General features: G+C 65.3%; 47 protein-coding genes and 1 pseudogene (2 of these 48 running past the window's edge). 31 read left to right on the top strand and 17 right to left on the bottom strand.

The annotated features are described in order from the left end of the window. From C7402_RS21910 to C7402_RS21900, 3 genes and pseudogenes are all read left to right on the top strand, one after another. Positions 1 to 612, top strand: the 3' portion of a protein-coding gene (locus C7402_RS21910; RefSeq protein ID WP_116612079.1) for an ABC transporter substrate-binding protein. It extends 291 nt beyond the left edge of the window; 612 of the gene's 903 nt are visible here — the last part of the coding sequence; its start codon lies off the left edge, out of view; its stop codon occupies positions 610 to 612. Then, positions 605 to 2,616 (top strand): annotated as a pseudogene (fhuB, locus tag C7402_RS21905) (Fe(3+)-hydroxamate ABC transporter permease FhuB). The gene C7402_RS21910 and the pseudogene fhuB overlap by 8 nt, the downstream one beginning before the upstream one ends. A gap of 68 nt (positions 2,617 to 2,684) precedes the next feature. Then, positions 2,685 to 4,385 carry a cyclic peptide export ABC transporter gene (locus tag C7402_RS21900; protein ID WP_116612078.1) on the top strand — a complete coding sequence of 567 codons (1,701 nt, stop codon included), beginning with the start codon at positions 2,685 to 2,687 and terminating at the stop codon, positions 4,383 to 4,385. Between the two features lie 59 nt (positions 4,386 to 4,444). Here C7402_RS21900 and C7402_RS21895 read toward each other — a convergent pair whose 3' ends face one another. Both C7402_RS21895 and C7402_RS21890 read right to left on the bottom strand, forming a co-directional pair. After that, entirely contained in the window at positions 4,445 to 5,236 is a 792-nt protein-coding gene (locus C7402_RS21895; protein WP_116612077.1) for a 3-hydroxybutyrate dehydrogenase, read from the bottom strand. Positions 5,237 to 5,260: 24 nt separating this feature from the next. Then, positions 5,261 to 6,661 (bottom strand): GntP family permease, encoded by a 1,401-nt coding sequence (locus tag C7402_RS21890; RefSeq protein ID WP_116612076.1) that lies wholly within the window; start codon positions 6,659 to 6,661, stop codon positions 5,261 to 5,263. A gap of 347 nt (positions 6,662 to 7,008) precedes the next feature. On the opposite strand from C7402_RS21890, the gene C7402_RS21885 reads away from it, so the two are divergent. Continuing rightward, entirely contained in the window at positions 7,009 to 8,502 is a 1,494-nt protein-coding gene (locus C7402_RS21885) for a sigma-54 interaction domain-containing protein (protein ID WP_116612075.1), read from the top strand. A gap of 18 nt (positions 8,503 to 8,520) precedes the next feature. On the opposite strand, the gene C7402_RS21880 is transcribed toward C7402_RS21885, so the two are convergent. Further along, positions 8,521 to 9,441 (bottom strand): 3-hydroxyacyl-CoA dehydrogenase family protein, encoded by a 921-nt coding sequence (locus C7402_RS21880; protein ID WP_116612074.1) that lies wholly within the window; start codon positions 9,439 to 9,441, stop codon positions 8,521 to 8,523. A 459-nt stretch (positions 9,442 to 9,900) separates the two neighbouring features. On the opposite strand from C7402_RS21880, the gene C7402_RS21875 reads away from it, so the two are divergent. From C7402_RS21875 to C7402_RS21840, 8 genes are all read left to right on the top strand, one after another. Beyond that, positions 9,901 to 10,944 (top strand): GGDEF domain-containing protein, encoded by a 1,044-nt coding sequence (locus C7402_RS21875; protein ID WP_116612073.1) that lies wholly within the window; start codon positions 9,901 to 9,903, stop codon positions 10,942 to 10,944. 76 nt (positions 10,945 to 11,020) lie between these two features. Then, positions 11,021 to 11,341, top strand: coding sequence for a DUF7673 family protein (locus tag C7402_RS21870; RefSeq protein ID WP_116612072.1), 321 nt, complete (start codon positions 11,021 to 11,023; stop codon positions 11,339 to 11,341). 115 nt (positions 11,342 to 11,456) lie between these two features. Next, complete coding sequence (locus tag C7402_RS21865; protein WP_116612071.1) at positions 11,457 to 12,563, top strand: helix-turn-helix domain-containing protein; 1,107 nt, start codon at positions 11,457 to 11,459, stop codon at positions 12,561 to 12,563. A 331-nt stretch (positions 12,564 to 12,894) separates the two neighbouring features. Then, on the top strand, positions 12,895 to 13,473 hold the full coding sequence (locus C7402_RS21860; RefSeq protein WP_116612070.1) for a DJ-1/PfpI family protein: 579 nt from the start codon (positions 12,895 to 12,897) through the stop codon (positions 13,471 to 13,473). Positions 13,474 to 13,484: 11 nt separating this feature from the next. Further along, on the top strand, positions 13,485 to 13,895 hold the full coding sequence (locus tag C7402_RS21855) for a VOC family protein (RefSeq protein WP_116612069.1): 411 nt from the start codon (positions 13,485 to 13,487) through the stop codon (positions 13,893 to 13,895). A gap of 63 nt (positions 13,896 to 13,958) precedes the next feature. Further along, positions 13,959 to 14,570 carry a tat (twin-arginine translocation) pathway signal sequence gene (locus tag C7402_RS21850; protein ID WP_116612068.1) on the top strand — a complete coding sequence of 204 codons (612 nt, stop codon included), beginning with the start codon at positions 13,959 to 13,961 and terminating at the stop codon, positions 14,568 to 14,570. Between the two features lie 16 nt (positions 14,571 to 14,586). After that, a complete protein-coding gene (locus C7402_RS21845; RefSeq protein WP_116612067.1) occupies positions 14,587 to 16,185 on the top strand; it encodes a GMC family oxidoreductase in 1,599 nt (532 codons plus the stop codon). 64 nt (positions 16,186 to 16,249) lie between these two features. Then, entirely contained in the window at positions 16,250 to 16,588 is a 339-nt protein-coding gene (locus C7402_RS21840; RefSeq protein ID WP_112171656.1) for a ribbon-helix-helix domain-containing protein, read from the top strand. A 12-nt stretch (positions 16,589 to 16,600) separates the two neighbouring features. On the opposite strand, the gene C7402_RS21835 is transcribed toward C7402_RS21840, so the two are convergent. Both C7402_RS21835 and C7402_RS21830 read right to left on the bottom strand, forming a co-directional pair. Continuing rightward, a complete protein-coding gene (locus tag C7402_RS21835) occupies positions 16,601 to 22,009 on the bottom strand; it encodes an AAA family ATPase (protein ID WP_116612066.1) in 5,409 nt (1,802 codons plus the stop codon). Between the two features lie 116 nt (positions 22,010 to 22,125). Continuing rightward, positions 22,126 to 23,034, bottom strand: a complete 909-nt coding sequence (locus C7402_RS21830; protein WP_116612065.1) for a LysR family transcriptional regulator — start codon at positions 23,032 to 23,034, stop codon at positions 22,126 to 22,128. A 161-nt stretch (positions 23,035 to 23,195) separates the two neighbouring features. Here C7402_RS21830 and metE point away from each other — a divergent pair, with 161 nt between their 5' ends. Continuing rightward, a complete protein-coding gene (gene metE, locus C7402_RS21825) occupies positions 23,196 to 25,490 on the top strand; it encodes a 5-methyltetrahydropteroyltriglutamate--homocysteine S-methyltransferase (protein WP_116612064.1) in 2,295 nt (764 codons plus the stop codon). A gap of 73 nt (positions 25,491 to 25,563) precedes the next feature. On the opposite strand, the gene C7402_RS21820 is transcribed toward metE, so the two are convergent. Continuing rightward, complete coding sequence (locus C7402_RS21820; RefSeq protein ID WP_116612063.1) at positions 25,564 to 26,472, bottom strand: CHAD domain-containing protein; 909 nt, start codon at positions 26,470 to 26,472, stop codon at positions 25,564 to 25,566. A gap of 243 nt (positions 26,473 to 26,715) precedes the next feature. Here C7402_RS21820 and C7402_RS21815 point away from each other — a divergent pair, with 243 nt between their 5' ends. Next, positions 26,716 to 27,084: an NUDIX hydrolase gene (locus tag C7402_RS21815; protein ID WP_112171661.1), complete on the top strand. Its 369-nt coding sequence runs from the start codon at positions 26,716 to 26,718 to the stop codon at positions 27,082 to 27,084. 157 nt (positions 27,085 to 27,241) lie between these two features. Here the strand turns inward: C7402_RS21815 and C7402_RS21810 are convergent, their stop codons facing one another. After that, complete coding sequence (locus tag C7402_RS21810) at positions 27,242 to 28,039, bottom strand: substrate-binding domain-containing protein (RefSeq protein ID WP_116612062.1); 798 nt, start codon at positions 28,037 to 28,039, stop codon at positions 27,242 to 27,244. 323 nt (positions 28,040 to 28,362) lie between these two features. Between C7402_RS21810 and C7402_RS21805 the strand changes: the two genes are divergently transcribed. Continuing rightward, positions 28,363 to 28,626: a hypothetical protein gene (locus C7402_RS21805; protein WP_116612061.1), complete on the top strand. Its 264-nt coding sequence runs from the start codon at positions 28,363 to 28,365 to the stop codon at positions 28,624 to 28,626. A 260-nt stretch (positions 28,627 to 28,886) separates the two neighbouring features. Here the strand turns inward: C7402_RS21805 and C7402_RS21800 are convergent, their stop codons facing one another. Then, on the bottom strand, positions 28,887 to 29,153 hold the full coding sequence (locus C7402_RS21800) for a hypothetical protein (RefSeq protein ID WP_116612060.1): 267 nt from the start codon (positions 29,151 to 29,153) through the stop codon (positions 28,887 to 28,889). Between the two features lie 1,249 nt (positions 29,154 to 30,402). On the opposite strand from C7402_RS21800, the gene C7402_RS21795 reads away from it, so the two are divergent. The 12 genes from C7402_RS21795 to C7402_RS21745 all read left to right on the top strand — a co-directional run bounded on the left by C7402_RS21795 (position 30,403) and on the right by C7402_RS21745 (position 46,146). Continuing rightward, on the top strand, positions 30,403 to 31,665 hold the full coding sequence (locus tag C7402_RS21795; protein WP_116612185.1) for a nucleotide sugar dehydrogenase: 1,263 nt from the start codon (positions 30,403 to 30,405) through the stop codon (positions 31,663 to 31,665). 32 nt (positions 31,666 to 31,697) lie between these two features. Beyond that, positions 31,698 to 34,181, top strand: coding sequence for a hypothetical protein (locus tag C7402_RS21790; RefSeq protein ID WP_133254522.1), 2,484 nt, complete (start codon positions 31,698 to 31,700; stop codon positions 34,179 to 34,181). Between the two features lie 208 nt (positions 34,182 to 34,389). Further along, entirely contained in the window at positions 34,390 to 36,417 is a 2,028-nt protein-coding gene (locus C7402_RS21785; RefSeq protein WP_244314900.1) for a glycosyltransferase, read from the top strand. Between the two features lie 38 nt (positions 36,418 to 36,455). Further along, positions 36,456 to 37,547 (top strand): polysaccharide biosynthesis/export family protein, encoded by a 1,092-nt coding sequence (locus C7402_RS21780; protein ID WP_165841949.1) that lies wholly within the window; start codon positions 36,456 to 36,458, stop codon positions 37,545 to 37,547. A gap of 9 nt (positions 37,548 to 37,556) precedes the next feature. After that, positions 37,557 to 38,927 (top strand): ABC transporter permease, encoded by a 1,371-nt coding sequence (locus C7402_RS21775; protein ID WP_116612056.1) that lies wholly within the window; start codon positions 37,557 to 37,559, stop codon positions 38,925 to 38,927. Between the two features lie 7 nt (positions 38,928 to 38,934). Further along, the gene (locus tag C7402_RS21770) at positions 38,935 to 39,645 is read left to right on the top strand and encodes a P-loop NTPase family protein (protein ID WP_116612055.1); all 711 of its coding nucleotides are present in this window, start codon (positions 38,935 to 38,937) and stop codon (positions 39,643 to 39,645) included. Next, positions 39,635 to 40,795, top strand: coding sequence for a KpsE/RkpR family capsule polysaccharide export protein (locus C7402_RS21765; protein WP_244314899.1), 1,161 nt, complete (start codon positions 39,635 to 39,637; stop codon positions 40,793 to 40,795). Before C7402_RS21770 ends, C7402_RS21765 begins: the two co-directional genes overlap by 11 nt. Further along, positions 40,788 to 42,863, top strand: a complete 2,076-nt coding sequence (locus C7402_RS21760) for a tetratricopeptide repeat protein (protein ID WP_116612054.1) — start codon at positions 40,788 to 40,790, stop codon at positions 42,861 to 42,863. The genes C7402_RS21765 and C7402_RS21760 overlap by 8 nt, the downstream gene beginning before the upstream one ends. Positions 42,864 to 42,890: 27 nt before the next feature. Further along, on the top strand, positions 42,891 to 43,982 hold the full coding sequence (locus C7402_RS21755; protein WP_116612053.1) for an SDR family oxidoreductase: 1,092 nt from the start codon (positions 42,891 to 42,893) through the stop codon (positions 43,980 to 43,982). Positions 43,983 to 44,169: 187 nt separating this feature from the next. Further along, on the top strand, positions 44,170 to 45,348 hold the full coding sequence (locus C7402_RS21750; RefSeq protein WP_116612183.1) for a pectate lyase family protein: 1,179 nt from the start codon (positions 44,170 to 44,172) through the stop codon (positions 45,346 to 45,348). A 21-nt stretch (positions 45,349 to 45,369) separates the two neighbouring features. Continuing rightward, a complete protein-coding gene (locus C7402_RS47020) occupies positions 45,370 to 45,546 on the top strand; it encodes a hypothetical protein (RefSeq protein ID WP_165841948.1) in 177 nt (58 codons plus the stop codon). 141 nt (positions 45,547 to 45,687) lie between these two features. Then, positions 45,688 to 46,146 (top strand): hypothetical protein, encoded by a 459-nt coding sequence (locus C7402_RS21745; protein WP_133254521.1) that lies wholly within the window; start codon positions 45,688 to 45,690, stop codon positions 46,144 to 46,146. Between the two features lie 23 nt (positions 46,147 to 46,169). On the opposite strand, the gene C7402_RS21740 is transcribed toward C7402_RS21745, so the two are convergent. Beyond that, positions 46,170 to 46,622 carry a monooxygenase family protein gene (locus C7402_RS21740; RefSeq protein ID WP_112171668.1) on the bottom strand — a complete coding sequence of 151 codons (453 nt, stop codon included), beginning with the start codon at positions 46,620 to 46,622 and terminating at the stop codon, positions 46,170 to 46,172. A 60-nt stretch (positions 46,623 to 46,682) separates the two neighbouring features. Here C7402_RS21740 and C7402_RS21735 point away from each other — a divergent pair, with 60 nt between their 5' ends. Next, positions 46,683 to 47,246, top strand: a complete 564-nt coding sequence (locus C7402_RS21735) for a TetR/AcrR family transcriptional regulator (RefSeq protein WP_116612051.1) — start codon at positions 46,683 to 46,685, stop codon at positions 47,244 to 47,246. 30 nt (positions 47,247 to 47,276) lie between these two features. On the opposite strand, the gene C7402_RS21730 is transcribed toward C7402_RS21735, so the two are convergent. Beyond that, positions 47,277 to 48,758 (bottom strand): HD domain-containing phosphohydrolase, encoded by a 1,482-nt coding sequence (locus C7402_RS21730; RefSeq protein WP_116612050.1) that lies wholly within the window; start codon positions 48,756 to 48,758, stop codon positions 47,277 to 47,279. Positions 48,759 to 48,994: 236 nt separating this feature from the next. Here C7402_RS21730 and C7402_RS21725 point away from each other — a divergent pair, with 236 nt between their 5' ends. Together C7402_RS21725 and C7402_RS21720 are read left to right on the top strand one after the other, a co-directional pair. Then, the gene (locus tag C7402_RS21725) at positions 48,995 to 49,579 is read left to right on the top strand and encodes a DUF308 domain-containing protein (protein ID WP_116612049.1); all 585 of its coding nucleotides are present in this window, start codon (positions 48,995 to 48,997) and stop codon (positions 49,577 to 49,579) included. 63 nt (positions 49,580 to 49,642) lie between these two features. Beyond that, the gene (locus C7402_RS21720) at positions 49,643 to 50,578 is read left to right on the top strand and encodes a lysozyme inhibitor LprI family protein (RefSeq protein ID WP_224043094.1); all 936 of its coding nucleotides are present in this window, start codon (positions 49,643 to 49,645) and stop codon (positions 50,576 to 50,578) included. 54 nt (positions 50,579 to 50,632) lie between these two features. Here the strand turns inward: C7402_RS21720 and potE are convergent, their stop codons facing one another. The 7 genes from potE to C7402_RS21685 form a co-directional block, all read right to left on the bottom strand. Then, complete coding sequence (gene potE / locus C7402_RS21715) at positions 50,633 to 52,882, bottom strand: putrescine-ornithine antiporter (protein WP_116612047.1); 2,250 nt, start codon at positions 52,880 to 52,882, stop codon at positions 50,633 to 50,635. Between the two features lie 145 nt (positions 52,883 to 53,027). Beyond that, positions 53,028 to 53,372 carry a hypothetical protein gene (locus tag C7402_RS21710; protein WP_116612046.1) on the bottom strand — a complete coding sequence of 115 codons (345 nt, stop codon included), beginning with the start codon at positions 53,370 to 53,372 and terminating at the stop codon, positions 53,028 to 53,030. A gap of 125 nt (positions 53,373 to 53,497) precedes the next feature. Continuing rightward, on the bottom strand, positions 53,498 to 53,755 hold the full coding sequence (locus C7402_RS21705) for a hypothetical protein (RefSeq protein ID WP_112171675.1): 258 nt from the start codon (positions 53,753 to 53,755) through the stop codon (positions 53,498 to 53,500). 201 nt (positions 53,756 to 53,956) lie between these two features. Further along, complete coding sequence (locus C7402_RS21700; protein WP_116612045.1) at positions 53,957 to 54,814, bottom strand: SDR family NAD(P)-dependent oxidoreductase; 858 nt, start codon at positions 54,812 to 54,814, stop codon at positions 53,957 to 53,959. Between the two features lie 21 nt (positions 54,815 to 54,835). Further along, positions 54,836 to 55,681, bottom strand: a complete 846-nt coding sequence (locus tag C7402_RS21695) for an SDR family NAD(P)-dependent oxidoreductase (RefSeq protein WP_116612044.1) — start codon at positions 55,679 to 55,681, stop codon at positions 54,836 to 54,838. An 85-nt stretch (positions 55,682 to 55,766) separates the two neighbouring features. Next, complete coding sequence (locus tag C7402_RS21690) at positions 55,767 to 56,336, bottom strand: TetR/AcrR family transcriptional regulator (RefSeq protein ID WP_116612043.1); 570 nt, start codon at positions 56,334 to 56,336, stop codon at positions 55,767 to 55,769. 113 nt (positions 56,337 to 56,449) lie between these two features. Then, positions 56,450 to 57,391 (bottom strand): LysR family transcriptional regulator, encoded by a 942-nt coding sequence (locus C7402_RS21685; protein ID WP_116612042.1) that lies wholly within the window; start codon positions 57,389 to 57,391, stop codon positions 56,450 to 56,452. Positions 57,392 to 57,506: 115 nt separating this feature from the next. Between C7402_RS21685 and C7402_RS21680 the strand changes: the two genes are divergently transcribed. Then, a protein-coding gene (locus tag C7402_RS21680) for a pirin family protein (RefSeq protein WP_116612041.1) crosses the window boundary here: on the top strand, positions 57,507 to 57,671 show its start. It continues 534 nt past the right edge of the window; 165 of the gene's 699 nt are visible here — the first part of the coding sequence; it begins with the start codon at positions 57,507 to 57,509; its stop codon lies beyond the right edge, outside the window.

Raw genomic sequence — 57,671 nt, 5'->3', positions numbered from 1 at the left:
ATCACGCCCGCGCACGCTCCCATGCGCGGCCAGCTCGAACGCATCGCGCCGACGCTCACGCTCGCGCTCTCGGCGCCGGGCGTCGAGCCGTGGCGGCAGATCGGCGACGAGACCCGGCGGCTTGCGCGCAGGCTCGGGCGGGAGCGCCAGGGCGACGCGGCCATTGCGAGCGCCGAAGCGGCGCTTGCCGAGGTGCGCGAGCGTCTTGCGCGCCATGCGGACCTGGCGCGTCAGCCGCTATTCGTGGTTGAGTTCGTCGATGACCGTCATGTGCTCGCCTATGGACCGAACAGCCTGTTCGGCGATGTGATGACACGCGTGGGCCTGCGCAACGCGTGGCGTCACGAGACCAACGCGCGGGGCTATGCCGTGACCGATTTCACGCGTCTTGGCGGCGTGCCCGATGCGCGGCTCGTCTACATCGAACCGCTGCCCGACGCCGCGCGCGCGACGCTTGCGCATGGCGTGCTGTGGCAGAGCCTGCCTTTCGCGCGCGCGGCGCGCGTGACGGGCATGCCGAAGGTCTCGCAAGGTGGCGCGCTCTACAGCGGCGCACGTTTTGCGCGTCAGTTGCTTGAGACGCTGTTGCCTGAGGAGCCGCGCCATGCATGAACTTTCGATATCGCGCACGCCCGGCGTTTGGCGCACACGCAGACCCTTGTTTGCATTGATCGCACTGCTGATTGTTTCGCTCGGGTTCACGCTACGTGGCTTGTCGGCGAAACTGCCGCCCGCCGACTGGACACAGGCGATCTTCTCGCCCGACGCGGACAACATTCGCGAGATGGTCGTGCACTATAGCTGGCTGCCGCGCCTCGCGCTCTCCCTGCTGTGCGGCGCGGCGCTCGCGCTGGCGGGCGTGGTGTTCCAGCAGGTGCTGCGCAATCCACTGGCGGAGCCCATGACGGTGGGGGTGTCCGCCGGCGCGTATCTCGCGTTGCTGCTCGCCGCGCTCTGGGCCCCCGCGTGGATGCTCGCCTGGCGCGAAGGTATTGCGCTCGCGGGCGGCGCGCTCGCCATGCTGTTCGTCTTCGCGCTTGCGTGGCGGCGTGCGTTCGCTCCTGTCACGCTCGTGCTCGGCGGCATGATCGTCAATCTCTATTGCGGTGCGGTGAGCCTCGCGCTTTCCATCGTCTACGAGCGCTCGCTCACGGCCATGTTCATCTGGGGCGGCGGCGCGCTCGCCCAGCAGGACTGGCACACCACGCTATGGCTGCTGCCGCGCGTGGCTGCATGCGCCGCCTTGTGCGCCGCGCTCGTGCGCCCGCTCACGCTCGTGGGCCTCGACGAGGCGGGCGCGCGCGGCCTGGGCCTCTCGCTCACGCGCACGCGCTTTGTCGCGCTGGCGGCCGCCGTTGCGCTCACGGCATTCGTGGTCGCGGCGGTGGGCGTGATCGGCTTCATCGGACTTGCCGCGCCTGCCATTGCGCGGGCGTGCGGCGCGCGCCGCCTGCGCGACCAGCTCACGTGGGCGCCCGTCATCGGCGCCTTGCTGCTGTGGGTCACCGATCAGGCCATTCAGCAAGCGGGCGGACTCGCGGGCGAACTGCTGCCCACCGGCGCGGCCACGGCGCTGTTCGGCGGCCCGCTGTTGCTGTGGCTCGTGCCGCGCCTGAAGGCGCGTGCGGCGCCGCCGCTCGTCGAGAGCGCACCTTCGCGCGCGGCGCGCACGCCCGGTTCGACGCGCGCGCTGCTGCTCGGTGCGGCCGGCGCGCTGGTTGTCGCTGTGGCGCTCGCGGCGAGCTTCGGTCGTGGCGCGGCGGGCTGGCATTGGGCCGACGCCGCCGAACTGGCGCGCCTCGCGCACTGGCGCGTGCCGCGCATCGCGAGCGCGCTTGCGGTGGGGGCGCTGCTCGCGCTCGCGGGCTCGCTCCTGCAACGCCTGAGCGGCAACCCGATGGCGAGCCCGGAGGTGCTCGGCATCAGCGGCGGCGGCATGCTCGGGATGATCGTATTGCTTCTCGCGGTGCGCGCGCCCGGCGCCACGCTCATGTTCGCCGCGTGCGGCGCGGGCGCGCTGCTCACGCTGCTCGCCATGCTGGCGCTCGCGCGGCGCAGCGGCTTCGCCACTGAACAGCTTCTGCTCGCGGGCATCGCGGTCGGTGCGCTTTCGCAAGCCGTGTTCGGTCTCGTGATTGCGGGCAGCGGGCCCTACGCCCCCTTGTTGCGCAACCTGCTGATGGGCTCGACCTATCTCATCGACGGCACGCTCGCCTCGGCCGCGCTCGTGCTCGCAGTCGTGCTGCTCGCGCTCGCGCTGCTGTGCTCACGCTGGCTCGACATCTTTCCGCTGGGTGCGCCGGTCGCGACTTCGCTCGGCGTACCGGTGCGTCGAGCGCGCTTCCTGATCCTGCTGCTCGCCGCATTGTCGAGCGCGGCGGCGGCCATGATCGTGGGGCCGCTGTCGTTCATCGGCTTGATGGCGCGCATGTGGTGCGGCGCATGGGCGTGCAGCGCGCCGCGGCCGAACTGCTCGCGTCCGCCTTGTTCGGTGCGCTCCTGATGGTGCTTTCGGACTGGCTGAGCCGCAACGTGATGTTTCCCCAGCAAATGCCGGCGGGCCTGCTTGCGATGATCGCGGGTGGCTTGTACCTGATGCTTTCGCTCGCACGATAAGGTTCGACGCCGTGGCGACACCCTGTTAGGCATACTGAAATAACAAGACCCCACAAGGAAAAATTTCGATGCATCAATCGAAACAGGACGGCACGGAGACAGCGCCTCCCACGCACGTGCTGCGCGAAGCGCTGCGCCTGATCGGGCGCTTCTGGCCGCTCACGCTGCTCGCAACGCTGATGGGCTGCATTGGCGGCTTTTCCACAGCCTGGCTGCTCGCTGCCGTCAACAACGGTCTTCACGAAGCGGGCGGCGTGAGCGCGCATACAGCGTGGGCGTTCGCTGCGCTGTGCGCGCTCACGGTGGGCGGCAACCTGATTGCGGGCGTTGGCAACAGCGCAGTGGGCCAGAAGGTGATCGCGGCGCTGCGCAAGGACATTGCGGCGCGCATCGTCTGTGCGCCGCTCGCCGCGATCGAGCATCATCGCGTGCACCGGCTGCTCGCCACGCTCAACAGCGACATCGACTCGGTCAGCGCCTTTACCTACAATTTTTCGACGTACGCCATCGCGTTTGCCGTCACGCTCGGCTGCCTCGTCTATCTGTTCGTGCTTTCGCCCGTGCTGTTCGGGCTCGCGGCCGTTGCGATCGTGGCGGGCCTGCTGCTTGCGCGCTGGTCGCGACGCCGCTGGGACGACTACTACAGCCGCGTGCGCGAGTCGCAGGACGAACTGCAAAAGCAGTATCGCTCGATTACCGAGGGCGCGAAGGAACTGCGCATGAATCGCGCGCGCCGCCTGCGCGTGTACCGGGAGCAACTGGGTGGCGCGGTCGATCTCATCGCACTGCTGAAGACTCGCGCGATGACGCTTTACTGGCTACAGGACAGCGCCTCGATGCTGCTCTTCTTCGTGGTGATCGGCGCAATCGTCGCGCTACAGCCACGGCTTGGCGTCGAGCCAGCCGTGGTGAGCGGCTTTGTGATCGTGCTGCTCTATGTGATGGGGCCGATCCAGCAGTTGTCGGGCGCGCTGCCGGCGTTCGGCCAGGCGCAGGTTGCGTTTCGGCGCATTGCCGAACTCTCGGCGGGCTTCGCTCACTGCGAGCCCGACCTGCTGATTGCGCAGGGCGGCGAGCACGCGCATGCCCCTGCCTTCGAGCGCATCGCCCTGCAACGCGCGTCGTATGCGTTTCCCGCGCCAGGCGGCGCGCGCGGCTTTACGCTTGGGCCCGTCGACATGGAGGTGAGGCGAGGCGAGATCGTGTTCATCGTGGGCGAGAACGGCAGCGGCAAGACCACGCTCGTGAAGCTGCTGCTCGGACTCTATGCGCCGCAGGAAGGGGCGCTGCTGCTCGACGGCGCGCCCGTGAGCCACCATGACGTGGACAGCTTTCGACAGCTTTTTTCCGTCGTGTTCGCCGACTACTTCCTGTTCGACGATTTCGTGGCGAGCGATCCCGCAATGATCGCACGGGCGCAGGCGATGATCGAGCGCCTTGAAATCGCGCACAAGGTCAGCGTGGAAAACGGTGCGTTCACGACCACGGATCTATCCACGGGCCAGCGCAAGCGGCTCGCGCTCGTCCAGGCGATGCTGGAAGCGCGGCCGGTCATCATGCTCGACGAATGGGCGGCCGATCAGGATCCGACGTTTCGCGGCGTGTTCTACCGTGAGTTCCTGCCGGAGCTCAAGCGCCTCGGCAAAACGGTGATCGCCGTGTCGCACGACGACCGCTTCTTCGACGCCGCCGATCGCGTGATACGCGTGAGCGAAGGGCAAATTGTCGAAGTCATCGGGCAAGGGGCGGGGCGGCCTTCGGTGGCTTGAAGGTCGCCGCCGCGAGCGCGTGGAGGGACGCATCTCCCTCCACGTACAACGGCAGACGGTTACTGCGCGAGCCAGCCGCCGTCCACCTTGAGCTCCGCGCCGCGCATTTCGGCGGCCGCCTCGGAGCACAGAAACGCGGCGACGCCGCCAATCTGCTCGACGCTCGCAAAGCGCGCCGACGGCTGCTTTTCGCCGAGCAGTTTCAGCGTGGCGTCCTCGACGGAGATCGATTCGCGATGGGCGAGATCGTCGATCTGCTTCTGCACGAGCGGCGTGAGCACCCAGCCCGGACAGATCGCATTGACGGTGACGCCGCTGCGCGCCGTCTCCAGCGCGGCCACCTTGGTGAGCCCGATCACGCCGTGCTTGGCCGCGACATATGCCGACTTGCCGACCGAGCCGACGAGCCCGTGCACCGAGGCGATATTGATCACGCGTCCCCAGCCCGCCGCGCGCATGATGGGCAGCGCCGCGCGTGTGGCGTGAAACGTCGCGCTCAGATTGATCGCGATGATCTGATCCCAGCGTTCGATCGGGAAATTCTCAATCGTTTCGACGTACTGAATGCCCGCATTGTTGACGAGGATGTCGAGGCCGCCGAACGTGCTCGCCGCGAAGGCCACGAGCGCTTCGATCTCGGCGGGGCGGCTCATGTCCGCGTTGTGATGCACGGCGCGCACGCCGGTCGCTTCGATCTGGGCGAGTGCGGCCGCCGGGTCGCCGAAGCCGTTGAGCACGATATTGGCGCCCGCCCGGGCGAGCGCCGTTGCGATGCCGAGTCCGATGCCGCTCGTCGATCCGGTGACGACGGCTGTTTTTCCGGCGAGGGCAGGCGTGTTGAGGAGTTGCATGAGTGAGCCTCGTGTGAGTGCCGGTCAGACGATACCGGTGAGATAGAACACGGCGATGACGAAGAAGACGGCAAGCGTCTTGATGATGGTCACCGCGAAGATGTCGCGATACGACTCCCGGTGCGTGAGGCCCGTGACCGCGAGCAGCGTGATGACCGCGCCGTTGTGCGGCAGCGTGTCCATGCCGCCGCTGGCCATGGCCACGACGCGGTGGAGCACTTCCATCGGAATGTGCATGGCCTGCGCGGTCTTGATGAAGGTGTCCGACATGGCCGCGAGCGCGATGCTCATGCCACCCGATGCCGAGCCCGTGATGCCCGCGAGCGCGCTCACCGAAACGGCGGCGTTCACGAGCGGATTGGGAATCGCCTTGAGCGCGTTGCCGATCACGAGGAAGCCGGGCAGCGCCGAGATCACGCCGCCGAAGCCATACTCCGACGCCGTGTTGAGCGTGGCGAGCAGCGCGCCGCCCACCGCCGTTTTCGTGCCGGTCGCGAAGCGTTCCTTCACGCGGCCGAACGCCGTGACGATGACGAGCAGAATGCCGAGCAGCAGCGCGCCCTGCACGGCCCAGATGGCCACGACGCTCTTGACCGGCACGGTCACGGGCGCATGAATGCCGGGCAGCACATCGGGCGCGACGGTGAAGCTCTCGCCGTACCACTGCGGAATCCACTTGGTCAGCAGGAAGTTGGCGACGCCAACGAGCACGAGCGGTGCGATGGCGAGCAGCGGGTGCGGAAGGTTGCCCGTTTCCACGCGCTCCGGCTCGTTCTCGAGCGACGTGCCATAGCCTTCACCCTTGGCCATCGCGCTGCGGCGGCGCCATTCGAGGTAGGTGAGCCCGACCACGATGATGAAGACCGAGCCGATCACGCCGAGCCAGGGCGCGGCCCACGCGGTCGTCTTGAAGAACGTGGTGGGGATGATGTTCTGGATCTGCGGCGTGCCGGGCAACGAATCCATCGTGAACGTGAAGGCGCCGAGCGCGATCGCGCCAGGCATCAGGCGCTTGGGAATGTTGCTCTGGCGATAGAGTTCGGCCGCGAACGGATAGACCGCGAACACCACGACGAACAGCGACACGCCGCCATACGTGAGCAGCGCGCACACCGCGACGATCACGGCGTTGGCGCGCGAGCGGCCGATATAGCGGATTGCCGCGGCCACGATCGCCTCGGAGAAGCCCGATAGTTCGATGACCTTACCGAATACGGCGCCGAGCAGGAACACGGGGAAGTAGAGCTTCACGAAGCCCACCATCTTCTCCATGAAGATGCCGGAGAACACGGGCGCGACGGCGGCGGGATCGATCAGCAGGACGGCGCCCAGTGCGGCGATGGGCGCGAAGAGGATGACGCTGTAGCCACGGTAGGCCACGAGCATCAGGAACGCCAAAGCGGCGATCACAATCACAAAGGACATCTTGTCTCCAGTTGGTTTATTCGTGTGCAGGCACGTTTGCTTGTTCCGCGCTTCGAAGACGGCGCGACCGCGCTATAGAGCACGATATGTGCCAATGCGCGGCAAGCCTTGCGGGAGGCGGCGCGGCGAAGCTTGCGGCAGGGCGGGTGGCATGCGCCGGATGGTTGCGCGGGCAAGGTGTCTCAAATCCGGGACGGCCTGGGTGCGTGCGCACGCCGCCGACGTCAGGCGCATGTGAAATGGCCTTGAATATCAGGCATGCGGCGCATTCTCATTTCTGAGATAATCTGTCCCGAAAACGAGAATCCACGGGCCGGAACAGGCCGCGAACTGCCAAAAGACATCGAATGGAAATGGAAACGACCGCGCTGCTGGCCGACTACGACCACGTGCGCAAACTGGCGATGCAGTCGCTCTTTCAGTCGCTGGAAAACTTCAGCGAAGGCACCGTGATCGTCGATCGCAACGCGCGCGTGGTCTGGATCAACAAGCACTACGCGGCGCGCTTCGGGTTTGACGACCCGGCGGCGGTGATCGGCCTCGACTGCGAAAGCGTTATTCCAAACAGCATGATGCGCGACGTGGTGAAGGGCGGCGAACCCATCCTGCTCGACATTCTCGAAACCGATCGCGATCCGATCGTCGTCACGCGCCTGCCGATCAAGGACGACACCGGCGAAACGATCGGCGCGGTCGGCTTCGTGCTGTTCAACGAGCTCAAGGGACTGTCGCCGCTCTTTAGCCAGTACGCGCGGCTGCGGGCCGAACTCATCAGCACGCGCCAGTCGCTCGCGCAGGTGCGGCGCGCGAAGTACAGCTTTTCCAGCCTGATCGGCACCAGCGCCGTGAGCCTCGAAGTCAAGCGCCAGGCGCGCCGCGCCGCGCGTCTCGCGTCGCCGGTGCTCCTGCTTGGCGAAACGGGCACGGGCAAGGAGCTGCTCGCGCACGCCATACACGGCGCGTCCGGTCGCGCGGACGGCCCGCTCGTCACGGTGAACGTGGCGGCGATTCCCGACACGCTGCTGGAGCTGGAGTTCTTCGGCGCCGAAGCCGGCGCGTACACGGGCGCGGAGCGCAAGGGGCGCATCGGCAAGTTCGAGCTGGCCCAGGGCGGCACGCTTTTTCTCGACGAGATTGGCGACATGCCGCTCGCGCTTCAGGGCAAATTGCTGCGGGTGTTGCAGGAACAGGAATTCGAGCCGCTCGGGTCGAATCGTATCGTGCGCACCGACGCGCGCATCATTGCCGCGACGTCGGCGGATCTGCCCGCGCTGGTCGCGCAGGGCCGCTTTCGCGCGGACCTCTACTATCGCATCAACGTGCTCACGATCCGCGTGCCGCCGCTGCGCGATCGCCTCGCCGACATCGAAGCGATGGCCTATGCGATTCTCGACAAGCTATCGGTGGAAAGCGGGGCCGTGCATCTCGAACTCGACCGCGACGCGCTCGCGGTGCTGTGCGCGTACCATTGGCCCGGCAACGTGCGCGAGCTGCGCAACACGCTGGAGCGTGCCGTGCTGCTATCGGAGAACGAGCGGATCGACGCGCGTTCGCTCGCGCGCTTCATCGGTGACGGGCGCGACGATCGCGATGAGCGCAACCCGCTCGACTCTCGCGCCGGACAGCAGACGCCTCACGCGCCGCTCGCCACACCGCTTGCCGCGCCGCCGGATCAAGCCGATGCACCGCAATATGACGAGGCGATGCAGGCGTTCGAACGGCGCTTTCTCACCGACGCGCTGCGCGCGGCGGGCGGTCACGTGACGAAAGCCGCCGCACAGATCGGCATGGCGCGCGCGACGCTATACCGTCGCATCGTTGCGCTGGGTATCGAGGTTTGATGGCGCGCCTTCGCGCCATCAACCGCCTGCAATGAGCTTGCGCCGCGCGGCCTTCACGCGCGCGAAATGCGCTTCGTCCCAGTCGTAGAAGCCCGCGCCGCTGCGCACGCCCACGCGGCCCGCACTGACTTGCGCGCGCAACAAATCGATCACGTCTTCGTCCTTCGCGAGTTCGGGCATGAGGTGCGAGGAGATGTCGACGAAGGTGTCGAGGCCGCCCATGTCCGCGCTCTCGAACGGGCCGACGATGCCCCAGCGGCGGCCAAGCGACGCCTTCATCACGCGATCGACCACCTCGGGGCTCGCCGCGCCCGAGCGCACGATGTTGAGCGCCTCGCGCAGCACCGCGAACTGCAAGCGGTTGCCGACGAAGCCCGGAATCGCCTTGGCGAGCACAACGGGCTCCATGCCGATCGCGCGCATGAGCGCTTCCGCCCGTGCGGTCACCGCGGGCGTGGTGGCGCTTCCCGGCACGACTTCGACGAGCGGGATCATGTGGGGCGGATTCCAGAAGTGCGCGATCACGAAACGCTCGGGCGCGGCCAGCGGCTGCGCGAGCAGGTCGGGCTCGAAGCCGCTCGTGTTGCTTGCGAGAATCGCATCGGGGGCGAGCACCGCGCCGAGCTGCGCATAGAGCCGGTGCTTGAGATCGAGCACTTCGGGCACGGCCTCGAAAACGAACTGGGCGTCGGCCATCGTGTCGAGCGACGCGCTCGTTTCGATACGCGCGAGCGCCGCCGCGCGAGCAGCCGCGTCGATGCGGCCCGCATCGATCAGCTCGTCGAGCACGGCTTCGGCTTTTGCCGCCACGCTTGCGAGCCGCGCGGGATCGACGTCATGCACGATCGTGCGCAGGCCGTGCAGCGCACACTGTGTAGCGATGCCGACGCCCATCAACCCTGTGCCGACCACGCCCGCCACTGTTACCGTTTCGTTCATGCCTTGCGTTCTCCATGCTGTTTCTGATCCGGGGCCGACAGCATAGCGCTTCGTGCGCGCGCATGCGACGCAAGCCTCGACGCTCGTGTAAAGCCCGCTCTTTTGCGGGTGGTCCACGATTGAATAAAAACAATTCCTGTTGCATATTAGGTTCTGTCGATTAATCGACTCAATTTTTTCTCGCCGGGAACGCCGTTTTGCTGAAAACCGGCCGAAGCGAAGAAGGATAAAACGGCATGAAATCGTCAAAACCTGCTACGCTAAAGCGCACGTCAACCAGGCTTGCGGGTCTTGTACCAAGGCGTTGCCGGCCGTACCGCAGAGCAGGGTGACGCTGTTGCGCGAGACTCATGCGCCCCCGTTTTATCCGCTTTCCGAAGATTGAATGATTCGTCGATCGACATTGAATGGCTGTTTAACTAAAACGCGGTTTCAATTGCTTTACGGTGAATCACCAGTATGGATGAGCTACTTGAACGGCTTTCGCAAAAGGTTGTGTCGGCGAATAATCTTGAAGGTCTCGTGCGGCCGCTGCTCGAGATGCTTGGGATATTGACCGGACTCGAGTCGACATACCTGACTTCGGTGGATTTCGGCCGCGAGGTGCAGACCGTCCTTTATTCGCGCAACGAAGGCAACGCGCAGATCACGGAGGGCTTGCAGGTCCAGTGGTTTGACACCTTGTGCCAGCGCAGCCTGGAAAGCGGGCGGCGCGTCGTGAGCAATGTGCGCGAAATCTGGGGCGATTCGCGCGCGGCCTCCGACCTCGAGATCTGCACGTATGCGAGCGCGCCGGTGTGTGCGGAAAGCGGAGCGGTGATCGGCACGCTATGCGGTATCAGCCGGGAGAGCCTGGAAATCAGTTCGCGTGCGCGCGGTGCGCTGAACGTGTTCGCCAAGCTGATTTCGGAGCATATCGAGCGCGAGCGGCTCATCGAGCAACTCACGCTTGCCAACGAGCATCTCGCACGCCGCGCGCTCATCGACGAAATGACGGGCCTGCCGAACCGGCGCGCGCTGCATGAGGAACTCGGTCGCCTGATGGCAAGCGCCGCATCGGACGGCGCCTATGTTGCGGTTTGCATGATCGATCTGGACGGCTTCAAGGAACTGAACGATCGACGGGGTCATGCGGTCGGCGACCAGTTTCTGCAAACGTGCGCCGAACGGCTGTTGACGGCGACCTCGGGCAAGGGGCTTCTCGCGCGCATTGGCGGCGACGAGTTCGCGTTCGTTGCGGCTGCGTCCGCCGACTACGATGAGGCTGCGAGCCTGGCGGAAGTCATCGCCGGGAGCATAACGGCCGTGACCACGGGCGACTACATTTTGCCGAACGTTCGTCTGCATTACGCGGGGGCGACGGCCGGCTGCGTGGCGGTGCGCTTCGCCACGATCCAGCAGGCGCTCGATCAGGCGGACCAGGAGATGTATCGCGTCAAGCGTTCGCGTCACGCCGCACGCGGCGGCAAAAGTACATGGACATTCAACCAGGGCAGCGCGTGACGGTTGCGCGCACCGGTCCAACAACAACCGCCGGCAGGCTGTTCGCACTGTCGCACCGATCGCCTACGGGGGAGCCATGCGTCCCGAAGTGGTGCTGGATACCGAGAAGCAGGCACTGCAACGCCTGCTGGACATCGCGCGGGGCAATACGGGCCAGGCCCTGCGCGTGGCCGACTTCCTGCTTGCCTGGTGGAACCCGGCGGCCTGCGGCCGCTACGATCTGACGACGGCGTGGAGTCTTGACGACGACATTGTGGATGACGTGATCACGGTGTTTCGTCTTGCGTCGCGCGTGAAGCGCTACCCCGATGCGCTGGGCTATGGCGCGCAGTTCGAAGCGGTCGTGGCTGCGTGGCGGCCGGAACTCGTGCACGAAGAACGCGACGCGCCGCGTTAAGCGGTCAAGCGCAGGAGAAGCGCAGGTCAGGCGGCGCGCAACGTTCACCGGCAATGGAAAGTTGCCGTGGCTACCCGTGCCGCAGCACATAACCAAGACTGAATATCAATCAGCAATGAGCACGGTATTGAACGACGATTCACCCCACACGTACGACGTCGTCGCGACCCCGCCCGGTCGCCTGTTGCTGCCGCCGGAACCACCCACGCTCGCGGCCGGCATCGTCCACAGCAGTTTCAGCGTTCAAGGAGACGCGCGCCGAAGCTTTCTGGCCTGGCAGGAGCGGATGAGTCCCGTCTACGACATACGGCCTGCGTCGAAGCAGCCTGAAGACACGTTCGACGCATCGCTGTCGCGTTACACGATCGACGACATGAGCCTCTTCGACTTTCGCACCGGACCGAACGTGGCGGTGCGATCGTTGGGCCGGGTGTCGACAGAGAGCATTCGCGACATCACGTTCAGCGTGTTTCTGGAAGGACAGCCGGGGCAGTTCCTGGACGCAAAATCGCGCTCGCAAGCGGCTCAGTCGTTCCCCACGCCGCACACGCCGTCCATTCTCGCGCTGGACATGGACCAGCCGTGCACGATCCGGAGTTTCCCCGGCCGGATATTGCTCCTGTTCGTGCCCCGCGCCCTGGTGGAAAGATCGATTCCCGATGCGGCCTCGCTGCATGGTCGCTGGGTTCACGCCAACACGCCGCTGACGCGTCTTCTGATCGAGCAAGTGGTGGCGCTCAGGCTAAGCATCGTTGGATTGAGCCAGGCGCAAGCGCACGCGTCCTTCTTGACGGCGGTCGAACTGGTCCTGGCGGCTTTCAGCCGTCAAGCTGGTCTTGCCGGTAACGCGCGCGCCGCGGTGCGCGCGGCGGCATACGGGCAGGTCCGGCGATACGTCGAGGCCAATCTGCATGATCCGGGCCTGTCGCCCGATAGCGTGCTGGCGTCACTGCATCTCTCTCGCGCCAGCATGTACCGCCTATTCGAGCATGAAGGCGGCCTGGCCGCTTATATCCGCAACCGCAGGCTGCGAATGGCGGCTGATGAACTGGTGCGCTTTCCTCATGTGGCGATCCGCGACATTGCCGCGGGGCTGGGTTTCAATGATGCGTCCAGCTTTACGCGCGCCTTCCGCCGGGCCTTCGACGTCGCGCCGCAGGAGTTGCACGAGTACGCGCCGTTGCTCCATCGCGGGTACGCGGAGCGCGTGCGTTTCAAATAGCGCCTGCGCCGCTCTCCACAAACGCAATCAACGCCCGCACGCCCGCACGCCCGCACGCACGCACGCACGCACGCACGCACGCACGCATCGGCTCGGTGAAATCCCTGGCTCGCATTTAGCCAGGTATTACCTGCTCGGGCGCTTCAGTCGCTACATTGCTTCCCAACGGCCGCCATCGCGGCCGGGCAACGGCGACCCCCACAATGTCCCCGCAAGAGCGGCCCATGCCGATCTCGACCCGTCCCCGCGCGCGCTCCGTGCGGCGCATTGCGGCTTGCCTGCGCGAGCGTCTCGCCCCCATTCCATCACGCAAACCGAGAGGAAACGAAACATGTCCAAGCGCATTCTCATCATCGCCGGCGACTTCGTTGAAGATTACGAACTGATGGTGCCGTTCCAGGCGCTTGCGGCCGTTGGCCATACGGTGCACGTCGTCGCGCCCGACAAGCGCGCGGGCGACGCCATCCGTACCGCGATCCACGACTTCGAAGGCGATCAGACCTACACCGAAAAGCGCGGCCACAACTTCACTCTGAACGCCGACTTCGCCTCGACGAATCCCGCCGACTACGACGCGCTGCTCGTGCCCGGCGGCCGCGCGCCCGAATATCTGCGTCTGAACGACACGGTGATCGAGTGGGTGCGCCATTTCGCCGAAGCGAAGAAGCCGATCGCCGCCGTGTGCCACGGCGCGCAACTGCTGGCGGCGGCGGGCGTGATCGAAGGCCGGCGCATCGCCGCGTACCCGGCCTGCGCGCCGGAAGTGAAGCTCGCGGGCGCGCAGTACGCCGCGCTCGACTGGCCCGACGCGATTACCGACGCGAACTTCGTCACCGCGCCCGCATGGACCTCGCACGCAAACTGGCTCGCGCAGTTCCTCGCGCTGCTCGGCACGCGCATCACGCATTGAAGGAGCACGACGTGGCCAAGCTCATTCACACCATGATCCGTGTGCGCGATCTCGAACGCTCGCTTGCCTTCTATGACGCGGTGCTCGGCATGACGCCGAGCCATCGCCTCGATTTCGACGACTTCTCGCTCGTGTATCTGCGCAACGCCGAAGCCGACGCCGAAATCGAACTCACCTGGAACAAGGGCCGCGAGACGCCGTACACGCATGGCGACGGCTATGGCCACGTCGCGGTGGTGGTCGACGATGCGCGCGCCGAGCGCGAGCGCCTGCTCGGTCTCGACGCCGGCCTTGGCGTCGCGCCGAAAGATTTGCGCGAGTTCAGGAACGACGCGGGCGAGTTGCTCGCACGCTACTTCTTTATCGAAGACCCCGACGGCTACAAGATCGAGGTGCTGGAAAAGCACGGGCACTATCGCTAGCCCGGCACCTGCCCGCGCGTAAGGACGCCAACAGTCCGCGCGCCAACATGGAAGGAGACGACGATGACAGGCAAGACCATAGGCATTGCTCTCGATGAGCGGGCGGCGGGCCGCACGCGTGCGCGCATCGCGCTCACGCGCCGCGAATGGCTCAAGGGCACGGGTATTCTGATCGGCACGCTCGCGGTATCTTCCTCGCTCGCGGTGTTCGCCCCCAGCCGCGTGTGGGCGCTCGAACTCCAGCATCTCGACACGCATCAGGGCGCCGTACTGCTCGCGATGACAAAGCAACTGTTCCCGCACAAGACGCTCGACGACGCCGTGTACGCGCTCGCGGTGAAGGATCTCGACGCCAAGGCGCAGGGCAGCGCGGCCGTGCGCAAGCAACTCGCCGATGGCGTGCAGGCGCTCGACAAGGCGGCCCCCGGCGGCGACTGGACGAAGCAGTCGGGCGACGCGCAGGCGCGCGACGTCGCCGCCATCGCGGGCACGCCGTTCTTCGAGACCGTGCGCAGCACGGCCGTGGTGTCGCTCTACAGCAGCACGCTCGCGTACCAGCACTTCGGCTATGGCGCGAGCGAGGGCGACGGCGGCTATCTCTTCAAGGGCTTCAACAATCTCGCGTGGCTGCCTGACCCGCCCGCACAGGACAGCGGCCCTGTTCCAGCGGCGTGACTTCGGGAGACCCAACATGGCAACGACTCAAGGCAGCACGCAAGGCAGCAAGCGTTTTTCGCTCGACGACAGCCATGTCGTCGTCATCATCGGCTCGGGTGCGGGCGGCGGCACGCTCGCGAACGAACTCGCGCAAAAGGGCATCGACGTGGTCGTGCTCGAAGCGGGCGGACACAACACCCAGGCCGATTTCAAAACGGAAGAGTGGGACGCGTTCAAACTGCTTTCCTGGCTCGACACGCGCACGACCTCGGGCACCTGGCGCGTCGCGAAGGATTTCCCCAATCTGCCCGCGTGGATCTGCAAGACGGTGGGCGGCACGACCACGCACTGGGCGGGCGCGAGCCTGCGCATTCAGCCGCACGAATTCAAGGCGCGCACGACCTACGGCGCGATCGACGGCGCGACGCTGCTCGACTGGCCCGTCACGCGCGAGGATCTCGATCCGTACTACGACCGCGCCGAGAAAAAGATGGGCGTGACGCGCACGAACGGGTGGCCCGGCCTGCCCGGCAACAACAACTTCAAGGTGATGTTTGCGGGCGCAACCAAAGTGGGCTATCGCGAGTGCAATACGGGGCACATGGCGATCAACAGCGTGAATCGCGACGATCGCAGCCACTGTTACCAACGCGGTTTCTGTTTTCAGGGCTGCCGCTTCGGCGCCAAGTGGTCCACGCTCTACACCGAGATACCGAAGGCGCTGGCAACGGGGCATATGGAATTGCGCCCGCGTTCGCATGTCGCGCGCATCGAGCACGACGCGCACGGCAAGGTGAACGCCGTGCTCTATTACGACGACAAGGGCAAGCTGCAACGCCAGAGGGCGCGCGTGGTGGCGGTGGCGGGCAATTCGATCGAAACGCCGCGCCTGCTGCTCGCCTCGGCGTCGAGCCGCTATCCGAACGGCCTTGCCAATTCGTCTGACCAGGTGGGGCGCAACTACATGCGCCACACCACGGGCTCCGTGTATGCCGTGTTCGAGGACAAGGTCGAGATGTACAAGGGCACGACGATGGCCGGCATCATCGAGGACGAGGCGCGCTTCGACCCGAAGCGCGGTTTCGCGGGCGGCTATCACATGGAGACGATCTCGCTGGGCCTGCCGTTCTATGCCGCGTTTCTGAATCCCGGTGCATGGGGCGCGGATTTCACGCGCGCGATGGATGCGTATCCGTACACGGCGGGCATGTGGATCGTTGGCGAGGACATGCCGCGTGCGAGCAATCGTGTTACGCTCAATCACGGCGTGAAGGATCAGTACGGCCTGCCGGTCGCCAACGTCCATTTCGACGACCATCCCAACGATCAGGCCATGCGCGAGCACGGCTTCAAGCAGGGCGCGGCCGTGTACGACGCGGCGGGTGCGAAGACCGTGTATCGCGTGCCGCCTTACCCGTCAACGCATAATCTCGGCACGGCGCGCATGAGCGCTCGCGCGCAGGATGGCGTGTGCAACAAGTTCGGCCAGGCGCACGATATGGCGAACCTGTTCATTTCGGATGGCAGTCAGTTCACCACCGGCGCGGGCGAGAATCCCACGCTGACCATCGTGACGCTCGCAATCCGCCAGGCCGACTATATCGCCGGGCAGATGAACCGGCGCGAAATCTAGTGGCCGCGCGTCGCGGCGCGCCAGAGGCGCCGCGACGCAGCCACACTTCAATGAGGTTGACCGCATGTGCAATGTTTATGTCAACGCCGATCCGATCCTGTATGAATCGCGCACGCGCGCGCTGCGCATTCATGGCGTCGTGACCACGGTGAGGCTCGAAAATCTCTTCTGGGACGTGCTCCAGGAAATCGCCAACCGCGAGAACATGACCACGACCCAGTTCGCCGTGAAGCTCTACGACGAACTGCTTGCGCTGCGCGGCGAGGAGCCGTTGAATTTCGCGTCGTTCTTGCGCGTGTGCTGTTTGCGTTATCTGTCCACGAGCGCCGCGCGCAACGAGGCTGCGGGCGACGTGCCGCGCAATGCCGCGTTTCAGCCCCGAGTCGTGAAAGCGGCCGTGTGAGCGCTCGCGCGCTTACTGCGTTTCTGCGCTCAACGCATCCTGGGGCTGCGTTTGCATCGTGTCGGGCGCATTGAGTGTTGCATCGCGCACGTGGCGCCCGCCAATCCATTCGTCGAGCCAATAGGCGCCGTGCTGGTGCCGCGCGATGCCATTGCAGCCTTTCACGAGCAGGCTGCCGTCCACGAGATCGCTCAGGCCGGTGATCGCGCCTTGTTCGTGGATCGTCCAGCACGCGCTCGCGCGGCGATCCGGATCATCCGGATCGCCGTTTAACCGAAAGACGCTATCGCTCACGGTGACGCTGGGCTGCCCCGTGGTCATGCAGGCGAGCGGAGTGCTGTCGCGGTACACGCGCGGCTGGCTCGATGGATCGAGCAGGTCGTGGATGGCGATGCGGTCCCTGCGTATCTCGACGATCGTGTGCGCGTCGGCGGTCACGGCGAAACGCGTGTCCTCCCATACCTGGTCGTCAAGCGTACGGATCGGGCCGCCCGTTTCATCGAACACGCACCAGCGTGTCGCGCCGAATACGGCGAAAGCGGGGCGCGGTGGTGCGGTGGGGCATGCCGTCGCGCCTTCGGTGTCCAGATCCACTGGCGGGCGCGCATTGCGATCGATCGCAGGCAGGCCGCTGAGCCTCGTTTTCCGCCCGGCGGCGCGATCGATCACGTCCACGTGCTGCTCGTCGCCGCGCCGCATTTCAGCGAAAAACCGCCGCTCGGTTCCGGCGCTGATGCGCGTGAGCGCAAACCCGCGCGCAGGCACGCCCTCCACAAGCCGCTCAAAGGAAGCCGCGTTGTAAAGCGCGTAACGGGATGCGGACGCGATCATCAAACTCCCGCGCGCCACGACCGCCTCGCGAATCTTGCCGCCTTCGATCGTCAGTGTGTGCAGGCGCTCGGCGTTTTCCGCCCAGATGTGGACCGCCTCCTTACCGATCGTGGCGAACCGGCGGCCTTCGAGCAACTTCACGTCGAAGACCTTTTCTTCGCCAGCGCAGAGGATCTGCGGCGGGTCTTCCCGGTCGAGTCGCACGAGCGACGCGCTGCCCTGGTGCACCAGCACGATCGCATTCGCGCCGATCGCGAAGCCTTTGGCGTGGTCGTCGCCGGTCAGCGACAACATGCGATGTCCGACACACGCGCCGTCGTCCAGGCGATAGGCGAGCGCATGCAGGCATTCGGCATTTGTGTCTTCGTACAGGCACACCGCGACGTCGTCGTGCAGCGTGACGTGGGTCTGGTTGCGCACATCGTGGTCTTGCGGGAAGGCCAGCGTGGCTATGCCGTCCGCGTCGAGTCCTTCGCCACGCCGTTTCCAGAACGACCAGCAGATGTCGCTGTCGTCCCAGAGCAACAGGTGGTCCGGTGTGAGCAGTCGTGCCTCGGCAAGGTTGCCTGAGTTAGGCACGCGCATGAGCGGTTCGCGGTCGGCGCAGCGCCACAGCACAGCGTCCTGATCGTCCTCCCAGGTGAGCGCGTGCGCGTCGCCCACCTGAAGGCCGCCGCAAATACGCGGAGGCGGCGCGACATACGCGCAGTCGAAGCGCACGAGCGTCGACCAGATCGCGACCAGCACGGTGCCGTCGTCGAGCGGGCGAACCGCGTCGACCCATGTGCGGCCGTCGAACACGGCGCGCGGCTTGCCCGTGTGGGGTTCCCACGTGCGCACCACGCCTTCGTCGAGCGCCCACGAGACGATCGTGCCGTCGGGCAGGTCGATCGCATCGTCGATGAAATGGGCGTGCCCTGTCATGCGCGCCACGACGCGGCCGTTGATCGGGTCGCGGCGTTCGAGGCTCCGGTCGGCGTCGAGCCTGCGGTCGCGCCAGAAACGTTGAAGGAGCATGCCGTCGCGGCACAGCGACATGCCGGTGATCTTGCCGTCGCCGGGCCAGTCGGCTAGCAACACGCCGCCCGCCGACCAGCGGCGCAGGGCGTGGTGCTCGTCGTCGCTGTGCCAGTCGCAGAGTTCGCCGTTGGGCAGGCGCAGCACGCCCTGGAAAAAGTATTGGCCTTCGTCGGCGCTCACCGTTGTCGTGCGGCGCGGATCGAGCACGGCGAGCGCGGGGCGGCCGGGCCCGTCGAGCACGACGATGCGGCCGTCCTCCAGCCAGAGCGCCGCGCTGCCGTCGCCGAGCGAGGTCGCGCTTCGCACGGCGACCGGCGCGCCGGACGGCCCGGAGGCGTCGCCGGTAGCTTGCGCCACGAGCGGCGCGAGTTCCTGCGACTCGCCGTTCCACGCGATGCGCGCGGGGCCCTCTGCGTCGGCACTGCTCCAGCTCAGCACGCGCGGCGATGTGGCAGAACCGGTTGCGCTCGCAACGATCAGGTCGCCGCCGTCGAGCAGGCGCAGCGTGTCGGCAGTTTCGACGTTCCAGAGCCAGCGCTCCACGACATCCTCTTCGCGCCTGGCGCGCACGATCACGCGTTGCGCGTCGAACGCTTCCAGATCGGCGTAGTCGCCGCCGTGATCCAGCCGCGCGTGGTGCTGGAAGTCCGCGATGCGACGCGACTCGACACACTCGCCATAGGTGATCGCAAGGTAGTCGGCGCCGCAGCGGACCATGCCCTGCAACGGCGCGCCGCCCGCGTCGAACACGCCCGTGCAGGCGCCGTCGTCAAGCGACCAGATGCGCAGTGTCCCGTCGAGCGAGGTGCTGGCGATGCGAGCGCCGGGCAGTTCGACAAAGTCGGTCACGCTGTTACGATGCCCGTGCAGTTCGAGTTCGACGAGGCCGCTTTCGAAGTCCCAGATGCGCACGAAGGTGTCGTACAAGCCGCGGCGTCCTTCGAATCTTTCGGTATCCTTATCGGCGTCTGGCGCGTTGCCGAGCGTGGCGAGCCGGCCGCCTTCCAGCACGCGCAGGTACTCGAAGCTGCGGAAGTTCGCATAAGGCTCGGTGGAGGAAAAGCGCGCGCGCACGGCGGGCGCTGAGGCGTGTGCGGCGCGCTCGCGCAGGCGGAACCAGCGCCAGTCGCACGCGCCCGAGGCCAGCCAGCGATCGGCGGCCATGCCCGGCACGCTGTCCACGGCCTCTTCCGCGGCGAGCTGGAGCAAGATGCGGTGCGCCGGCCAATCGTCGCGCGCGTGTTCGAGCAACGCCGCGTTCGAGCGCAAGAACGCATGCCACGCGCTCAACGAGGCGGGAACGTTCGTGAGCGCCGCACGGGCCGCCGCGAAACTGTCGAGGAGATCGGGCAAGCGCCGCGCGGCGCATGCGGCCAGCAGATAGGTCAGGTCCGTGAGCGTGGCGGCGGCCGCCTCGGGGTCGCCCGCGGCGTTGAGTTGCCAGACCTGTTCGGTGAAGCGGCGCAGTGCGCGCGGTTCGTCGTTGAGCGCGGCTTGCAGTAGCGCTTCGCCCTGCGGCGCGGCGAACAGCGCGGCGATGCGGTGGCGGCACGCGTTGCGCCGTGCGTCGCCCACGCGCGCGAGCGCCGCGCTCGCGAATTCGCGGTGAAAATACGTGCACAGCAGGCTGCCGTCGACACGCTTCTCGGTCAGCCAAGGTGCGAGATCGAGCCGCAAACGCGACCCAATGACGGGCGGCAGGCCGTTCGCCTCCACGTCCCATGCGTAGTAGCTGCCCGCGCGGAATTCCTCGACCACCTCGGGCGTCGCGGCAAGCAGCCGGGCAAGTTCGGCTTCGCTTAGCCCGTGGCGGCTCGTGGCCAGATAGCCGAGCGCATGTTCGAGCAACGCGCGTGGATGACGCGCGCTCAACGCGTCAAACGTCGCGCCGATCATCGCTTCCAGTGTTGGCGGCAACGGCGCGGGCGTGGCGGCGGCGTGCCAGCCGGCCGCGCGCTCGAATGCGAGCTTGAGCCAGAGCGGCAGCGGGCACGCCGCGAAGCCGTCGAGCACGGTAGCGCGCTGCAAGGGCGTGAGCGTGCGTGCGCGGCTTGCCAGCCAGCGCGTGAGCAGACGGTCGGCGTCGGTGTGCGCAAGCGGCGCGAGCGGCAGCGAGTCCGCGCGATCGGGCACGGTGAGCGTGTCGCGGCACGAGAGCAGCACGCGCACGTGGCGCGGCAGATTGGACGGCAGCCACAGCAGCATCCATGCGCGGTCGCTGGCGGGAAACTGGTCGAGCGCGTCGACGATCAGCACGATGGGCCGCTGCGCGCTCGCGCGTTCGAGCCGCGCGGCAAGGGCGGCTTTCGGCGACTGCGCGACGCTCGCCTCCATTTCCGGCGGCGGTCCGCCGAACCGATGATCCAGTTGCGCGCAGAGATCGGCGATCATCGAGGCGAGCGCGCTGCTGGCGGCCGTCGTGCCGACGAATCGCGCTACAGCAACACTGCCCGCAGGCGGGTTGGCGCACGCCGCGGCCAGCACGCTCGACTTGCCCGCGCCGCCCGCGCCGGTCAGCACGAGCGGGAGGCGCTTGCGTTTGGACGGCGCGAGATACCGCGCGATCTGTCCGAGCACGGCGTCGCGACCGGTCAGGTCGCGCGCGCGTTCGGCCGCAAAGTGCGCATGGGCGGCGTTCTCGACATCGAGCGCGCTTCTTTGTTCGAGCGCGCGCATTTCCGCGCGAATCAGCCGTAGCAGGCGCGTGAGCACGTGCCGTGCGAATGCGTGGAGATAGGCCGCGCGTTGCGGGCTCTCCTGGGCGAGCGTATCCAGGGAAAGCGAGCGCCCGCTCACGAGCACCGGGTCCACACACTCGCGCACCTGCGCCTTGAGCGCGACGAGTTCGTCGTGCGTGGCGCGGTCGAGCGCGCCGTCTTCCAGGTAATCGGCGAAAAGCGTGGCGGGCGGCTGCGCCGGATCGATGCGCGCGGGCAGTCCGTCGAGTTCGCGAAACCAGCCGATGACGTGATTGCTCGCGTCGGGATGCGCGAACACGCCTTCGACGATTTCCTGGTGCGTCGCGCCGCCTTCGAGCTTCAGGCGCACCGGCGTGTCGCAATGCCGGGCCGCGAGGCGAAAGTGTTGTGCGAGGCGTCGCTCCAGCGCGGCGGCCTGCGCGTCGCCGCCGGCGCATGCGGCCAGCGCGTCGGTCGCCTTGAGCATGTAGCGCGCGGGCACGGCGTTATCGTCGCGCAAATAGGCGAGCGCAAGATCGGCGCGCGCCGGTGCGTCGAGCGTCGACGTGATCGCTTCGTACACCGCGAGGGGCAGGCTGTCGGGCAGTGGTCGCCAGCCGTAGCGGTCGCCGAGCAGGGCGAGGAAATTCGGGCGTGGCGACAGCAAGCGGCTGCGCTCGATTTCGGCGAGACAAATCTGCATGGTCTGCCGGTCGCGCGCCTGTTCGTCGCCAATGCCCCAGCGTAAATCGATAGGTTGAAACGTTGCGCCGTGGCGCTCGCAATAGCGCCGCACGCGCGGAAAGACCGCATTCTGAAGCACGGCGCGCTCGAACTGAAAGTCGCTGAACGTGGAGCTGACGAAGAGGCGGAATATTTTTGTGCCGAGCATGGGGCGCACCGAGTTTCACCGGGATCGCGACATTCTACGGGCAGTCAGCGTTGCGGTCGTCCCTGGGATCGTGGAGGCATGCGAGCGTTGCGGGCCGTCGTTGCGTCCGTCGCGCATCAGCTTCGTACGCGCGGCGCTTGCCAGGCGGAGTCGCGTGCGAACTCAACGAATGAATTCAGATAATCGACCACGGCGTCGCCTTCGCGCGTGCCCAGAAAGATCTGCTTAGCAATGCCTTGCTTGCCGAGCTTCAGGCTCACGATCGGCATGCGCTCCGCGTATTCCTCCGCAAGCCAGCGCGGCAACGCCGCCACGCCGCGACGGCTCGCGACCATCTGCAACATGATGTCGGTCGTTTCGATCGTCTTGTGACGGCGCGGCGTGATGTTCGCGGGCCGCAGGAACTGGTTGTAGATATCGAGCCGGTCCGTTTCCACCGGGTACGTGATGAGCGTTTCGTCGACGAGCTGTTCCGGCTTCACGTAGTTCACATTCGCAAGCCGATGGCCTTCGGCCACCACGAGCACCTGCTCGTAGTCGAACACGGGCTCGAAGCGCAGGCCGGGCCGGTTGAGCGGGTCGGGCGTGACGAGCACGTCGATGTCGTAGCCGAACAGCGCGCCGATGCCGCCGAATTGAAAGCGCTGCTTCACGTCCACATCGACATCGGGCCAGCGCGCGAGATAAGGCGACACCACCTTGAGCAGCCACTGGTAGCACGGGTGACACTCCATGCCGATGCGCAGCGTGCCGCGCTCGCCGGCGGCGTACTGCTTCATGCGCTCCTCGGCCAGCTCGAACTGCGGCAGCAGTCTTTCCGCGAGCGAAAGCAGATACTGGCCCGCCTGCGTGAGGCGCAGGCTGCGCCCCTCGCGGTCCCAGATCGGCGTGCCCAACTGCTGCTCGATCTTCTTGACCGTATGGCTCAGCGCGGATTGCGTGAGAAAGAGAGAGGCGGCCGCGGCGGTCAGCGAGCCCTGGCGGGCCACTTCGCGGACGATGACGAGATGAACGCGTTCGAGCATGGAAAAGGACAACCCCGGAACCACCGCGCGCCAATTGGGCGACAGATGAAAGAATCTAATGGATGGATGAAATAATGCCATTTTTCTTCATCGGACGATAGCCTTATGATCGCTGCCACTCTGGATCGTTTTCAGCACTTTTCTATCGGATGGCAGCGCATATGGTCACCACGCACAATCTCGGCTTTCCGCGCATCGGCGCGAAACGCGAACTCAAATTCGGCCTCGAACGTTACTGGAAGGGCGAGTCCTCGCGCGACGAACTGAAGGCGCTCGGCGTGCAACTGCGCGCGCGCCACTGGGAGAACCAGAAGGGCCTCGACCTCGTGCCCGCGGGCGACTTCGCGTTCTACGACCAGGTGCTCGACATGAGCTTCACGCTCGGCAATCTGCCCGAGCGCGTGCAGGACTTTCACGGCGACAAGCTCGACAACTACTTCCGCGTGGCGCGCGGCCGCTCGGCGGCGGGCGCCGAAGATCACGCCGCGTGCTGCGGCGGCGTGGCGGCCGGCGAAATGACGAAGTGGTTCGACACGAACTATCACTACATCGTCCCCGAGTTCACGGCCGGCACGCAGTTCAATCTCGACACTTCGCGCCTTTCCGAGCAACTGCGCGAAGCGCGCGAACTGGGCGTGAAGGCGAAGCCTGTGATCATCGGGCCGCTCACGTACCTGTGGCTCGGCAAGGCCAAGGACGATTCGGACAAGCTCGCGCTGCTGCCGCGAATCATGCCCGTGTATCGCGCGCTGCTCGATTACTTCCGGGTCATGGACGTGGAGTGGGTGCAGATCGACGAGCCGATTCTCGTGACCGAACTCGATCCGGCATGGCGCGCGGCGTTTGCCACGGCGTACGAAGGCTTCGAGCAGCGCAGCGTCAAGTTGCTGCTCGCCACCTACTTCGGCCAGCTTCAGGAGAACCTCGACCTCGCGTGCGCGTTGCCCGTCGACGGCCTGCATATCGACGCGATCAACGCCCGCGCCGAAGTCGCGCTGGCCGCGCAAAAGCTGCCCGCGCAGAGCGTGCTTTCGGTTGGCGCGATCAACGGCCGCAACATCTGGAAGACGGACCTGAGCGCCACGCTCGAATGGCTCGAACCGCTCGCGCAGCAACTGGGCGAGCGTCTGTGGATCGCGCCGTCGTGCTCGCTGCTGCACGTGCCGGTCGATCTCGCGAGCGAAGAGAAGCTCGACGCGGAAATCCGCTCGTGGCTCGCTTTCGCGCTGCAAAAGCTCGACGAAGTGAAGGTGCTCGCCACCGCGATCAACGAAGGCCGCGACAAGGTTGCCGCCGAACTCGCGGCGAACGCGGCCGCCGTTCAAGCGCGCCGCCAGTCGCCGCGCGTGAACAACCCGGCGGTGAAGGCCGCGCTCGCGCGCATCGATGCGAAGCTCGGCAATCGACAGCACGCCTACCCCGAGCGCGCCGCGAAGCAGGCCGCGCGCCTGAAGCTGCCCGCGTACCCGACCACGACGATCGGCTCATTCCCGCAAACGGCGGAGATCCGCCAGGCGCGCAGCCAGTTCAGGAGCGGTGCGCTCGACAACGCGGGCTACCAGGCCGCGATGCGTGCCGAGATCGAGCGCAGCGTGCGCGAGCAGGAACAACTGGGCCTCGACGTGCTCGTGCACGGCGAAGCCGAGCGCAACGACATGGTCGAATACTTCGGCGAGCAACTCGACGGCTACGCGTTCAGCCAGTTCGGCTGGGTGCAGTCGTATGGCTCGCGCTGCGTGAAGCCGCCTATCCTGTTCGGCGACATCAGCCGCCCGGAGGCCATGACGGTGGAGTGGATCACCTACGCGCAGTCGCTCACGAACAAGCCCATGAAGGGCATGCTCACGGGCCCGGTGACGATCCTCAACTGGTCCTTCGTGCGCGACGACCAGCCGCGTTCGGTCTCGTGCTACCAGCTCGCGCTCGCGATTCGCGAGGAAGTGCTCGACCTGGAGAAGGCCGGTGTGCGCGTGATCCAGATCGACGAGGCCGCGTTGCGCGAAGGCCTGCCGCTGCGCCGCGCGCAGTGGGGCGAGTATTTGCGCTGGGCCGTGGAATCGTTCCGCATCACCGCGAACGGCGTGGAAGACGAGACGCAGATCCACACGCATATGTGCTATTCGGAGTTCAACGACATCATCGCGTCGATCGCCGATATGGACGCCGACGTGATCACGATTGAAACGTCGCGCTCGGACATGGAACTGCTCGATGCGTTCGACGACTTCAAGTATCCGAACGAAATCGGGCCGGGCGTGTACGACATTCACTCGCCGAACATCCCGACCGAAGCGCACATCGTGCAGTTGATGCAGAAGGCTGCCGGGCGGATTCCGGCGGAGCGCCTGTGGGTCAACCCCGACTGCGGCCTGAAGACGCGTCAATGGGCCGAGGTGATTCCCGCGCTGACCAACATGGTTGCCGCCGCCAGGGCGCTGCGCGCTCAGGCGCGCTAGGGAAAACGCGGAGGCAAACGCGCTCGCCGGCGGCAACGCCGATGCCTGCGTCCCGAGCCCGGCTCGGGACGCATCAGGACATCGCCCGCACCCGCCGTGAGGCCGCGCGCATGCGCCGGCACTTCTGTTCCTCCAGCCATTGCAGCGATTGCTGCACGACCTCGGGCGGCACCTCGCTGAACGACGCGCTGCGAATCAACGTTTCGCTTGCGGCAATGTCGTTGAACTGCCCCAGCTTGTTCTGCACGGCCGTCAACGTCTTGATGGTGCGGCCATGCCCGCCTTTGATAACGGGCTGAAAAAATTCGAGCAGATAGCGCAGCTTTTTGCCCGCCTTTCTAACATCGTGAAGATCTTCCTCGTGCGTGGCCTCGCCGCGTGCCGCGCGCCGGCTCCGCTTTTGCAGCGCGCGCTGCGCGAGACGCACGCGCTTTCTCGCGAACGCCCGAATCGGCAGATCATTGCAACGCGATTGCAGCGCGGTTTGTGCGTGTAGCAGGGCGTCGTTCAGGAACGCTTCGACGGCGTCGCCCTGGATCATCGTCTGGCTATGCGCCACCGCCTGTGCGCGCTTCTCGCGCGCCGCGGCCACGAGCGGTTCGACCGATGCGCCGGACGCCTGGGCGGCGCTCAGGAGCGCGCCTGCAATGTCCCAGTCACGCGTGCCGCCTGCCACCGCCGCGAGACGCTTGAATTCTTCGGTGGCGTGCGCGGTCGCTTCTTCCCCGAGGTAGGGGGAGTACGCCCAGTACAAAGCCCTAAGCTTTCTGAAAGCGACGCGAAGCTGATGAAAGCCCTCAACGTCGCTCGTGGTGGATAGCGCTCTCGCTCGTTGCACGGCCTCGGCCACGACCGGTGTGGCGAGTGACGAGAAGGTGCTGGCGATAGAGCTCGACTGCGATAGTGATGAACCGGCTGGCCGGTGGTTGACTTTGAAGAGAGTGTTTGGCCGGGGCAACAGCCAGTCACCATCCATATCCATTGCAGCCTCGAGTCGGACAAGAAATGTGCTTTGCCCAGACCATACCACAGCTAATTTCGTGCACCGTCATTGTGACGCTTTGATGAAACACCTTAAGGTATCGCGCGTAAGTCGCTATCGCTTCAGAATATTTCCGGCTTTTCATTTTCTGTATTAGGATACTGGGCAACGTCTAGCACCGCCCGATACGCTGCGGCGTCGAGCGTGCCTCGAAACTATCTGGGGCATCAGTGGGAGTCCGGCTTGAAGAAACGCGCCACCGTGATCTGTCGCAGAGGTAAGCGAATCCTCCTTGTCGCACGTAGTCAAGCCAAGTGGGCTTTGCCGGGCGGGATTCTCAAGCGGGGTGAGCATCGCACGGACGCCGCGCTTCGAGAACTCAAGGAAGAGACTCAACTCGCCGGCAAGGCGGCCAAGCATCTCTTCGACTTCCGTGGCAAGCAGAAGCACCATCACGTGTTTTCCTGCGAAATCTCCAATCGCGCCAAAGCGCGCCCGAGTAATGAAATCGTCCGGTGCCGCTGGGTTCATCTGGACGACATTGCGCGCCTCCTCACCACCGGACCGACGAACGATATCGTGAAGCTGATGAGCCAGCGGCGCAGGAAGTAGACCTCTGCGTCCCGCGGGCATGCCATCTACACTATCTGACGCTCTCGAAAGCGTAGGAGTGCTGTTTAAATCCGGCTGCGTGATTCCACCGTTCGATTTCCGGTGCGATAGCGCGTGCATCATCGCATCTTGCGGCCACCAGGCGTTGCCGTTTCGCTTAGTTCGCAGGTGCAGCCGTGATCGGTTCGAGCCCGCTTCTCGCAATCGCGGGCGCCGCGTCGGGCGACGACAGAAAGCGGATCAGTGCTTCGGCTCCCGCGGGGTTCCTTGCCGTGGTGACAATGGCCCCTGAGAACACCGTGTACCGCTGCACCTCGGCGGGCAAGCTGCCGGCCACCGCCACTCCCTTGACCGGCAACAGTTCCACGACCTGTTGCAATCCGAGTTCCGCGTCACCGCTCGCGACGAGCGTGGCGACTCTTCCGGACGGCACCATGCGGCTCTTGCTTTTGACTCGCCCGTCAATGCCAAGACGCGAAAACAACTCACCGGCTACGTAGACGCCGATCGCGTTGTCCGGATAGACGATCGATTTCGCTGCAAGCAGCGCGCGGCGCAATCCATCGACTGAACTGATATCCGGTTTCGGCGCGCCCTCGCGAACCGCGACGCCGATGGGCGAACGCGCGAAATCCACCTTGCTGCCCGGCACGATGCTCCCGGCGTTGCTCGAGTCGTCGAGCGCATCGCTCGCCACGATCAGCACGTCGGCCCACTCGCCGCGTGCAAGCCGCACGGGGATGGCATTCAGGGCCGTACCCACGGCAGGCCCCCAGACCGTGACCAGCGTATCGCCGCTCGCGTCCTGATATTGCGGGCCCAACTCACGATACGCGGGCGCAAACCAGCCCGAAATCATGACCTTGACCGGGTCTGCCCATGCCGTGCCGCTGCCGAATATCGCGAGCGTCACGCAGAACGCGAGTGTGCGAATCCTCAGCTTGTGGATGGTCACGGCTGCGCCCCGTTACGTGCTTCGCTGATGCTACGACGAAACGCGCATGCCTCGTGCACGGGATGTGCCTGGTGCGGTGCACCAGTCGACATCGCCCGACGTCGCCGAAGGTGCCCTTGAGGAATCTTTCCGTGCTGTTGCTATCGTGTTGAAATCGACGTGACGTGCGGCTTTTATCGCTATAGTTAAAGTGCTTTCTCAAACGCTTGATGCAATGCGGCAGCGATTGCGCCATGCATCAAGCGTCCCCGGTTTGTGCGGGGCCCTTTCGCCGTGATCCGGCAAAGAGGGCTGCAAAAGTAACCGATCTCCGGGAGGAGTCGATGAGAAACACAAAGACGCAGTCGCTGCGCTACCAGGTCGAGAAATGGCTGGCGCCCACCACGCCGGTCCATGTGACCGCATTCAGGCACACGCGCTCGGGCGGGGCGCGCTACGTGTGCGTGGAAACGCGTCAGGCGACGGGATTTCACGCGCTGTTCTTTTTTCGACACGACGACGGTTACTGGAACGTGTTCCCGCCCGCGAGATGCGATGATGCCGGATCGCAGTTCATGACTGTCCGCGGATATGCTGTTATCAATTAGCTTTGCTTGCTAATGATGTTAGCAATCCTTGGCAATTTGGATTGTCGATCACGCTATTGAAGACGCGCAGAACCATACGCCATCATGGTGACGGTCGGCCTGATCCTGAACGATCTCGCGTAGCGCGTCAGCGGGCCATGCATCATGATCCGCTTGACGGATAACGGCAACACGCTCGCATCGCTTCGAAAGCCTCCTGTTTCCAGGAGGCTTTTATTCGAGCGGCCGGGGATGACTACCCCGGCAGGAAACCACGCGGGTTAGTGCCCGTGCGCTTCCTGAAAACCGATGTCTTTCTTGAGCCGACGGCCGCGGGAACCGGCATGGAATCCCGCTGAGATCACGAAGAGAACCCCGGCGAATGGCCAGGTGTAGATTGCCAGCGAGAAGCAAAGCCAGCATGCGTCCTGTGGGGGGTACGCGTTGAGCGCCCATATGAGACAGGCAACTGGAAACATCAGCAGACACAGCGCCGACCGGTTCAGAAAAGTGGCGGCTTTTGCTTTTTTGAGCGTTTCAGATTGCATGCCGGGCTCCATAGGGAATGGCACTGCGGTATAGAGTCGCACGGTAGTCACTTTACGAATACTTGGTAATATCCCTGACATGCGCCCGTGCTGCGGGCAGTAGCGCCATGTGGCGAGAAACGTGGCAATAGCGCGGTGGGATCACACGGAAAAGGTAAGCAAACCTTTGTATTGCGAGCACTGCTACGTCGCGAAGAAAAACATCGTGCTGCCAGGCAATTGATCGCGATGTGACGTATCGAGTAGCCGCGAGGAACGGGATTGGAAAGCCGCGCTGCGCCTTGCCCCGTAGCTGCTGAAGTTGGAACCTTCCCAGTGTGGATTGCAAGCGCACGTGCGAGCATGGCTGCAATCGGGGGTTGCGGCGCACACACCATCGATGTTTTTCACGCGCTTCACGACGCATGCCACTGCGCAGTTCGAAATCCAGCTAAAACCGTTGCGTCACGCGCTGTGTCAATACGGCCGTGGTGTGAAACGGGATGCAGGCACGCACTGACATGACACGCTGGTTCGATTCGGAACGATGGGTCCTGCTGCATTGCAGACTCTGGCCGTGGTGTCTGTAGAAACAAAGATTCCTCCACGCGAGGTCATCGAGCCTCAATCAACCGCAATGCCCGAAACAAGATAAAGCGACAAAAAGGCGCATTCATATCACCATAATTCACAGTTAACTTCCGACGCAGAATCCGAATTAACTCTATTTTTGTTAAAACTTGTTAAACCCTGCCGTGCGAATTTCGCGATGATGAGATGCTTTCTCTGTCGGACAAGGTGTGCAATCGCCACCATTGACTTCGCCAGGTGCAGCGCGTAGCGAGGAAGCGCAAAACGAAGTGTGATTTATCCCTATGTGGTGCCAGGGGAAAACCGGTTCCGACGAGCAGAATCGATGGCTCTGTCTTTGACGTCCACGCGGTCCCGTAATGTGTGCGCGATTGCGGTGCGTCGCCGCTCTGGATGTCGCAGAGCATGCCAATCGTGGCGGGTGAACAGGCTCATCGTCTTGCATGGCGAGTGGTAAGCGCCTTCGCTCCACTGGCAAATTATTTCCAGAATTGGAGAATATAAATATTCAGTAACAAAACCGGAGATTTACATTTATCTGGAATTGACAGCGTCCAGGTATGGCCCTGATGGCCCGTCGTCGGACTCGGTTGTCTGAGTCGCAGCGTTCGCGCGTGGATTCGCGCGCCGGTGACACCCGACGCTTTATTAAGGAAATTGTGTGACAACGAAGATTGCAGTGTGTGGCCTGGGCTATGTCGGTCTGCCTGTGGCAGTTGCGCTTGCGCGCCACTTTGACGTGACCGGATTCGACGTCGATTCTCGCCGGGTGGAGAGCTTGCGCAGCGGCCAGGACTGGACCGGCGAGATTGAGCCGCATGTGCTGCGCGACTCTACCCTGCGTTGCACGGACAAGATCGAGGACCTGGAAGGCGCGAACTTCTTCGTTGTCGCGGTGCCCACACCGGTTGACGAGAAATGCAGTCCGGACTTTTCGCTGCTGCAAAGCGCTTGCCTGCTGATCGGGCCGATCTTGAAGCCGGGCAGCATCGTGGTGTTCGAGTCCACGGTCCATCCGGGCGCGACCGAGGAAATTTGCGGTCCGGCGCTGGAAAAAAGTTCGGGCCTGCGCTGCGGCATCGACTTCAAGCTGGGCTATAGTCCCGAGCGGATCAATCCGGGCGATCGCGACCATCCGCTCGAAAAGATCGTCAAGATCGTTTCGGGCCAGGACGACGAAGCGCTCGATGCCATTGCCGCGGTCTATGCAAAGATCATCGAGCCGGGCGTGTTTCGCGCATCGTCGATCAAGGTGGCCGAGGCTGCCAAGGTCATCGAGAACACGCAGCGCGACATCAACATCGCGCTGATGAACGAAGTTTCAAAGATCTGCGATCTGGTCGGCATCCGCTCGTCCGAAGTCCTGGAGGCGGCGGGCACGAAGTGGAACTTCCTGCGTTTCACGCCGGGTCTCGTCGGCGGTCACTGCATCGGCGTCGACCCTTACTACCTGACCTCGAAAGCGCAGGAACTCGGCTACCACCCCGAAGTGATCCTGGCGGGCCGGCGCATCAACGACGGCATGGCCGACTACGTCGCGAGCCGTCTCGTGCAGGTGATCGCGAGTCGCCACCGCCTTAAGGCGACAACGCGCGTCGGCATTCTCGGCATCACGTTCAAGGAGAACGTGCCCGACATCCGCAACTCGAAAGTGGTCGATCTCTACGAAGCGCTCAAGCGCTATGGCATGTCGCCGATCGTCTACGACCCCATGGCCGACGCCCAACAGGTGCACGAAGAATACGGCATCAATCTCGCGAGCCGCGAAGAACTCAACGCGCTGGACGTGCTGGTGTTTGCCGTTCCGCACCGCGAGATCGTGGAGACAATCGAACGCGATCTGCCCGACATGATCGCCGACGACGGGATCGTATGCGATTTGAAGTCGTCGCTCGACGCCGCACGGATTACCCAAAACAACATCACCTACTGGGCGCTCTAAGCGGGAGTGCAGACGTTATCCGGACGACCATCATGACTGTCTTTACCATTGCGCCTGTCGGGACCTGCCGTATCCACACGCCGTTGCGTCGCGGCGCCGGACGTTACCCCATCCGCCCGGTGCTGGCCCGCAACTACGGGTTCGTCCACACGAGCGCCGAGGCGCTTCAGCAATTGCAGTTCATGTTCGGCACGCGAGAGATTCCCGCCGACGTACGTACGTTGACATTCCGTCCCGGCGCGGCCAGAAGCTTCGAAAAGAAGGCTTGGCCCGGCGCCGATCTTTATCTGGTTGAGATTGCTTCGCGCAAGCTTCTGAGCGTCGACGATCACCCGATCCAGATGAACTACATGGCGCGTCATTTCGGCGACTTCTTCGCGGACAAGAAACGCTCACGCCGTTTCTGGTCGATGGCCACGCCGAAACGCATGGCGGAGCGCAGGGCGTGGCTCGAACAGGACTTCGCGTTTCAGCGCCTCTCGCCCGCGGACCGCGATCTGCTTGCGCGCATTCAGCGGCGCGATCTCAAGGACGCGGAGATTGCCGCCGAGATGGCGCAGATCGCTGCGATCGTCGGCAAGGACCGCCTGGTGTTCGTCACGCACGTGAACGCCGATACGCCCGACAACATGCCCATCGAGCAGCGCCGCGAGTTGATCGACACGGTGCGTGCGATCGCCCGGCGCATGAACGTGGCGTGCTACGACCCGACGCCGCTCATGCGCAAGCTCGGCCAGGCCAACGCGATGGAAAACGGCGGCCTCGATCTGACGCACTATACCGACTTGTTCTCCGACCAGCTTTGCGAGGCCTGGTACACGGAGTACGTCGTGCCGCGAGTCGATGCCCCGGACGTTCAGGCACAGCCGAAGACCGATGCCCGTCGGCATGAAGATACGGCGGAAAGCCTCGAAGCGGCATGGAGCGCGGGACGTGTGCTCGAAGTCTCTCAACGCCTGCACGCCATCTTGCGCCGTGGCGCAGGCGGACCTCAACATCGGCTGCTGCTCGGCCGTGTGCAGTACGAGCTGGGGGACTTCGAGGGCGCGCTCGCGCAGTTCGAGTCGTTCGGCGCCGAGCCGGAGTTCGACGAAAAGACGAATCTGCTGCTCACGCAGTGCTATTTCGAAACCGGGCGCTACGAGCAGGCTGGTCGGCTTGCCGCCGCGCTGATCGCGGACGAGCACGAAAGCCTGGCCATCCTGCGCATCTGCGCGGAGTCCGCCGGCAAACTCGGCGATATGACAACGGCGCTCGGCACCTGGAAGCGCTTGTTCCGCATCTCGACCGACGCGGCCGACGCCTCGGGCGCCGCGACGGCGGTAATTCATCTGCTCGAAGGCGCCGGCGACGTGGAGGGCACCGTCCAGTGGGCCCATGAAGTTCGCGAGGCGCTGCCCGCACACGCGGCGAGCTTCGTCGCGTTGTGGGACCGGGCGCTGGCTGCTTCGGATCGCGCGGCGCTGCTCGAGCTCGCGCGTGAGCCGGTGGACATGGGCGAGGCCGAGAGGCTCGCGCTCGCGCAACGCACGGCCGGGCGCGGCTTCGCAACGCCCGCCGCGTTGTTCGCCGTGGCCCAGGGACTGCTGCGCAGCAACGGCACGGAGGCGGCCGAATGGATCGGCGCTCAGGGCGCGGCGTGGCTCGACGAGGGCAATGCGGCGCTCGCATCGGGCGACCTGCTGGAAGCGGCGGACAAGATTCAGGCGCGCGCGCAGCTCAACGCAAACGATAGTGGCCTGATTCGCGCGAGGCGGCAACTCGAGCGCCACATGCGTCAGGACGTGCGCGCCGCGCTCATTGCACGCGAGTACGCGCGTGCGGCCGGTGTGCTCGCAATCGCGAGCGAGACGCTCACGACGTTCCCCGAACTGGCCAGCTTCCGTATTCGCGTGGCCGAAGCGCTCGAAGACATCGGCACCGCGCTGGTGTATCTGCGTGACGCGTCGCCGCTCGACGACATCACGGCAACCACATGGATCAAGCTCGCGCGCATGGCGGTACGCAGCGGCTACTACGGCGAGGCCATCGACGCCTATGCGCGCGTGCTGAACTCGCGTTCGGGCGATTCGGCCGCGCATATCGAGGCGAAGCGCCAGATCCTCGGCTTGCGTAGCCGCGCCATCAGGCTCGCCCGCGAAGTGCACCGCGAAGGGGACCATGAACGGGCCTGGGCGCTCCTCGAACGGCTTCATCGGATCGACCCGGATGACAAGGAAGTGTCACATGAGAAAAAGCGCGTGCTGGCGGGACTGCACGCGAAAGTGAAGTTGCTCGACGCTGCAAACGACGCGGACCGGCTCTTGCTGGGCGAGACGATCCTGCGTTTCTCGCCCGAAGACCCGGTCGGCTTGAAGGCGGCGGCGACCGGCGCCATGCGCACGCACCGTTTCGACGAGGCGCTCAAGTACTGGCAGGCGTTGCGCACCTGTTCCGCTTCGCCGGAGTCGATCGACGCAAACATTCAGAAATGCCGGATATTCATCGATCGCGCACGGCGTAAGAAGGTAGCGTGACAGGCTGGCTGCCGACGATTCGGCATGGCTGGACGCTCGTTGCGGCCAGCGGTGAACCGATGCGAACACGGTTTGAGTATCTCCAGGAAATGACGGCTGGGTTTTGGTAATGGTTAAAGCAGTAAATTCATCAGAGGTCGCGCGCGCTGCCACAACACCCAGGGCGATCACGCCAGGGGCTTCGCCTGCGCCGGAAGCCACGGCGGCGATGCCCGCGGACTTGCCCGCATTGCAGGAGGAAATGGCACGCCTGCTGGCCGTCAGCACGTCCCTACAGAACGCGCGCAAGCACGTGGGCGAGGCGGAACAACTGGCTGCGCAAGCGCCGGCAGACAGGACGGTGCGCATCTCGCTGCTTCAGTTGCGCGAGCGGACCGGACTCAGTACGGGCCTGCTTGAGGAATGGGCGGACCTGCTGCGCGATTGTCCTGATGATCTGCTCGTGGCGCGGTACTACGCGACGCGGCTTTTGAGGGAGCGGCGCGTCGACGAAGCCATGGCGCTTGCGGATCGCCTTTTTCCCGACCAGCAGCACGACCCGCGCAAGGTGCTGGCGCGCGCGGAGTTCCTCGCCGACATCAAGGCGCACGACGCCTCGGATGCGCTTTTCAGGCGCGCGATTACAGAATACGGCCGGCGCGATCTGCGCGTGGCGTTCGCGAAACGCCTTGCCAGGCGGGGTATGGTCGCCGACGCGCTTGAGGTCATCGAGCCCGTTGCGCATAAGCTCACGCCCGCGAGCAAGGAGGAGCAGCTCGTTGCGAAGATCATCGACGACTACGCGTTCTATCGCCGTTTCGAATCCGCAGCCGAACTGTCCGGACAGGACAGCAAGATCGTCGCCATGCGCCAGGCCATCCTGCGCTTTCGCCAACGCGTCGTGCCGCCGTCGCCGCGCGCCAGGCTCGCATCGATCGCGCTCATCACGGGCAGCCTCGGGCCGGGTGGGGCGGAACGGCAGCTTACGCTGCTTGCCGTTCAGCTACAGCGTCTCGCCGATGCGGCGGCGCAAGTTCCCGAGAATGTGGCGGGTCGCGACGTGGGGGCCGTGGAAGTGCTGGTCAAGCAGCACTCGGATCCTGTGCGCGTCGGTCGTCCGCAACGTCTCGACTTTTTTCTCGACACGTTGCGCGACGCCAACGTCAAGGTCTCCGAAATCAATGCGATGCCTGCGGTTTCGGCGGCGCACCAGGACATTGCCGACGCGGACTTGCTGCGCATGCTGGATAACCTGCCGTCACAGGTTCATTACGGCGTCACGCGCCTCGCGCCGTATTTGCGCGAGCGGGCGTTCGACGTCGTGAGCCTCTGGCAAGACGGAACCTGCCTTTTTGGTGCGCTGGCCGCGCTGCTGGCTGGTGTGCCGACGATCCATCTGGTGTTTCGCGGGCTCCCGCCGAATATCCGGAAGGAGCGCAATCGTCCGGAATACGAAACGTTCTATCGCGCGATCGCCGAGATTCCCGGCGTGGAACTGGTGAGCAACAGTATCACCGGCGCGCGCGAGTACGCGCGCTGGCTCGGGGTGCCGATCGAGCGCTTTCGCATTCTCTACAACGGCGTATCGGAAATCAACGCGCTCGCTTCGGAAGAGGACGAGCGCAAGTGGACGGCGTTCGTCGAACGCACGGCGGACGCGACCGAAACGATCGGCGGCGTGTTCCGGCTGGAGCCGGACAAGCGTCCGCTGCTATGGATCAAGCTCGCGCATCGTTACCTGAAGCGGCGTCCTATGGCGCGTTTTGTGATCGTGGGCGACGGTCGCTTTCGCGACGAGGCCCTCGCACTCGCGACCGAGCTGGGCATTGCCGGGCGCCTGCTGCTCGTGGGCCTCTCGTCGCACGTGGGGTTCTGGTATTCGAAGATGGACGTCAAAGTGCTGCTGTCGCGCCACGAAGGCTTGCCGAACGTGCTGATCGAAGCGCAACTGCTCGGTATATGCACGGTCTCGACGCCGGCGGGCGGCGCGGGCGAGTGCTTCATCGACGGTGTGACCGGGCATTTGCTCGCGTGCGCGGAGCACCCCAACCTGAACGATGCCTGTGAGCGGATCGAGCACCTCGTGCTGAGCGCGCAGGCCGATGCCACCGTCAGGGAGCGCGCCACGCGGCGGGCCACCGAACTCTTCTCGGTCGAGGCCATGCTCGAAACGTTCATGAACCTGTGCCGCCGCCCCGAGCGCGTCGCGCAACGCACGCCGCGTGTGGAACAACTCGAAAATCTGGTGATGAGCTGATGTCGTCTGGTCTCGTTCGCATGCCTGATCGTGTGGTCATGGCTCTGGTCCTCTGCCTGTGCGGTGCGTTGCAGGGGTGCGTGATTCCGCGTAGCGGGCCGCTCCTGAGCGAGGTGCAGGCCTCGCACGAGCGCAACGACGTCGAGCTGGTGAGCGTGACGCCGGCGCTGGCGCTTGCTTCGCGCGCAGCGGGCGGCGCCACCTTTCCGGCGGGTTTCGTCCAGGCGCAGCCGCTTGACTCCGAAAAGCTGGCGCCCGGCGACGGTGTGGACATTGCGCTATGGGGGCACGACGGCGTGGGCGTTTTCGCCAACAGCGCAGGCGTTGCCGGCGGCATGACGGACCTGGGCGAGACGGTTATCGACGAGGCAGGCACGATCTACGTTCCGCAAGTGGGCCGCGTGCGCGCGCAAGGCTTGACGCTGGCGGAGCTGCGCGACGCGATCGAGCGGCGCTTGAGTCGCGTGACGGTCGGGCTTGACGTCAGCGTGCGGCGCACGGACCGTCGCGGGCAGACCGTGGCGATCGAGGGCGATCTCGCCAAGCCCGGCGTGTATCCGATCGGGCCCGGCACGCAGCGCCTGAGCGGCCTTCTGAGCCAGGCGGCGCCGAACCAGACCAACCCCGAGCAACTCGCGGTCACGGTGCGCCGGCATGGCGAAAGCGCGTCTGTGCGCCTGTCCGACATCTATGGCAACAGCGCGCAGGATATTGCGTTGCGCGCGGGCGATTCCGTTGTCGTGCACAACGTCGTGGAGAACCTGACCGTGCTCGGCGCCGCGGGCACGCAATCGAGAGTCAAGCTCAGCAAGCGCAATTACACGGTGCTCGACGCGCTGGGCGACTCGCGCGGGTTGAGCGATTCGCTTGCCAATCCGAAGGCGGTATTTCTGCTGCGCATCCGGCCGGATGCCGCGCCGGGCGCACCCGGTGTACCCGATGCGCCGCCCGTCGTCTATCAGTTCGATTTCACGAAGCCCGAGCAAATGGTGCTCGCCGGGAAGTTCACGGTGCACGACGGCGATGCGATCTATATCTCCGATGCGCCGTTCACGCAGGTCCAGAAGGTGCTTTCCGCCTTCAGCGCGACACTTGGCACCGCGCGCTCCGTGTCCAGCATGTCGCAGTGAAGTCCGGACATGAGCAACCAGGATCGGATAAAAAACTGGCGGGAGCGTCGGGCGTCGCGGCATACCGGGGGCGAGGCTGCGAACGTGGAGGTGGCTTCGGCCGCCGTCGCGGACGCGGCGGCGGGGGCGCACGGCGCGCGTGAGCGCCGGACCTCGGACGACATCGGCGACGTGCTGACGGCGGTGCTCGACGCGCTCGCGAGCGCGCCGCGCGAGAGCGTGGCCGGGCGTCGGCGCATCTATGAGGCGCTCGAAAGCGAACTCGAGGCGGAGCTGACGCACGAAAGCGCGCCGCCCGAGCGCGCGGATTTTCGGCGACGCCAGTTGCGCATGGTGGCACGCTTGCTGGAGATCGACATTCGGGCGGGTGAGGACGTGCTGGCGGCAGGCTACGCGCCCGCGACGCTCGGCGCCGACAACGCGCGCCTGACCGACGGCCTCGAGCGCCGCGCGCAGCAGCGCAGGCAACAAGAGGCGCGCGACGCGCGGCGGCTCGCCTCGCGCGACGACGTCGCCTTCGAAGTCGCCCTGCAACCGCAGGAAGCGCGCGAAGTCGCGCTGTTGCGCACGCGGCTCGCCGGCATGCATGCGCGCCAGCACGGCGCGCAGCCGGGCACGTTGCAGTCGCGGCTCGCGAGCATCGTGCCGTTGTTCCGGATCCAGTTGCACATTCTCCAGAACGAGAGCCGTATTGCGCTGCTTTGGTCCGTGGTCGGCCCCGCCGTGTTGCTGAGCCTGATTTCGTCGCTCTACTTCCTGATGGGTACGCATTACGTGCTCGGCATGGACGTGCCCACGTTCTCATTGCTCGGCGCGACGACGTGGATCATGTTCCGGCAGATCGTGTTTCGCACGAGCACCGCCTACGTCTCGGCGCGCGGGCTCATCAATCTGGAGCCGGTTACGCCGCTTGCCGTGGCGCTCGTGCAGGGCTGCCTGTTCATCGCGATCTATCTCGGCGTGTACGCCATTCTGATCACGGTTGGCCACAGCGTCGGCCTCATTACCCTGCCGGTGCGCTGGTCGGGGGCGATCGCCTATGTCGTGATGATGGGCGGCGCAGGCGTCGCGATGGGGTTGATCTTTGGCAGCATCGCCATTGGATGGCACTTCTTTCTGCGCCTCGCGCCCGTGATCGAACGATGCCTGGAATTGTTCTCGTCGGTCTTCTTTGTCTCCGAGCAATTGCCGGAGCCGTACCGGAAGTATTTTTTGTGGTCGCCGTTCGCGCATGGCTTGCAGTTGCTGAGGTCGTCGTATTTCGACACTTACTCGTCGCACGACGCGAGCTTCACGTATTTCATCACGGCGCTGGTTTTCCTCGCCGTGCTCGCCGTGGCCATGGAACGGCGCGCGCGACCCAACGTACAACCGATGTGAGTGCGCCATGATCTCCCTGAACGGTGTCACGGACACGTTGCGCATTTTCGGTGCGCGGCAACCGCTGCTGCGGGACGTCGGCCTGTGTATTCCGCGCGGGCGCTATGCGCTGCTCTCGCGCAGGCCCGAGTTCCATCGGGCGATTGTCGACGTCATCGCGGGACTGCGGCCGCCGCGCGAAGGGTTTGTCGAGCACCGGGGGCTCGTTTCGTGGCCGCTCGGGCGGCAGGGCTTCGTGCGCGGCAAGGCGACCGGGCTGCGCATGATCGAGTTCGTCTGTGCGCTCTACGGCATGGCGTCCACGCCGTGCGTCGAACTCGTGTCGGATCTGCTGACGAGCCCCGAGTATCTGTCGCGGCCCATGGAGCATTGGCCGCTCTACGTCCGCCAGGAATTCTCCTTTGCGCTCGCACTCGCACCGGACTTCGACGTGTACGTCGTCGAAGGCGCGATTCCGTTCGAGGATTGCCGCTTCACGAGCCTGTGGCTCGCGCTATTCGAAGAGCGGCTGGTGGGACGCACGTTGCTTCTTTCAACTTATCGCCATCAGCAAATGATGGATTACTGCACCAAAGGTTTGGTCTATGAGCAATACGGCCTTCGGATCGACGACGACCTCGGAGAATGCATCGGTCGGTTCCCGCCCAGAAGATCTCGCAGCGAGTCAGGCGAAGATGCTGTCATCGACGTCGGCGCGGGAGACCAGTTTGGTATCTAGCGATGAACTGCCGATCGCGCAGCGCGCGAAGGTGCGCGAGCAGGCATTGCGCCGCCGCCGCCGCCAGCGCCTCGTCACGCTCGGCCTGGTGTTCGTGCCGGTGGTGTTGGCGGCACTTTACGCACTCCTCATCGCGGCGCCGCGCTATGGCGCCGAAGCGCGCTTCTCGGTGCGCTCGAGCGCGGCTCAGTCGAGCGCGCAGGGCGCTACGGTGAGCCTGCTGTCGAGCGGCAATGGCGGCGCGGTGGGGGGATTCGTCGATGGCTGGGCAGTCGCCGACTTCATCCGCTCGCGCGACTGCATGCACCAGCTCGACAGCAAGATCGGGTTGCGCAAGTACCTCGCGTATACGGGCATGGACCCGCTGAACCGGCTGTCGCCCCAGGCGGGCGAGGACGAGCTTTATCGCGCCTATCTCGATGCGATCGATGTTTCATACAACATGATCGAGCAGATCAACGTGCTGCGCGTGAGTGCGTTCTCACCGGCCGACGCGCGGACGATTTCCGACGCACTGATCGGCATCGCCCAGCAGTTCGTCAGCAACATGGACGAAAAAGGGATTGCCGACACGCTCAAGGTCAGCAAGGACGCCGTCGCGCGAGCGGAGCAGGAAGCCATCGGCGCGCGCGGCGCGCTTGCCGGCTGGCGCGCGCGCAACGGCAATATGGACCCTGAGGCGGAAGCCAGCATGCTGCTCAATCTTTCCGCGCAACTGGAGGCCGAGCTCAACACGGCGAAGATCAATCTGGACAAGGTTCGCGCGCTGGACAACCCCGACCACCCGATGCTGCTGCCGGCGCAGATGCAGGTGAGCGCGCTGGGCAAGCAACTCGACGACGTGCGTGCGCGCATGAGCGGCAAGGGAAATTCCGAGGCGAACCGGCTGAAGTCGTATCAGGCGTTGCTGAATGCGCAGACCTTCGCGGACCAGAATCTCGCTTCGGCGCGGCAAAACTATCAACAGGCGTTCACCGACACCCTGCGCCTGCAACGCTACCTCAGCGTGATTGCGCGCCCGGTGCCGCAAGCGCGGCCGGGGAGCCCGAATACGGGCTTGCTGTTGATCGAGGCACTGGCGGTGGGGTTTGTGTTTGCATTCGTCGTGCGCATGGCCGAGGCGATGTACCGGGAGTTCCGTCATGGCTGAGCCGGCGCTCGAGCGCGGCGGCGCCGGCGCCCGTTCCCTCTCGCCACTCGATGCCGCGAAGCGTGCAATCCGCGCCGAAGCCTGGGCGAGCGGCCTCGCGCAGCTTGACGAGATCGAGCGTGCCGGTGGTGTACTCGATGCCGGCGCGGACGTCTTGAAGGCGATTGCGCTGATTCGCACGCAGGGCTTCGCGGCCGGTATCGACGCGCTCGATGGCCTCGACGCGCAGCGCGTTCGCGACGTGCGAGCGCGCGCCGATCTGCGCCGGCTCCTGGTCGCGCCGTTCGTGAAGTCCGGCGCGCTGGCCGAGGCGGCGCGCGTGCTCGACTGGCTGGTGCGGACCTATCCCGAAAGCGCCGACGACCGCCGCAGCTATGCGAGCGTCCTCGCGCGTCTGAAGCGCTGGCCCGAGGCGATCGCTCAGGTTGACGAAGCCGCGCGCACCGCGCCCGGCGACGTCCCGCTCCTGGCTACGCGCATTCAGTTGCGCACGCAGGCGGGCGAGACGGATGCGGCGGCGCAACTCGCGCGCGAATCCTTCGGCGTTGCGATGGTGATCCCCGGCGCGGCGCATATCTGGATGACGGCGCTGCTGCGCGGCGGCGATCACGCACGCGCTGCGAGCATCGCCGCCAAGATAGACGCGCCGAATCACCGTGTGGCGAGCGTTGCGATGCAGGCGCTGCGCAGCAACGGCCGGGCGGCGGCTGCCATCTCGGTCGGACGCCTTGCGTTGCGCGCCGGGCACGATAGCGCCGCGTTGCGCTCGCAACTCGCGCAGGCGCACCTCGCGCGCGGCACACACGACGATCGTCTGGTCGCGGCGCTCGAGCATCTCGCGGCGGGCGTGCAGATGTCGCCGGATGATTTGCGGCTCAACTCGCTCTATGGCGAAACGCTGCTGCGCGCCGGCCGCTTCGCCCAGGCCGTGCCGTTTCTGGAAAAGAGCGCCGCGCTTGCACCGGAACTCGAACACGTGCGTGCGATGTATGCGCGCGCATTGCGTCATTCGGGCCGGCACGCGGAGTCGGCCGGGCAATATCTTCAGCTGGCCCGCTCGAACGAAGCGCACGCGCGCTGGCAGCGCGCCGCGGCGGGCGCGCTGACCCAGGCGGGGCGCACGGAAGAAGCGGCAAGCCTGTTCGACGCGTTCATCCGCCGCCGTTCTGCCGGGTTGCCCGCCACCTTCGAGCAGGCGCTCGCGCGCGTGGACGCGGCGGCCGGCACGGTGACGGTGCCGCGAGCACGGCTGGACTGGGCGTGGTCGCTGCGCGGCGAGACCGGGCCGGCGGCATCGATGGCGCGCGAGGATTGGGAGCGCGCGGCGCAATGGGGTTATCTCGCCGATCATCTGCTGCTCGACTGGCTCGAATGTCGCGAAGACCGCGCGGAAGAGGCCATGGATCTGCTTGCGAGTCTCGATGAGGCCGACCGGTTCTTCGAGCCACTGCGCGAAAGCGGGCGCGGCTTCGTGGTTGCCACGGCGCACGTGGGGCCGATGTATGGCGGGCTGATGGCGCTCGATCTGCTCGATATTCCGTCGCGCTGGATTGCATCGACGCCGGGGATCAGCCGCAGCCACTACGCTCGCTCTCTCATCTCGACGGGAGACCAGACCGAGGTCCAGGTGGTGAAAGCAAGCCTCAAGGCGTTGCAGGAAGGGCACGCGGTATGTCTTGCCGTGGATGGCGCGCTTAATCCGGCCGCCGCTCGCGTGCCGTTCGAAAACCAGGAGATCACGTGGTCGAGTTTTGCTGCGCGCGCGTGCTTCCGGCTTGGCCTGCCTTCGATTTTCTATGCGCCCAGGTGGGAACAAGGCCGCATTACGCACACGCTGGAGCGTCTGCCTGAGCCGCACGAGGGGGAAACGCTCGAAGACTACATCGTGCGATGGCAGCACGCGTGGCTCGCGCACCTGCGAACCCATCTGGCCGGGCGGCCCGAAGACCTGCGCTTGAGCGGCGGTTTGTGGCGGCATGTCGTGACGGCCGAGCGGTCGGGCGAGACGCCGGCCGGTGCTCGCGACGAACCCGGCAGTCCTTCGCCAACCGTCGATTTGATTACCTGAAGAACCCGCAGGACGTGGAGATACACAATGAAGCGAAACGAAACCGCAGCGCATGTTGACTTGCCGTCGTGGCTACAGGATGAGGCGCAAAGCGGGTTGCGAGCGACGCTGAAGGAAAACCGCTATGGCTGGCTGGTTACGGGGGCGGCGGGCTTTATCGGCTCGAACCTGGTCGAGACCTTGTTGTTGCTCGGCCAGGACGTGCGCGGGCTCGACAATTTCGCCACCGGCCACTGGCGCAACCTTCACGAAGTGAGGGCGCGGGTGGGCGAGACAGCCTGGGGCCGCTTCGTGTTTCACGAAGCCGACATCCGCGACGCGAGAGCCTGCGCGCAGGCGGTCGAGGGCGTGGACTACGTGCTGCACCAGGCGGCGCTGGGCTCGGTGCCGCGCTCAGTCAAAGATCCGAAAACGACCAATGACGTCAATGTGTCCGGTTTTCTCACGATGCTGGACGCCGCGCGCGTGGCGGGCGTTCGCCGCTTCGTCTACGCGGCGTCCAGTTCAACGTATGGCGACGAGCCGAATCTGCCGAAGCGCGAGGAGCGCATCGGCAATCCGCTCTCGCCCTATGCGGTGACGAAACTCGTGAACGAGCTTTACGCGAGCGTTTATTCGCGCACCTATGATTTTCATTCGATCGGTCTGCGCTACTTCAACGCGTTCGGTCCACGGCAAGACCCGGACGGCGCTTATGCCGCGGTAATTCCCAAATGGATTGCGGCGATGCTGGCGGGCGACGACGTGCAGATCAACGGAGACGGAGAGACGAGCCGCGACTTCTGCTACGTGGGTAACGTCGTGCAGGCGAACCTGCGTGCCGCGCTGGTCGGCGAACGTGCGGCGAGCGAGGTCTACAACGTCGCGGTGGGCGGGCGCACCACGCTCAATGACCTGTTCTCGATCATCCAGGAAGGGCTTGCCGCGCACGGCATTCACTATGGCAAGCAGCCGGTCTACCAGCCCTTTCGCGCAGGCGACGTGCGCCATTCGCAAGCCGACGTTACGAAGGCGGACCGGGAACTGGGCTTCACCGGACTCTTCGATCTTCGCCAAGGCATGATTGAAGCGCTACCCTGGTACCTCGCATTCGTTGCGGGGGAGACGGCTCAGGCCTGAAGCGGCCGTTGGCGTGAATCGATAGCACATTCAAGCGATATCCCGCTTCGCTCCGGTTGCCCGCTGACGACACAAGGCGGCGCGGTGCCAGCGTCGACAAGCCGCGCAAGCGGGCGAAGTCCTTAGCCGCCGCGTAGCTTGACTCAATATAAAGGCGATGTTCATGGCGATCAACGTACGTAATGTCATGCGGTTCTGGCTGCTTGTGTGTCTCGCAGGGGTTGCGGTGTCGCGTCCCGTGTTCGCGCACGCCGGTGAAATGTGCGAGCGCGCAAGCGCGGCGTGTCCGTTCGTCGCCGGCCTGCTCGCGCAGCGCGAGGGCTACGGGCGCGCGGCAACGGGCGGCGAGGGTGGCGAGGTGGTGAGCGTGACGTCGTCGGCGGACGCGGGGCCGGGGACACTGCGCGAGGCGCTCGCCCATGCGAGCGGGCCGCGCTGGATCCGCTTCTCCTCGGACATGACGATAACGTTGCTCTCGCAACTGCGTGTGCCCGACAACGTCACGATCGATGGCCGTGGGCATCGCGTGACGTTGCTCGACTATGGACTGGGGATTTACGGCAGCAACAACGTGATTGTCACGCATCTGAGCATCGACGGGCGGCTGCGGACGTTTTCGCAGGCGATCAACGTGGCCAACCGTTCGAGCAATGTGTGGATCGATCACCTCGATCTTTCGCGTTTCGCGGATCGCCTGCTCAACGTGAAGAACGGCTCGACGGACGTGACGGTGTCGTGGGTCAAGTTCCACGACGACGACAAGGTGATGCTGCTGAACAACATCACTTCGAAGGACCTGTTCGCAAATTACGATCGCGACAAGTCGGCGCGCGTGACGGTGCATCACTGCTATTTTTTCAATACCGTGCAGCGCAATCCACGGGCGCAGTTCGGCACGTTTCATCTCTTCAACAACCTGCTTGAGAACTGGGATTTTTACGGGATGAGTTTCAGTCTTCAGGCGCGTGCGCTGGTCGAGGGAAACATATTCAGCAACAAGTCGGAGCGTGATTGTGTGGAGCCGACCTTCTTCCCCACGGTGGAGGGCGTGAAAGCCAATTACTGCAAGAACATTGCCGACGCGCCTGCGCGAACCGCATTGCCGAACGGCGGATCCGACCAGAAGAACTTCGAGCGGACCGCTCAGCTTTACGCGGATGGGCGCGACTACCGTGCGTATCTTTCGGTGAAAGACAATCTTTATCTGCTCGACGCCAAGCCTGTTCTGCAAAGCTATTTGCCGGAAAACGTGCCGGCTCCGCCTTACTGCTACACGTACGACCCGCCAACGCCCAGGCTGGCCGATGAAATCCGTCAATTCGCCGGCAATACCGATGGTCCGGCGCCACGGACCGTGTGCCGTTGATGGCGCGCAGCCGGGTGACCGATGATGATCGTCTGGGGCGCAAGTTCGGACAAACTGAACGAGCGCCACCTCACGGCCATCATCGCCTGGCTGTCGTGCGTGCTTGCGGCGAGCCACGCTCAACACCGGCGACTGCACGCGGCGCTGCTTCGCAAGCTCGCCTCGCAGTTCGCCTGGCAATTTGCCGGCAATTCCTGATTCGTTCCCACATAATCCAACGCTGTCGCGTTGATTGCCTCGCGCGATTCACAACTGGCGCAGCATCCGATCGCTTCGTGCGTGACGGCTTCGCTGACCGGACCGAAAGCGCGGCCGTGGATGGACATGATCAGGAAGAAGATGAAGATTTCGTTTGTTGCCGTCTGCATGCTCGCGGCGGCGCTAGTCGGCGGCTCCGCGCGCGCTGCGCAAGCCGTTGCATCGGATGCCGCATCGTCGAACGAGGCATCGTGGTGGTCGCGCGGCGTGCAGCTCGAAAAAAAGGCCGCGGACAACACGTGGACCGTGCGCTGGTTCGACGATCTGACCGTGCACGGCACGCCGAAGTCATACGCCGGCAATCCGCAGGACGAGCCCTGGGTGGAGATCACCGCCCTGCGAAGCGCGGATGAAGCGGGCGACGCCCGCTCGATCGTGGTCCGCTGTCTGGGCACGTACGCGCGCCGCGTCGTCGTTGCGGCCGTTGTGGTGCAGGCGAGCGACATCGAGCCAAAGTGGATGCAGCAGTTCCGGTGTGGCGGCGGAGAATGGCGGGTGAGAACGATCAACGTGGGCAAGCTGCCGTCGGCCACGCATTGACGCAAAGCGCCGGGGCAAACGGCCTAATCCGCCGCCATGCGCTGACGCGCGCTCATGAAAGGGCCCACCGGCCGCCGCTCCGGCGCGAAGCGGTCGAACCCCACGGGGCCCGGCATGTCGATATAGACCGCTTCCATGCCCTGACGGCTATAGCTTTCATGCCAGAAGCCCGCGCCGCCGCTGTCGCGCAGGAATTCGCGCCACCAGCGCGAGTGGGGTTCGCTGCGCGTGAACGCTTCCAGACTCGGGAGATCGCGCCAATACTGGCGAATGCCCACATGGTTGAGGGCAAACAGGAACTGCTCGCTCGACAGCAAGCCGGGCGGCGGGTTCGACTCGATCTGCCGCAGCCCCTTGCCGATGCCGAGCACGGCGGCGATGCCGCGCAGCCGGCGCACCCGGAACCCCAGAATGACGACCACGAGATCCGGATAGGCGCTGAGGTCGACTGACCTGCGGGAAACAGAGGCTTGCATGGCGGCTCCTTGCTGTTTACGCTGTAAGCATAGTCTCGAATGATTACGGTGTAAACAACGATGAGCGAATCCGTAGTGTCCCTTCATGACCGGCTGGTCGACTGCGCGCTGGCCTTGCTCGAAGCGGGGGAAAGCGATGTGAGCCTGCGTGCGGTGGCGCGGGCGGCGGGGGTGTCGGCAATGGCGCCGTACCGGCATTTCGAGGACAAGGCCGCGCTGATGGGCGCTGTCGCGCTAAAGGGCTTTGCCATGCTGGAGGCGGGCGCGGCGCGCGCCAATGAAGCGTCCGATCCTGGCGAAGCGCTCACTGCGCAGGGGCTGGCCTATGTGGGCTTCGCCCGCGCGCATCCCGCGCTGTTCCGGCTGATGTTCGCGGGCGGGGCGGGGCTCGACCTGCCGCACGACGATTGCAAGGGCGCGTACGCGCTGATGGTGCGGCGGGTGGCGGAACTCGCGCCGCATCAGGCCGAGGCCGGGGCGCTAGCCTGCTGGGGGCTGGTTCACGGACTGGCGACTCTCGCGCTCGACGGACGCATTCCGGCCGATCCGGACGGCGAGCGGGCGGCGCTGGCCCTGATGACGCAAGCGCTGCGGGCGCCGCCGCCGGCTGTCACGGGTTCCTGATTCGACCTGCGGGGACACAGGCCACGGTCATCAAAGCAGGCCCATTGCCGATGCCTTGAGCGTCGCCGCCGCGCGCGTGGAGCATTCGAGCTTGCGGAACACGCTCTCCACGTGCGTGCGCACCGTGCTCGGACTGAGCGTTAATTCCCGTGCGGCTTCCTTGTTGCTCGCGCCACGCGAGATGGCGCGCAACACGTCGATCTCGCGCGCCGACAGACGCGCGCGCGGCTCCGCCGCGCTCACCGGGCGTTTGACGGCGGGCGCGCCTTCGGCCAGCAGCGCGTCGACCGCTTCGCCGCACAGGCGGCCGGCTTGAACTTCGGCGCGCAGCGCTTGCGCCGCGGCTTCGGCGCCGAGCGCGGCGCGCCACGGCCGCGCCGAGCGCAACGCAACCCATGCCACGGAAGCGGCCAGCACGCGCGCCTCCGGCGTCAGCGCCGCTGCGCTTACGCCACGAAAATAGCCCGAGCCGTCCAGCCGTTCATACGCATACGACGCAAGCTCGGCCGCATCATGGAGCGCGCCCGCCTGCTTGCCCGCGCGCGAGGTCCAGTACGGCGCAAGCCGCACCTTCTCCCAGGCGCTTTCGGGCAATCGCGTGTTGAGGTTCCAGATGCCGTTGGGCACCGCCGCCCGCCCGATCCCGTGAATCAACCCGGCGCGATAGACGCGCGCGTGCGCCGCCTTGTCCGTCGTGAGACGTTCGCAACAGCGGGCCGCCGTCGCCGCGACCGCGCGCGAAAAGCCGGTCATCCAGGGCAGTTTGAGGTCGATGACGTCCGCGATCAACTCGGCCGACGTGGCCTGCTCCATGTGCGGCGTCGTCAGCGCGGCGTCGAGATCGGTGGGCGACGCATGTTCGAGTTCCTGAAGCCAGCGGAGCGCATGGCGCGCCGCGATCTCGACGAGTTGCCTGGGATAGCGCGCGTCGGCCCGTTGCGCGAGCAGGCCCAGGGCCTGTTCGACGCCATACGTGCGGCTGAAAATCTCCAGATCGCCGGCAAGCGCGACGACGAACACCGGCGCCGGCACCGCTTCGCGCGCAAGGTGCGCGGGCAGACCGCCGCCGTCCCACGTTTCGAAGATGTGACGCAAGACCGTTTCCGTCGCGCGCGGCAGGCCCAGCATGCGCGCCACCTCGCCCGCCACTTCGCAGTGAATCTGCGCGAGCGGCGAGAGCACCGCGGCCGCGCCACCCAGCGACTGGAGCGGCGCGGCCCAATCCGAGCCGCCTTCGAGCATCGCGACGCGAATCTGGATGTCGTCGCCGAACACATCGGCAAAGCCGGCCGCGTTTGCCGTGCATCCCGACCAGCGCAGCAGCGCCGTTTCCCGCACGGCGTCGAGCGTGGGCGCGTCGAGCCGGGCGGCCTGGGCGAGGCGCGCCGCGAGCCATGCGGTGCGCGGCGAATGGTCGGTGGGCTGCCCCATGCTCAGATCGCCGATGAAGGCGAGGGCTTTCACGGCATCGAACACGCGCAGCGGGGAAACGTCGGCTGTGTCGTCGGTCATCGAGGTGGGAGGAAAAACGCTCGTCAAGCGTTCGGCCACTATACGTCACATCGTCTTCCGGCCGCGCAACGTTCGGGCAAGCCCCCGCCTGGGTCGGTCATTCGACCGATGCCGCCGCGGCGCGGCGAGTGCGATCCTTGCGTCCAGAGCAATGCGTCATATCGGGGTAGCCGTTTCCCCGGACGCGCGCCAACCTGGCAACTCGAACGGTTGCCATTCATTGCTAAGGAGTCGACATGGTTGATCGTCACGAAGATACCGATCTCGCGCAGGAAGAAAGCTGGCTCAAACGCTACTATTTTTCCCGGGCCGCGTTTTCCGCGGTTTGGGTCGCGCTCGCTTTCTCGCTGGCGCAGCATTCGCCGGTCAGCCTCGTCGTACTGCTGATCGTCTATCCGGCGTGGGACGCGCTGGCCAACTACATCGACATGCTGCGTAGCGGCGGCGCGACGACCAATCGCACACAGGCGCTCAACGTCGGCATCAGCGTCATGACGATGATCGCCGTGATCGCGGCGTTGAAATTGGGCGCGCACTGGGTGCTGGGCGTGTTCGGCGTTTGGGCCATACTCTCCGGGCTGCTCCAGCTTGGCACCGCCGTGCGCCGCTGGAAGCGCTTCGGCGCGCAATGGGCGATGATCTTGAGCGGCGCGCAATCGGCGCTGGCGGGGGCGTTTTTCATCGTGCAGGGCGGTGTGCCCTTGTCCGCCGCAATCGGCAGAGTGGCCGGCTATGCAGCGGTGGGCGCCGCCTACTTTCTCATTTCCGCGTTGTGGCTGTCCGTCGGCCAACTGCGCATCAAGCTTGCCCGAACGTCTTGAAGCGCCGGTTCACTTTGCCGGACAATTGCGGGAAGGCTGGATGGACGGTCCAGGCCCGGCGAGGTGAACAAACTTCGGGAGACGCGCATGCGCTGTGCGGGGCATCCAAAAGCGGGCGACGCGGCATGGCGGCGGCTTCTCGTTCTCTGGATGGGGGCCGCCGTGCTCATGCTCCCCGGTTTTGCGCGCGCGATGGACTTCAGTCTGTACTACCAGCCGCAACTCAAACTGAAGATGGTGATCGGGGAGGGGAGAATCGAGGACGGCGACGCGGATAAGTTTCTGGCGCTTGCCGGAAAGGCCGATCGTGACGACGACGGGTTGATCGTCCTCGTGTTGAGCAGTCCGGGCGGCAATGTCGAGGCGGCTTTCCGGGTCGTCGATGCCATGGACAAAGTGCGCGTGCACACGCTGGTTCCCGACGACGCCCGATGCGCGTCCGCCTGCGCCTCCATCCTGTTCGCCTCGGGCGAGCGCCGAAGCGTGCTTGGCAGCGGGCTGCTCGGCTTTCACAGTTGCTATCGACGCGCAGGCTCCGCTTACGCCGCGGACTCGCTTTGCAACGAGATCATCGCGGCAAACGCCATGCAAAGGGGCGTCAGCCACGCGGGCATCAATCGCTTCGTCAAGCAGTACGGCGCGCAGGACATGGCGTGGGTCGGCCGCGATGTCGCCTGCCAGTCGCTTCAGGGGCTTTGCAAGCCCGGTCGGCTCTCGGCGCGCCCGGAAACCCGCACCGCGCTGATGCATAGTCTTGATTGCAGCAAGCTCCTGTCGGTCCAGGCGCAGCTTGTTTGCGGGGATGCGGAGCTTCTTCGCGCCGATAGTGAGCTTTCCGAAATATATCGTCAGAAGCTGAGCGCATCGGCAAACAAGTCGCGGTTGCGAGCGGATCAACGCGCGTGGCTTCGCAATTCACGCAATGTGTGCAGCGATAAACCTTGTTTGCTGCGCAGTTATCGTCTGCGTATCAGCGAACTCAAGAGCGCACGGTCCTGAGGGCGACCGGTTCAGCCGCATGCCGATCCGCAAGCCCCTGAACCTGTGATCCGGTTATTCGGGCAGCGCCGCCCACTGGAAGAACGTGCGCGTATCGGTGTCGAGTTTCGCAAACCATTTTCCGTAGAGGCCGTCGAACTCAGTAGACCTGAACAGACGGCTCAGCGTGCGGTCCACCAGCAGGCGCAGATCGTCGTCGCCGCGCGCCATGCCGATGGCGACGGAGGTCGTCGTGAAGCGCCGGTCGAGGACGACCAGGTCGTTCGCCGCCGCACTGTCGTGCGTCACGGCCAGCAGCAAGGCGCGATCGGCGAAGAAGACATTCGCCTGGCGATCGATGACTTTCTGCACGCCGGCCTGCACGGTGGGGACGGCAACGACCGTCGCCGGAATCGAGAAGTCGCTGAGCCTGGCCGCGAGCCAGCGCTGCGCCGGGGAGCCCGCGATAACCGCAACGGTCTGCCTGGACAGCAGTTGAGCGGGCGCGGCGCGCCAGATCGGGTGCGAGGGGCCCGCGCCCGAGAGAATCTCGCGCAGCCCGGCGGGCGCGTCGGTGCGCAGCACCGCCCCGATGCCGCCCGGGTACACGGGAATCGAGAAGGACAGGGTCTGCCTGCCCGTGAGCGTGTCGGGCGCGCCGCAAAGCAGATCGATGTGGCGCCCCTCCGGCACGCGCACGCCGTCGCCAGGCGAAAGCGCAATCCACTGGATCTTGAGCGCGGCGAGGCCCGGCACGTTGCCGATTTCGTCAGCGATCTTGCGGCACAGCGCCACCGTGTAGCCCGTGACTTGCCCGCTGTCGTCCTTGTAGGCGAACGGGCGCGCGTCGCCGAGGTAGCCCAGCGTGAGGTTGCCCGACTGCCTGATGCGCGCGAGCGCGCTGCCGCCCGCCGGTTCCTGCGCGCGCACCGGCGTCGGCATGAAGGCCAGCAGCAGGGCCAGGAACAGGGCCGCAGGCGCAAGCATGCCGATGACCATCGCCGCGGCCGCGGAGTCGGTGGCCGCGCGCCCGGAAGAGGCCGCCGGGTCGTGGCGCGTCGCCGCGAAGCCATAGACCGCGTAGCCGATCACCATGACCAGCATCGCGCCCAGCACCGCGTCCTTGCCCGACGCGTAGATCGCATAGACGGAATAGGCGAGCGCCACGACCGTCACCGCCGCGTTGAGCCGGTACTTCGCCGCGGGCGTGCCCGCGTTGCGCATCATCACGAAGAGCGCCGAGAGCGAAATAATGTAGGGAATCACATTGGTCACGACGGCCAGGTTCACGAGCGCCGCGAACTGTTCGCTCAGGTTCGGCGACATGGTGGAGAGCGCCATCAGCGACTGGAGTATCGCCATGACGATCATGCCCGCAATGGGCGCGCCCGAGCGGTTCGCCTTGCCGAACACGGCGGGGAACATGCGGCTGTCCGCGGCGTCCTTGGCGGTCTGCGCGAGCGTGAACTGCCAGCCGAGCAGGGAGCCGACGCACGCCATGGCCGCCAGCGCCATGACGATGGAGCCGACCGTGGGATTGAACATATGCGCGAAGGCGAGGCCGAACGGGCCGGTCGAACTGGCGAGATCGGCATTGGGCACGATGCCCTGGATCACGGCCGTGGAAAGGATATAGATGATCGCTGCGCCGAGGGTGCCGAACATGCACGCGAGCGGGACATCACGCTTCGGATTTTCGACCGCCGACGAATTCTGGACGGCGGACTCCATGCCGAGGAACGCCCAGAGCGTCAGCGCGATGCTCGAACCCATGCCCTCCGTCAGGCGCAGACCCTTCGGATTCCACGCGGCCGCGAACGTCTCGCTGTGAAACCAGAACCAGCCGGCAACCGAGATGAAGCCGACGGGCAGGATCACGCCCCAGACCGTTACCGCGCCGATGCGGCCCGTGAGCTTCGGTCCGCCGAAATTCGCAACGGTCGTGAGCCACAGCAGGCCGATTACGCCCATGCAGGTTGCGACCGGCGTGGATGTGAGCACCGGGAAGAAGGCGGCAAGATAGCCGAGTGCGGAACTCGCGACCGCCACGTTTGCAATGGCGATGGAGAGGAAGTAGAGCAGGAAAACCTGGAAGTAGCCGTCCTTGCCGTAAGCTTCCTCCGCGTAGGCGGCCATGCCGCCCGCCCGCTGGTTGAGCAATCCGGCTTCGGCAAAGCCGTAAGCGATGGCAAGCGAACCGATCGCCGTGACGACCCACGACAGCAACGAAATCGCACCGACCTTCGCCATGTTCGCGGGGAGCATGATGATCCCCGAGCCCATCATGTTGACGGTGACGATGAACGTCAGTTGTACTACGTTCATCCTTTTGGGTTGATCGACCACGGCGATGCTCCTTGTGGCTTCGCGGCCCTGATGCGTGCAAGCGCATGGTGGAGTGGATGTGGCAACGAGCGGGGCAACGGCTCCCGGTCTGTTTTTTTTATGCGCTCTCGTATGAACGTGGCGTCTATTTGGCCTGCGCGGTGACGTCGCAGCCGCCGTGGGCGCCGCTGCCGGTGTTCTTCAGCGTGAGCGTCAGCCGGCTGCCCCGGTTTGCCGTGATGATCTGCCCATAGCTCACCGTGGGAATGAACTGGATATCCGGCGCGACGGCCACAGGCGGATTCCTGGCGCCGTCGACAGTCAGATCGAGCTCCACGGTGACCGATTCGATGGCGACGCCCAGATCCTTCTTCTTGCCGGCCTGTTCTTTGCGGAACGTGCACAGCCCCGTGAGGACCTGCTCCAGCGCCGTCGGTATGTCGACCGGCTTGCCCGGCGGGATCGGCGGCGTATTGCAGGCTACGATCATGAAGGGCAAAGTGCCAAGGACCACATATCGGCAGGCTCGCATCGGCTTCCCCAGTTGGTCTGCTACATGTCGCGTGCGCCCTGTCGCTGGATCAGGGCCACGCCGGCGCACGTGAGTGCGAACGCTCAATACTTGATCTGCCTTGCCGCCTCGCGGCCGTTCTGCTTGGTTTGCCGCTTGTCCTGGCGGCATTGCGAATTGCTTGTCTGGTTCGCGGCCCTGCAATCCTGCTTGGTGTGCCGCGAGCCCTGGCGCGTTTCCTGGCGCACGTCGCGCCCGGCGCGGCGTTGCTGGGCCTGTTCGGTTGACCAGGAGGTTCCCGCCGAAACCGTCACAACCAGGGTGATGACCGCGAGCGCGAACTTCCTGCGCCGTGAAGACATGGTGACCTCCGCAATTGCTTTCCATGAACCAGGAGACAGCTTTGTCGAAGGTTGCCACGTGTGATTCGCCAGTCAATCGGACGTAGGTCCTATGGCCGTCGCGATGACTGTGTCAGGGGGAGGTGGGTGCGGGTACGCGCGAGGTACCGGCAGACACCGGCAGACCGTGCCGGTGTCTGCCGGTCGGCGCGGCGCAGAATGTCACTGCGACGGCCATTCGGGCGCCGCCGCGCCGAAATCGGTGGCCAGGGTCACGGCCTTCCACTTTTGCTGGCTTTCGCGGCGCGCGAGTTCCTCGGCTTCGAATACCTGCCAGGCGTCCGAGCCGAGCATCAACCGCGCGGGCACGGTCTCCCGCGACGCGAGCATGACGATCAGCTTCGCGATGCGCTCGGGGTCTCCCACTTCATGGCCCACATACGCCTCTACCAGCGCCTTGAATTGCGCCATCGACGGCCGATAGTCCTCAGGCAGGTCTTGTAGCGTCGAGCGCGCCTCGCGTCCCCATTCGGTGCGCATGCCGCCCGGTTCCAGCGTGCACACGCGGATGCCGAACGGTGCGACTTCCTTGCCCACGACGTCGCTGAATCCGCCCACGGCCCATTTCGCCGCCTGGTAGGCGGCGAGCCCCGGGCTGCTGATGCGCCCGCCAATCGACGAAACCTGAAAGACGTGGCCGCCGCCCTGCGCGCGCATGACGGGAATGGCCGCGCGCGTGAGGTCGACCACGCCGAACAGATTGGTTTCGAGTTGCGCGCGGAAATCGCCGGAAGGCGTGGACTCGAACGGCTGAATGTGCCCGTAACCGGCGTTGTTGACGAGCACGTCCAGACGTCCGAAGCGGCGCGCCGCTTCGGACACGGCGCGCTTCGCCTGTTCTTCGTGCGTCACGTCCAGCTCGAACGTCGCGAGGCGCTCGCCGTGACTCGTCTGCAAACCGGCCAGCTTCGACGTGTCGCGCGCGGTGGCCAGGACCTTGCCGCCATCGAGCAGTGCGGCTTCGAGAATGGCGCGGCCGAGGCCTCGGGACGCGCCGGTGATCAACCAGACTTTTGACATGATCGTTTCACCCTTCGTCGGTCATTGGGGATTGAATCCAGCCTTACCCTCGAACGTCACCGAGCCGGCGAGTTCCTTTTGCGCCTGAAGCGCGGCGAGGCTGCGGGTATAGGCGGCTTCCAGCACGGCATAGGCGTCCGCGCCGAGCACGGTGCGCAGCGGCGGCTCCGGCAACTGGCTGATCGTGTAGATGGCAGCCGCCATTTTTACGGGGTCGCCCGATGCATATTCGTCGCCGACTTCCTTGATCTGCTGGCGCAGCTTGCCGACGACGCCGTCCTTGTAGGCGCCAAGCTCATCGGTCCAGCGGATATTGGCCACGAAGCCCGTTTTGATGGAACCCGGCTCGACGATGAGGGTTTTGATGCCGAATTCGGCCACTTCCTGGCTCACCGACTCCGCAAAACCTTCCAGGCCGTATTTGGCCGCGTGATACAGCGAGCCGCTCGGGAACGCGGCGCGCCCGCCGACGCTCGTGACATGGATGAACGTGCCGTGCCCGCGCGCGCGCATCGCGCCGAGGAAGGCCCGCGTGACGTGGATGGGCGCGAGCAGATTGAGCGCGATCTGCTGCTCGATATCGGCCTCGCTCATTTCCTCCATCGCGCCAATGACGGCGCCGCCCGCGTTGTTGACGACGACGTCCGCGTCGGCATGACGTGCTGCGACGGCCTGCACCTGCTCGGGGCGGGTCACGTCAAGCGACTCGACTTCGAGCGCGTCGGGCCACGCATCCTTGAGCGGCTGCAAGGCGGCGACGCGCCGCACGGCGGCCACCACGCGATGTCCTTCGGCCAGCACCTTCTCGGCGAGCGCCAGCCCGAGACCACCCGATGCTCCGGTAATGAACCATTTTTGACTGCGCATGACGACTTCTCCTTTCACTTAATGAGCGCGTACGCACTCAATTAAAAACCAAAAAAAACGCCCTGGTTGACGTGGCATGGCGGCCCTAGCGGGTAATGGCTCGCCAGGCCGCCCGAAATCCCAGTTGCCGATGACGCTCGGCGCCTTCTGGTTCCTTCTCGATGTACTCGATCGTGGTGTCGGCGATGCGTTCGATCACGGCATAAAGAAACGCGATCGGCGCGTCGACCAGAATGCCGCCATGTACCGCGTCCTCCATCATCCGGGACACCGCCAGGAACGGCTCCATGCCTCGCGTGCGCGTGCCGTCCTGCAACACCCCGGAAGCGGAGAGCTTCGAAACCGCAAGACGGCCGGCCGCATTAGCCACGCCCCAGCCCACATAACGCTGGAAGATATGCTCCATGCGCGGCTCGAAGCCCGCCTGATGAGGGTAGCCGGGCATGACGTATTCGGCCAGATCGTTCTTGAGGTGCAGGTACAGGTCCTGGAAAAGGGCTTCCTTGTTCTCGAAGTAGGTGAACAGCGTTCCTTCCGCCACTCCCGCTCCGCGGGCGATGCTCGCGGTGCTGGCCAGCACGCCCTGTTCGGCAACGGCCTGCGTGGCCGAGAGCAAAAGGGCGTTGCGCTTTTCCGGACTGAGCGGTCGTGCCATCTTGATTCGAGTCAAAATAGAGTGAGTACGCGCTCAATTATAGGCAAGACTCGGGATCGACGCAAACGGTTCGTTTTGTCGCAGCGTGCGGTTGTCACCTGGAGCGCATTGCGTCATGTTTCGCCTGCGATCACGGGAAACGCCGACACCAGCGTATCGAGCAAATGGCGAACGGCGGGCACCATGCCTCGGCGCGAGGGAAAGATCGCGTGCACGAGCCCCGGTGCCGCCGACAGATCGGGCAACAGGTGCAGCAGACGGCCCGCCTGGAGATCGGCTGCCACCTGCTCGCGCGGGAGCATCGCGACGCCGACACCGCCTATCGCCGCGCGCCGCAGCGTCGCCAGATCGTCCGTGGCGAGGCGCGGGCGGTGTGTCCATGCAATTGCCTGTCCCCCGGCGTCCACCAGGTTCCAGATGTACTTTTCGCTTGCGCTCGCCATCGAGAGCGACGGCCAGGTTTTCAGCGATTCGATCGACACGGGCGCGGGATGGCGCGCGGCCAGTTCGGGGCTCGCGACCAGAATCCGTACCGACAAGCCCAGTTGCCGCACCGCCAGGTCCGTGTTCTCCAGCGGCGGCAGCCTGACCCGGATGGCGAAGTCCAGCCCTTCCTCGATCACGTCCACACGCCGGTTCGTCGCGTCGAGCAGCACCTGAACCTGCGGATTGTCTTCGAGATAGCGCGCCAGGATCGCGGCGATGCCGGAGTCCAGCAACGCCACCGGGCAACTGATGCGCACGGTGCCCTGAGGCTGCGTGCGCGTCTGGTCGACGAAGTCCTTCGCGGCCTTCGACTCGGCGACCATCGCGACGCAATGCTGATGGAACTGCCGCCCGGTTTCCGTCAGCGACAGGCTGCGGCTCGTGCGATTGAGCAGGCGAATGCCCAGTTCCTCCTCCAGCGCACGGATGCGCCGGCTGAGCTTCGACGTCTGTACGCCCAGGCCGCGGGCGGCGGCCGTGAAGCTGCCATGCTCGACGACCAGCGCGAATAGCCGCAGGTCGTTGAGGTCGGTGATCTGGTTGGGCGGCACGTCGCCTCCGGAAGTCATCGTTGCTGTGATGGCAATGATAGCTTGCCAGTCTGAAGATTGGCGTCGAATCATTGCGTGTATAGCATCTCTCCATCGCAAGCCTCATACGGGGCGCAAGAACGAGGAGGTTGCCATGCTGGAACACCGGCGCTGGGCATCGCTGGACGGAGCCGACTACGGCTGGCTGCGCGCGAAATATCACTTCGCGGTCAGCGCGCAGGGCAATGACGCGCATCGCGCGCTCGGCCCGCTGATCGTCTGGAACGACGACGAAATCGCCGTCGGCCGCGGTTTTCCC

It is taken from the genome of Paraburkholderia unamae, from assembly GCF_003096875.1.
GTDB lineage: Bacteria > Pseudomonadota > Gammaproteobacteria > Burkholderiales > Burkholderiaceae > Paraburkholderia > Paraburkholderia unamae.
The sequence above is the reverse complement of the archived record's forward strand: the minus strand, read 5'-3'. Positions and strand labels throughout refer to the sequence as shown.

Excerpts from the sequence above, each read along its gene's own strand:
- C7402_RS21835 (WP_116612066.1), bottom strand. The coding sequence starts at position 22,009 with ATGCTCGGCACAAAAATATTCCGCCTCTTCGTCAGCTCCACGTTCAGC.
- C7402_RS21900 (WP_116612078.1), top strand. The coding sequence starts at position 2,685 with ATGCATCAATCGAAACAGGACGGCACGGAGACAGCGCCTCCCACGCAC.
- C7402_RS21690 (WP_116612043.1), bottom strand. The coding sequence starts at position 56,336 with ATGGCACGACCGCTCAGTCCGGAAAAGCGCAACGCCCTTTTGCTCTCG.
- C7402_RS21800 (WP_116612060.1), bottom strand. The coding sequence starts at position 29,153 with ATGCAATCTGAAACGCTCAAAAAAGCAAAAGCCGCCACTTTTCTGAAC.
- C7402_RS21685 (WP_116612042.1), bottom strand. The coding sequence starts at position 57,391 with ATGACTTCCGGAGGCGACGTGCCGCCCAACCAGATCACCGACCTCAAC.
- C7402_RS47020 (WP_165841948.1), top strand. The coding sequence starts at position 45,370 with ATGATGATCGTCTGGGGCGCAAGTTCGGACAAACTGAACGAGCGCCAC.
- C7402_RS21890 (WP_116612076.1), bottom strand. The coding sequence starts at position 6,661 with ATGTCCTTTGTGATTGTGATCGCCGCTTTGGCGTTCCTGATGCTCGTG.
- C7402_RS21730 (WP_116612050.1), bottom strand. The coding sequence starts at position 48,758 with ATGACCGACGACACAGCCGACGTTTCCCCGCTGCGCGTGTTCGATGCC.
- C7402_RS21895 (WP_116612077.1), bottom strand. The coding sequence starts at position 5,236 with ATGCAACTCCTCAACACGCCTGCCCTCGCCGGAAAAACAGCCGTCGTC.
- C7402_RS21875 (WP_116612073.1), top strand. The coding sequence starts at position 9,901 with ATGGATGAGCTACTTGAACGGCTTTCGCAAAAGGTTGTGTCGGCGAAT.
- C7402_RS21735 (WP_116612051.1), top strand. The coding sequence starts at position 46,683 with ATGAGCGAATCCGTAGTGTCCCTTCATGACCGGCTGGTCGACTGCGCG.
- C7402_RS21745 (WP_133254521.1), top strand. The coding sequence starts at position 45,688 with ATGAAGATTTCGTTTGTTGCCGTCTGCATGCTCGCGGCGGCGCTAGTC.
- C7402_RS21725 (WP_116612049.1), top strand. The coding sequence starts at position 48,995 with ATGGTTGATCGTCACGAAGATACCGATCTCGCGCAGGAAGAAAGCTGG.
- C7402_RS21820 (WP_116612063.1), bottom strand. The coding sequence starts at position 26,472 with ATGGATATGGATGGTGACTGGCTGTTGCCCCGGCCAAACACTCTCTTC.
- C7402_RS21850 (WP_116612068.1), top strand. The coding sequence starts at position 13,959 with ATGACAGGCAAGACCATAGGCATTGCTCTCGATGAGCGGGCGGCGGGC.
- C7402_RS21755 (WP_116612053.1), top strand. The coding sequence starts at position 42,891 with ATGAAGCGAAACGAAACCGCAGCGCATGTTGACTTGCCGTCGTGGCTA.
- C7402_RS21750 (WP_116612183.1), top strand. The coding sequence starts at position 44,170 with ATGCGGTTCTGGCTGCTTGTGTGTCTCGCAGGGGTTGCGGTGTCGCGT.
- C7402_RS21785 (WP_244314900.1), top strand. The coding sequence starts at position 34,390 with ATGCCCGCGGACTTGCCCGCATTGCAGGAGGAAATGGCACGCCTGCTG.
- C7402_RS21870 (WP_116612072.1), top strand. The coding sequence starts at position 11,021 with ATGCGTCCCGAAGTGGTGCTGGATACCGAGAAGCAGGCACTGCAACGC.
- C7402_RS21710 (WP_116612046.1), bottom strand. The coding sequence starts at position 53,372 with ATGATCGTAGCCTGCAATACGCCGCCGATCCCGCCGGGCAAGCCGGTC.
- C7402_RS21880 (WP_116612074.1), bottom strand. The coding sequence starts at position 9,441 with ATGAACGAAACGGTAACAGTGGCGGGCGTGGTCGGCACAGGGTTGATG.
- C7402_RS21805 (WP_116612061.1), top strand. The coding sequence starts at position 28,363 with ATGAGAAACACAAAGACGCAGTCGCTGCGCTACCAGGTCGAGAAATGG.
- C7402_RS21770 (WP_116612055.1), top strand. The coding sequence starts at position 38,935 with ATGATCTCCCTGAACGGTGTCACGGACACGTTGCGCATTTTCGGTGCG.
- C7402_RS21860 (WP_116612070.1), top strand. The coding sequence starts at position 12,895 with ATGTCCAAGCGCATTCTCATCATCGCCGGCGACTTCGTTGAAGATTAC.
- C7402_RS21865 (WP_116612071.1), top strand. The coding sequence starts at position 11,457 with ATGAGCACGGTATTGAACGACGATTCACCCCACACGTACGACGTCGTC.
- C7402_RS21885 (WP_116612075.1), top strand. The coding sequence starts at position 7,009 with ATGGAAATGGAAACGACCGCGCTGCTGGCCGACTACGACCACGTGCGC.
- C7402_RS21790 (WP_133254522.1), top strand. The coding sequence starts at position 31,698 with ATGACTGTCTTTACCATTGCGCCTGTCGGGACCTGCCGTATCCACACG.
- potE (WP_116612047.1), bottom strand. The coding sequence starts at position 52,882 with ATGAACGTAGTACAACTGACGTTCATCGTCACCGTCAACATGATGGGC.
- C7402_RS21775 (WP_116612056.1), top strand. The coding sequence starts at position 37,557 with ATGAGCAACCAGGATCGGATAAAAAACTGGCGGGAGCGTCGGGCGTCG.
- C7402_RS21740 (WP_112171668.1), bottom strand. The coding sequence starts at position 46,622 with ATGCAAGCCTCTGTTTCCCGCAGGTCAGTCGACCTCAGCGCCTATCCG.
- metE (WP_116612064.1), top strand. The coding sequence starts at position 23,196 with ATGGTCACCACGCACAATCTCGGCTTTCCGCGCATCGGCGCGAAACGC.
- C7402_RS21780 (WP_165841949.1), top strand. The coding sequence starts at position 36,456 with ATGGCTCTGGTCCTCTGCCTGTGCGGTGCGTTGCAGGGGTGCGTGATT.
- C7402_RS21695 (WP_116612044.1), bottom strand. The coding sequence starts at position 55,681 with ATGCGCAGTCAAAAATGGTTCATTACCGGAGCATCGGGTGGTCTCGGG.
- C7402_RS21830 (WP_116612065.1), bottom strand. The coding sequence starts at position 23,034 with ATGCTCGAACGCGTTCATCTCGTCATCGTCCGCGAAGTGGCCCGCCAG.
- C7402_RS21700 (WP_116612045.1), bottom strand. The coding sequence starts at position 54,814 with ATGTCAAAAGTCTGGTTGATCACCGGCGCGTCCCGAGGCCTCGGCCGC.
- C7402_RS21845 (WP_116612067.1), top strand. The coding sequence starts at position 14,587 with ATGGCAACGACTCAAGGCAGCACGCAAGGCAGCAAGCGTTTTTCGCTC.
- C7402_RS21760 (WP_116612054.1), top strand. The coding sequence starts at position 40,788 with ATGGCTGAGCCGGCGCTCGAGCGCGGCGGCGCCGGCGCCCGTTCCCTC.
- C7402_RS21840 (WP_112171656.1), top strand. The coding sequence starts at position 16,250 with ATGTGCAATGTTTATGTCAACGCCGATCCGATCCTGTATGAATCGCGC.
- C7402_RS21705 (WP_112171675.1), bottom strand. The coding sequence starts at position 53,755 with ATGTCTTCACGGCGCAGGAAGTTCGCGCTCGCGGTCATCACCCTGGTT.